The 57,671-nt window shown below is 55.6% G+C and carries 48 protein-coding genes, 1 tRNA gene and 5 pseudogenes (2 of these 54 cut by a window edge); 30 read left to right on the forward strand and 24 right to left on the reverse strand.

The window, feature by feature from the left end; all coding sequences use genetic code 11:
- On the forward strand, positions 1-1,232 hold the 3' portion of the coding sequence (locus ACQG0T_RS02730; RefSeq protein WP_213812389.1) for a glycoside hydrolase family 43 protein. Its footprint begins 379 nt before the window's first position; only the last 1,232 of its 1,611 coding nucleotides appear in the window; the start codon falls outside the window, past its left edge; it ends in the stop codon at positions 1,230-1,232.
- Positions 1,233-1,236: 4 nt separating this feature from the next.
- Here the strand turns inward: ACQG0T_RS02730 and xynR are convergent, their stop codons facing one another.
- The 3 genes from xynR to argL form a co-directional block, all read right to left on the reverse strand.
- On the reverse strand, positions 1,237-1,995 hold the full coding sequence (gene xynR, locus ACQG0T_RS02735) for a DNA-binding transcriptional repressor XynR (RefSeq protein ID WP_045330298.1): 759 nt from the start codon (positions 1,993-1,995) through the stop codon (positions 1,237-1,239).
- 213 nt (positions 1,996-2,208) lie between these two features.
- Positions 2,209-3,213: an ornithine carbamoyltransferase gene (gene argF, locus ACQG0T_RS02740; RefSeq protein ID WP_045330295.1), complete on the reverse strand. Its 1,005-nt coding sequence runs from the start codon at positions 3,211-3,213 to the stop codon at positions 2,209-2,211.
- Positions 3,183-3,278 carry a putative translational regulatory protein ArgL gene (gene argL / locus ACQG0T_RS02745; RefSeq protein WP_213083700.1) on the reverse strand — a complete coding sequence of 32 codons (96 nt, stop codon included), beginning with the start codon at positions 3,276-3,278 and terminating at the stop codon, positions 3,183-3,185. Before argL ends, argF begins: the two co-directional genes overlap by 31 nt.
- Before the next feature lie 99 nt (positions 3,279-3,377).
- On the opposite strand from argL, the gene rraB reads away from it, so the two are divergent.
- The 7 genes and pseudogenes from rraB to ACQG0T_RS02780 all read left to right on the forward strand — a co-directional run bounded on the left by rraB (position 3,378) and on the right by ACQG0T_RS02780 (position 8,119).
- Positions 3,378-3,803 (forward strand): ribonuclease E inhibitor RraB, encoded by a 426-nt coding sequence (rraB, locus tag ACQG0T_RS02750; RefSeq protein WP_017694625.1) that lies wholly within the window; start codon positions 3,378-3,380, stop codon positions 3,801-3,803.
- A 46-nt stretch (positions 3,804-3,849) separates the two neighbouring features.
- Positions 3,850-4,608 (forward strand): tRNA isopentenyl-2-thiomethyl-A-37 hydroxylase MiaE, encoded by a 759-nt coding sequence (miaE, locus tag ACQG0T_RS02755; RefSeq protein ID WP_047732909.1) that lies wholly within the window; start codon positions 3,850-3,852, stop codon positions 4,606-4,608.
- 30 nt (positions 4,609-4,638) lie between these two features.
- Positions 4,639-5,361 (forward strand): topoisomerase II, encoded by a 723-nt coding sequence (locus ACQG0T_RS02760; RefSeq protein WP_252052004.1) that lies wholly within the window; start codon positions 4,639-4,641, stop codon positions 5,359-5,361.
- Positions 5,362-5,466: 105 nt separating this feature from the next.
- A tRNA-Leu gene (locus ACQG0T_RS02765) sits at positions 5,467-5,551 on the forward strand.
- A 163-nt stretch (positions 5,552-5,714) separates the two neighbouring features.
- Positions 5,715-6,311 (forward strand): annotated as a pseudogene (locus ACQG0T_RS02770) (tyrosine-type recombinase/integrase); the annotation flags it as partial.
- Positions 6,300-6,650: pseudogene (locus ACQG0T_RS02775) on the forward strand (SAM-dependent methyltransferase); the annotation flags it as partial. The pseudogenes ACQG0T_RS02770 and ACQG0T_RS02775, both read left to right, overlap by 12 nt.
- Positions 6,647-8,119 carry a restriction endonuclease subunit S gene (locus ACQG0T_RS02780; RefSeq protein ID WP_047718339.1) on the forward strand — a complete coding sequence of 491 codons (1,473 nt, stop codon included), beginning with the start codon at positions 6,647-6,649 and terminating at the stop codon, positions 8,117-8,119. The pseudogene ACQG0T_RS02775 and the gene ACQG0T_RS02780, both read left to right, overlap by 4 nt.
- Positions 8,120-8,190: 71 nt before the next feature.
- Here ACQG0T_RS02780 and ACQG0T_RS02785 read toward each other — a convergent pair whose 3' ends face one another.
- The 4 genes from ACQG0T_RS02785 to ACQG0T_RS02800 all read right to left on the reverse strand — a co-directional run bounded on the left by ACQG0T_RS02785 (position 8,191) and on the right by ACQG0T_RS02800 (position 19,897).
- Complete coding sequence (locus ACQG0T_RS02785) at positions 8,191-14,511, reverse strand: DEAD/DEAH box helicase (protein WP_426723741.1); 6,321 nt, start codon at positions 14,509-14,511, stop codon at positions 8,191-8,193.
- A 2-nt stretch (positions 14,512-14,513) separates the two neighbouring features.
- Positions 14,514-17,810: an STY4851/ECs_5259 family protein gene (locus ACQG0T_RS02790; protein ID WP_195207126.1), complete on the reverse strand. Its 3,297-nt coding sequence runs from the start codon at positions 17,808-17,810 to the stop codon at positions 14,514-14,516.
- Positions 17,811-18,293: 483 nt separating this feature from the next.
- Positions 18,294-18,884: a class I SAM-dependent methyltransferase gene (locus ACQG0T_RS02795; RefSeq protein ID WP_047718343.1), complete on the reverse strand. Its 591-nt coding sequence runs from the start codon at positions 18,882-18,884 to the stop codon at positions 18,294-18,296.
- Positions 18,884-19,897 (reverse strand): HNH endonuclease domain-containing protein, encoded by a 1,014-nt coding sequence (locus ACQG0T_RS02800; protein ID WP_252051994.1) that lies wholly within the window; start codon positions 19,895-19,897, stop codon positions 18,884-18,886. Before ACQG0T_RS02800 ends, ACQG0T_RS02795 begins: the two co-directional genes overlap by 1 nt.
- Positions 19,898-20,356: 459 nt before the next feature.
- Here ACQG0T_RS02800 and ACQG0T_RS02805 point away from each other — a divergent pair, with 459 nt between their 5' ends.
- Positions 20,357-20,830 carry a SymE family type I addiction module toxin gene (locus tag ACQG0T_RS02805; protein WP_252052013.1) on the forward strand — a complete coding sequence of 158 codons (474 nt, stop codon included), beginning with the start codon at positions 20,357-20,359 and terminating at the stop codon, positions 20,828-20,830.
- 74 nt (positions 20,831-20,904) lie between these two features.
- Here the strand turns inward: ACQG0T_RS02805 and ACQG0T_RS02810 are convergent, their stop codons facing one another.
- Both ACQG0T_RS02810 and ACQG0T_RS02815 read right to left on the reverse strand, forming a co-directional pair.
- On the reverse strand, positions 20,905-21,276 hold the full coding sequence (locus ACQG0T_RS02810; protein WP_252052012.1) for a hypothetical protein: 372 nt from the start codon (positions 21,274-21,276) through the stop codon (positions 20,905-20,907).
- 115 nt (positions 21,277-21,391) lie between these two features.
- Positions 21,392-21,634, reverse strand: a pseudogene (locus ACQG0T_RS02815) (type VI secretion system tube protein Hcp); the annotation flags it as partial.
- Positions 21,635-21,710: 76 nt separating this feature from the next.
- Here ACQG0T_RS02815 and ACQG0T_RS02820 point away from each other — a divergent pair.
- Positions 21,711-22,918 (forward strand): IS3 family transposase gene (locus ACQG0T_RS02820; RefSeq protein ID WP_087776199.1). Its coding sequence is split into 2 segments (ribosomal slippage): positions 21,711-22,032 and positions 22,032-22,918, totalling 1,209 coding nucleotides; the frame shifts between segments, so codons are not numbered across the junction.
- A 36-nt stretch (positions 22,919-22,954) separates the two neighbouring features.
- Here the strand turns inward: ACQG0T_RS02820 and ACQG0T_RS02825 are convergent.
- From ACQG0T_RS02825 to trpS, 4 genes and pseudogenes are all read right to left on the reverse strand, one after another.
- A pseudogene (locus tag ACQG0T_RS02825) lies at positions 22,955-23,212 on the reverse strand (type VI secretion system tube protein Hcp); the annotation flags it as partial.
- 2 nt (positions 23,213-23,214) lie between these two features.
- A complete protein-coding gene (locus ACQG0T_RS02830) occupies positions 23,215-23,562 on the reverse strand; it encodes a hypothetical protein (RefSeq protein ID WP_032647098.1) in 348 nt (115 codons plus the stop codon).
- Entirely contained in the window at positions 23,555-24,238 is a 684-nt protein-coding gene (locus ACQG0T_RS02835) for a hypothetical protein (RefSeq protein ID WP_032647101.1), read from the reverse strand. The genes ACQG0T_RS02830 and ACQG0T_RS02835 overlap by 8 nt, the downstream gene beginning before the upstream one ends.
- Positions 24,239-24,424: 186 nt before the next feature.
- Entirely contained in the window at positions 24,425-25,426 is a 1,002-nt protein-coding gene (gene trpS / locus ACQG0T_RS02840; RefSeq protein WP_271040541.1) for a tryptophan--tRNA ligase, read from the reverse strand.
- 199 nt (positions 25,427-25,625) lie between these two features.
- Between trpS and fosA the strand changes: the two genes are divergently transcribed.
- Positions 25,626-26,051, forward strand: a complete 426-nt coding sequence (gene fosA / locus ACQG0T_RS02845; protein WP_015572555.1) for a FosA/FosA2 family fosfomycin resistance glutathione transferase — start codon at positions 25,626-25,628, stop codon at positions 26,049-26,051.
- Here the strand turns inward: fosA and ACQG0T_RS02850 are convergent.
- A complete protein-coding gene (locus tag ACQG0T_RS02850; RefSeq protein ID WP_015572556.1) occupies positions 26,037-27,044 on the reverse strand; it encodes a LacI family DNA-binding transcriptional regulator in 1,008 nt (335 codons plus the stop codon). The genes fosA and ACQG0T_RS02850 overlap by 15 nt on opposite strands.
- Positions 27,045-27,229: 185 nt before the next feature.
- Between ACQG0T_RS02850 and ACQG0T_RS02855 the strand changes: the two genes are divergently transcribed.
- Both ACQG0T_RS02855 and ACQG0T_RS02860 read left to right on the forward strand, forming a co-directional pair.
- A complete protein-coding gene (locus ACQG0T_RS02855) occupies positions 27,230-28,318 on the forward strand; it encodes a cellulase family glycosylhydrolase (protein WP_015572557.1) in 1,089 nt (362 codons plus the stop codon).
- 45 nt (positions 28,319-28,363) lie between these two features.
- A complete protein-coding gene (locus ACQG0T_RS02860; protein ID WP_047637762.1) occupies positions 28,364-29,758 on the forward strand; it encodes an MFS transporter in 1,395 nt (464 codons plus the stop codon).
- A gap of 39 nt (positions 29,759-29,797) precedes the next feature.
- Here ACQG0T_RS02860 and ACQG0T_RS02865 read toward each other — a convergent pair whose 3' ends face one another.
- Genes ACQG0T_RS02865 through ACQG0T_RS02880 form a run of 4 tightly spaced genes read right to left on the reverse strand, consistent with a single transcriptional unit; the run spans position 29,798 to position 34,544 of the window.
- On the reverse strand, positions 29,798-30,619 hold the full coding sequence (locus ACQG0T_RS02865) for an alpha/beta fold hydrolase (RefSeq protein WP_023295858.1): 822 nt from the start codon (positions 30,617-30,619) through the stop codon (positions 29,798-29,800).
- Positions 30,620-30,649: 30 nt separating this feature from the next.
- The gene (locus ACQG0T_RS02870; protein ID WP_023295859.1) at positions 30,650-32,269 is read right to left on the reverse strand and encodes an MFS transporter; all 1,620 of its coding nucleotides are present in this window, start codon (positions 32,267-32,269) and stop codon (positions 30,650-30,652) included.
- A complete protein-coding gene (locus tag ACQG0T_RS02875; protein WP_017383877.1) occupies positions 32,266-32,673 on the reverse strand; it encodes a DoxX family protein in 408 nt (135 codons plus the stop codon). Before ACQG0T_RS02875 ends, ACQG0T_RS02870 begins: the two co-directional genes overlap by 4 nt.
- Positions 32,673-34,544, reverse strand: a complete 1,872-nt coding sequence (locus ACQG0T_RS02880; RefSeq protein ID WP_252051988.1) for an amidohydrolase — start codon at positions 34,542-34,544, stop codon at positions 32,673-32,675. The genes ACQG0T_RS02875 and ACQG0T_RS02880 overlap by 1 nt, the downstream gene beginning before the upstream one ends.
- Before the next feature lie 220 nt (positions 34,545-34,764).
- Between ACQG0T_RS02880 and ACQG0T_RS02885 the strand changes: the two genes are divergently transcribed.
- The 5 genes from ACQG0T_RS02885 to ACQG0T_RS02905 all read left to right on the forward strand — a co-directional run bounded on the left by ACQG0T_RS02885 (position 34,765) and on the right by ACQG0T_RS02905 (position 41,990).
- Complete coding sequence (locus tag ACQG0T_RS02885) at positions 34,765-35,451, forward strand: hydrolase (protein ID WP_015572562.1); 687 nt, start codon at positions 34,765-34,767, stop codon at positions 35,449-35,451.
- Between the two features lie 61 nt (positions 35,452-35,512).
- A complete protein-coding gene (locus tag ACQG0T_RS02890; RefSeq protein WP_022646923.1) occupies positions 35,513-35,734 on the forward strand; it encodes a DUF1427 family protein in 222 nt (73 codons plus the stop codon).
- Positions 35,731-35,991: a XapX domain-containing protein gene (locus ACQG0T_RS02895; protein WP_003863056.1), complete on the forward strand. Its 261-nt coding sequence runs from the start codon at positions 35,731-35,733 to the stop codon at positions 35,989-35,991. Before ACQG0T_RS02890 ends, ACQG0T_RS02895 begins: the two co-directional genes overlap by 4 nt.
- Positions 35,992-36,014: 23 nt before the next feature.
- Positions 36,015-36,395, forward strand: coding sequence for a response regulator transcription factor (locus tag ACQG0T_RS02900; RefSeq protein WP_023295862.1), 381 nt, complete (start codon positions 36,015-36,017; stop codon positions 36,393-36,395).
- Between the two features lie 9 nt (positions 36,396-36,404).
- Positions 36,405-41,990, forward strand: a complete 5,586-nt coding sequence (locus tag ACQG0T_RS02905) for a trifunctional serine/threonine-protein kinase/ATP-binding protein/sensor histidine kinase (protein WP_271040542.1) — start codon at positions 36,405-36,407, stop codon at positions 41,988-41,990.
- Positions 41,991-41,993: 3 nt separating this feature from the next.
- Here the strand turns inward: ACQG0T_RS02905 and ACQG0T_RS02910 are convergent, their stop codons facing one another.
- Positions 41,994-42,611, reverse strand: coding sequence for a response regulator transcription factor (locus ACQG0T_RS02910; protein WP_017383872.1), 618 nt, complete (start codon positions 42,609-42,611; stop codon positions 41,994-41,996).
- A gap of 179 nt (positions 42,612-42,790) precedes the next feature.
- Positions 42,791-43,177 (reverse strand): VOC family protein, encoded by a 387-nt coding sequence (locus tag ACQG0T_RS02915; protein ID WP_017383871.1) that lies wholly within the window; start codon positions 43,175-43,177, stop codon positions 42,791-42,793.
- 85 nt (positions 43,178-43,262) lie between these two features.
- Between ACQG0T_RS02915 and ACQG0T_RS02920 the strand changes: the two are divergent.
- Together ACQG0T_RS02920 and ACQG0T_RS02925 are read left to right on the forward strand one after the other, a co-directional pair.
- Positions 43,263-43,868, forward strand: a pseudogene (locus tag ACQG0T_RS02920) (ATP-dependent Clp protease proteolytic subunit); the annotation flags it as partial.
- Between the two features lie 134 nt (positions 43,869-44,002).
- Positions 44,003-45,124, forward strand: coding sequence for a cupin domain-containing protein (locus tag ACQG0T_RS02925; protein ID WP_271040543.1), 1,122 nt, complete (start codon positions 44,003-44,005; stop codon positions 45,122-45,124).
- 38 nt (positions 45,125-45,162) lie between these two features.
- On the opposite strand, the gene ACQG0T_RS02930 is transcribed toward ACQG0T_RS02925, so the two are convergent.
- Positions 45,163-45,348, reverse strand: coding sequence for a DUF2767 domain-containing protein (locus ACQG0T_RS02930; RefSeq protein ID WP_252051984.1), 186 nt, complete (start codon positions 45,346-45,348; stop codon positions 45,163-45,165).
- A 219-nt stretch (positions 45,349-45,567) separates the two neighbouring features.
- Between ACQG0T_RS02930 and ACQG0T_RS02935 the strand changes: the two genes are divergently transcribed.
- The 3 genes from ACQG0T_RS02935 (at position 45,568) to foxA (ending at position 49,123) form a co-directional block, all read left to right on the forward strand.
- Positions 45,568-45,801 carry a DUF2171 domain-containing protein gene (locus tag ACQG0T_RS02935; protein WP_003863067.1) on the forward strand — a complete coding sequence of 78 codons (234 nt, stop codon included), beginning with the start codon at positions 45,568-45,570 and terminating at the stop codon, positions 45,799-45,801.
- A gap of 135 nt (positions 45,802-45,936) precedes the next feature.
- Complete coding sequence (locus tag ACQG0T_RS02940) at positions 45,937-46,893, forward strand: helix-turn-helix domain-containing protein (protein WP_017694577.1); 957 nt, start codon at positions 45,937-45,939, stop codon at positions 46,891-46,893.
- A gap of 121 nt (positions 46,894-47,014) precedes the next feature.
- Entirely contained in the window at positions 47,015-49,123 is a 2,109-nt protein-coding gene (gene foxA / locus ACQG0T_RS02945) for a ferrioxamine B receptor FoxA (protein WP_271040809.1), read from the forward strand.
- Positions 49,124-49,199: 76 nt separating this feature from the next.
- Here the strand turns inward: foxA and ACQG0T_RS02950 are convergent, their stop codons facing one another.
- Positions 49,200-50,615 (reverse strand): PLP-dependent aminotransferase family protein, encoded by a 1,416-nt coding sequence (locus ACQG0T_RS02950; RefSeq protein WP_271040544.1) that lies wholly within the window; start codon positions 50,613-50,615, stop codon positions 49,200-49,202.
- Between the two features lie 176 nt (positions 50,616-50,791).
- Between ACQG0T_RS02950 and ACQG0T_RS02955 the strand changes: the two genes are divergently transcribed.
- On the forward strand, positions 50,792-50,953 hold the full coding sequence (locus ACQG0T_RS02955; RefSeq protein WP_015572572.1) for a DUF1127 domain-containing protein: 162 nt from the start codon (positions 50,792-50,794) through the stop codon (positions 50,951-50,953).
- Between the two features lie 85 nt (positions 50,954-51,038).
- Here ACQG0T_RS02955 and ACQG0T_RS02960 read toward each other — a convergent pair whose 3' ends face one another.
- Complete coding sequence (locus ACQG0T_RS02960; RefSeq protein ID WP_426723742.1) at positions 51,039-52,427, reverse strand: PLP-dependent aminotransferase family protein; 1,389 nt, start codon at positions 52,425-52,427, stop codon at positions 51,039-51,041.
- A 102-nt stretch (positions 52,428-52,529) separates the two neighbouring features.
- On the opposite strand from ACQG0T_RS02960, the gene ACQG0T_RS02965 reads away from it, so the two are divergent.
- From ACQG0T_RS02965 to ACQG0T_RS02990, 6 genes are all read left to right on the forward strand, one after another.
- Positions 52,530-53,009 (forward strand): carboxymuconolactone decarboxylase family protein, encoded by a 480-nt coding sequence (locus ACQG0T_RS02965; RefSeq protein WP_252051982.1) that lies wholly within the window; start codon positions 52,530-52,532, stop codon positions 53,007-53,009.
- 259 nt (positions 53,010-53,268) lie between these two features.
- Complete coding sequence (locus ACQG0T_RS02970) at positions 53,269-53,592, forward strand: antibiotic biosynthesis monooxygenase family protein (RefSeq protein WP_047736945.1); 324 nt, start codon at positions 53,269-53,271, stop codon at positions 53,590-53,592.
- Entirely contained in the window at positions 53,585-54,304 is a 720-nt protein-coding gene (locus ACQG0T_RS02975; protein WP_108394133.1) for an ArsR/SmtB family transcription factor, read from the forward strand. The genes ACQG0T_RS02970 and ACQG0T_RS02975 overlap by 8 nt, the downstream gene beginning before the upstream one ends.
- Before the next feature lie 149 nt (positions 54,305-54,453).
- On the forward strand, positions 54,454-54,924 hold the full coding sequence (locus ACQG0T_RS02980; protein ID WP_015572576.1) for a MarR family winged helix-turn-helix transcriptional regulator: 471 nt from the start codon (positions 54,454-54,456) through the stop codon (positions 54,922-54,924).
- Positions 54,921-55,988: an HlyD family secretion protein gene (locus tag ACQG0T_RS02985; protein ID WP_026080654.1), complete on the forward strand. Its 1,068-nt coding sequence runs from the start codon at positions 54,921-54,923 to the stop codon at positions 55,986-55,988. Before ACQG0T_RS02980 ends, ACQG0T_RS02985 begins: the two co-directional genes overlap by 4 nt.
- The gene (locus ACQG0T_RS02990) at positions 55,978-57,054 is read left to right on the forward strand and encodes a DUF2955 domain-containing protein (protein ID WP_015572578.1); all 1,077 of its coding nucleotides are present in this window, start codon (positions 55,978-55,980) and stop codon (positions 57,052-57,054) included. Before ACQG0T_RS02985 ends, ACQG0T_RS02990 begins: the two co-directional genes overlap by 11 nt.
- Here ACQG0T_RS02990 and ACQG0T_RS02995 read toward each other — a convergent pair.
- Positions 57,051-57,671: the final stretch of a DUF445 domain-containing protein gene (locus ACQG0T_RS02995; protein WP_252051980.1), read on the reverse strand. Its footprint extends 651 nt past the window's final position; the window shows 621 of its 1,272 coding nt (coding positions 652-1,272); its start codon lies off the right edge, out of view — the gene reads right to left on this strand; its stop codon occupies positions 57,051-57,053. The two genes, ACQG0T_RS02990 and ACQG0T_RS02995, sit on opposite strands and share 4 nt — an antisense overlap.

The following is a 57,671-nucleotide window of genomic DNA, read 5'->3' on the forward strand; positions in this document are numbered from 1 at the left end:
ATCCGTCCCTGTTCCACGACGACGATGGCCGCAAATACTACCTCTACCGCCCGTGGGGGCCGCGCCATCACAGCAACCCGCACAACACCATCGTGATGCAGGAGTTTGACCCGCAGACCGGCACGCTCTCGCCCGAGCGCAAAACGCTGTTTACCGGCACGCCGCTCTGCTACACCGAAGGGGCGCATCTTTATCGCCACGCGGGATGGTACTACCTGATGGTTGCCGAAGGGGGCACCAGCTACGAGCACGCCGTCGTGGTGCTGCGTTCCAAAAATATCGACGGGCCGTACGAGCTGCACCCGGACGTGACGATGATGACCAGCTGGCACCTGCCGGAGAACCCGCTGCAAAAGAGCGGCCACGGCTCGCTGCTGCAAACCCACACCGGGGAGTGGTATATGGCCTACCTTACCAGCCGCCCGCTGCGCCTGCCCGGCGTGCCGCTGCTGGCCTCCGGCGGACGCGGCTACTGTCCGCTGGGGCGCGAGACCGGCATCGCCCGCATTGAATGGCGCGACGGCTGGCCGTACGTGGAGGGCGGCAGGCACGCGCAGCTGACCGTGAAAGGCCCGCAGATGGCGGAGCAGCCCGCCGCCGTTCAGGGTAGCTGGCGGGATGATTTCGACGCCAGTTCGCTTGACCCTGAATTACAGACTCTGCGCATTCCGTTCGACGACACCCTCGGCTCGCTCACCGCGCGCCCCGGCTATTTACGGCTCTACGGCAACGACTCGCTCAACTCGACCTTTACCCAGTCGACCGTGGCGCGCCGCTGGCAGCACTTCATCTTCCGGGCCGAGACGCGGATGCAGTTCTCGCCGGTCCACTTCCAGCAGAGCGCGGGGCTGACCTGCTACTACAACAGCAAAAACTGGAGCTACTGCTTTGTGGATTACGAGGAGGGGCAGGGCAGAACGATTAAGGTGATCCAGCTTGACCACAACGTGCCGTCGTGGCCGCTGCACGAGCAGCCGATTCCGGTGCCGGAACAGGCTGAGAGCGTCTGGCTGCGGGTGGATGTGGATAGGCTGGTCTACCGCTACAGCTACTCGTTCGACGGCGAGACGTGGCACGCCGTGCCGGTAACGTATGAGGCGTGGAAGCTGTCGGACGACTATATCGGCGGGCGCGGCTTCTTCACCGGCGCGTTTGTGGGGCTGCACTGCGAGGACATCAGCGGCGATGGCTGCCACGCGGACTTCGACTACTTCACCTACGAGCCGGCCTGACGGCTCAGGCCGGGTAGCCCAGCGCGCGTGAGAGCTGGAGCCCGGCCTGCTGAAGCTGCTCGCGGAAATTAGCCAGCTCGGCGTCGTCCACGCGGGAGGTCAGCGTCGACAGGCTCAGGGCGGCAATCACGCGGGACTCGTGGTTCCACACCGGCACCGCCACGCAGCGCACGCCCTGCTCGTTCTCTTCGCTATCCAGGGCATAGCCCTGCTCGCGGGTCTGCGCCAGGGCACTCATTAAGGCTTCGCGAGAGGCAAGGGTAGAAGGGGTATAGGTGGTGTACTGATAGCCCTCCAGCAGGGCGTTCAGCTCGGCCTCGCCCAGCCAGGCAATCAACACTTTGCCGATGGCGGTGGCGTGAACCGGCAGGCGGCGGCCGATGCGCGAATAGGCGATGGCAGCGAGCTTGCCTTCAATCTTCTCGATATAGACCCCTTCACGCCCGTCCAGGATCCCCAGATGGGTAGTCTGCCCGGTTCGCCGGGACAGCTCCGTCAGCCAGCCTTTCGCCTTCTGACGAATATCGATAGAGCCCACGACAAAATGCCCGCGTTCGACCAGCTTCATGCCGAGGCGATACTTACCGTTCTCCGGGTTCTGATCGATATAGCCGTGAAGCTGGAGGGTTTTCAGCAGCGAGTGGAGGGTACTCTTGCTCAGCCCCATCAGTTTGCTGATGTCGGTGATCTTAAGCTCGGTGGCCTGCTCGTTGAACAGGTCGAGGATCTGCAACGCACGTTCAACAGACTGAATAATCGGCATAATGCTGGTATGTCCACGCTGGAATTAAGGCGAAAACGTACCTTTTTCGGGGTGAAAAATCAATTGAGTAGAGCGGGTTGTGGGAGAAAGGACATCAGCCGCATCGTCGCCTGATTTGCCCGGCGGCGCTGCGCTTGCACGGGCCTACGGGCTGGGTTTTCTCCCTCTCCCTGTGGGAGAGGGCCGGGGTGAGGGCACCAACGCGCAGAGGACTCAACCCCCAAGCGTCGCCACCATCACCGCCTTAATCGTATGCATCCGGTTTTCCGCCTGGTCAAACACGATGCTCGCCGCCGACTCAAACACCTCGTCCGTTACCTCCATCCCGCCGTGCAGATCGAACTCCTTCGCCATCTGCTTGCCGAGCGTGGTCTGGTCGTCGTGGAACGCCGGCAAACAGTGCAGGAACTTCACGTCCGGGTTGCCGGTCAGCGCCATCATCTGCGCGTTTACCTGATACCCACGCAGCAGCGCAATTCGCTCCGCCCACTTCTCTTTGGCTTCGCCCATCGACACCCACACGTCGGTATAGATAAAGTCCGCGCCCTTCACGCCCGCCGCCACGTCTTCCGTCAGGGTGATTTTCCCGCCGTGCTTTTCCGCCAGCGCGCTGCACTCTGCCACCAGGCTCTCTTCCGGCCAACAGGCCTTCGGGGCCACCAGGCGTAGATCCAGCCCGGTCAGCGCCGCCGCTTCCAGCATCGAGTTGCCCATGTTGTTGCGCGCGTCGCCCGCGTAGACCAGCGTCATCTCGTTAAACGCCTTGCCCGGCAGGTACTCCTGCATGGTCAGCAGGTCAGCCAGCAGCTGCGTTGGGTGGAACTCGTTGGTCAGCCCGTTCCACACCGGCACGCCAGCATACTGCGCCAGCGTCTCGACGACTTCCTGGCCGTGGCCGCGGTACTGAATGCCGTCGTACATCCGCCCGAGCACCCGTGCGGTATCCTTAATTGACTCTTTATGCCCAATCTGGCTGCCGCTCGGCCCTAAATAGGTAACGCGCGCGCCCTGGTCAAATGCGGCAACTTCGAAAGAGCAACGTGTACGGGTCGAGTCTTTTTCGAAGATGAGCGCGATGTTTTTACCGGTAAGCTTTTGTACTTCCTTGCCATTTTTTTTATCGGCTTTGAGCTGTGCGGCAAGGGTCAGCAGAGAAGTGAACTGTGCAGGGGTAAAATCGAGCAATTTCAGAAAGTGTTTCTTGTACAGATCAGACATTTTATCCTCGCATGGCGAACGCCACTTATTGAATTAAAATTCACTTTATATGTGTAATTATTCATTTGCAACCCCGTTTCACAAATCTTTCCAACAAAGGTGGAGGCAAACCCGTCCGTGTGTGAAAATAGAAGTATCTGCCGCACTTTAAAGAGGATTGACCCATGGCAAACCCGGAATTACTGGAAGAGCAACGCGAAGAGACGCGTCTGATTATTGAAGAACTGCTGGAAGACGGTAGCGATCCGGACGCGCTGTACACCATCGAACACCATTTCTCTGCGGACGACTTTGAAGCGCTGGAAAAAATGGCCGTGGAAGCCTTCAAGCTGGGTTACGAAGTGACCGAGCCGGAAGAGCTGGAAGTGGAAGAGGGCGACACCGTCATCTGCTGCGACATCCTGAGCGAAGGCGCGCTGAAGGCGGAGCTGATCGACGCGCAGGTAGAACAGCTGATGAACCTGGCCGAGAAGTTTGAAGTGGAGTACGACGGCTGGGGAACCTACTTCGAAGATCCGAACGGTGAAGACGGCGAAGAAGGCGACGACGAAGATTACGTCGACGAAGACGACGACGGCGTGCGTCACTAAGCGTTTCAGGCGGTGGCGCGCGCCCCCGCTTTTTCAAGGCAGAACCATGGATTACCCGCAGATACTCGCCCCCGTACTTAACTTCCTCCAGTGCCCGACCCCGCAAGCATGGATTGATAAAGCCCGCGACCCGGCGAACCTGCCGCTGCTGCTCACCGACCACATGGTGTGCGAGCTCAAGGCCGCCCAGACCGCGCTGCTGCTGGTGCGTAAATACGTCGCCGACGAAAGCGGTGCCGACGCGCTGCTCGACTGGCTCAAACCCTACGAACAGTTCACCTTCCGCGACGGCCCGGAGCCGGACTTCATCGCCCTGCACAGGCAGATTGGCAAAAGCGTGATGCCCAAAACCGACGACCCGTGGGGCCAGACGCTCATCGACAGCATGGTGCTGCTGATTAAAGAGGAGCTGCACCACTTCTGGCAGGTGCGTGAGGCGATGCTGGCCCGCGATATTCCGTACGTCAAAATCACCGCCAGCCGCTACGCCAAAGGGATGCTGAAGGAAGTGCGCACCCACGAACCGCTGACGCTGATCGACAAGCTCATCTGCGGCGCCTACATCGAAGCCCGTTCCTGCGAACGCTTCGCCGCGCTGGCCCCGTTCCTCGACGATGACTTACAGAAGTTCTATCTCTCGCTGCTGCGCTCGGAAGCGCGCCATTATCAGGACTACCTGACGCTGGCCCAGCAGGTGAGCGACGACGATATCTCACCGCGCATACAGCTTTTTGGCGAAATTGAAGCCACACTTATCTCGACACCGGACCACGAGTTTCGCTTCCACAGCGGCGTGCCGGTGTAAACCGGCACAACTCAAGGATAAGGATGCGAGATGAAAAAAACGTGGATCAGTACGGTCGTTGTTATTGTCGCGGCCGCCGCCGTGGCGTTCTGGGTGTTCTTTGACAGGCAACGCCCTCCGGAAGCGCAGATTGATACCACCCTTAACGCGATGCCTGCCTGGCAGGTGATTAAGGAGCAGGAGCCCGCGCTGCATCAGCGCATCCTCGACCAGATGGCAGCCCTGCAAAAAGCGGGCGAGCCGGAGCAGCAGATTATCGACACCATCCAGCCGCAGATCCTGCATTTGCAGATGTCGCGCCTGCAAAACGCGCCGGACGCCAACGTGGTGAACTACATGACCATCAACATGGAGCAGACTGCCGCCATCCAGAAGGTGAGCGACGACGCCTGCTTCCGCTTCCTCTACCCGATGGTGAAGGGCGGCGTGAATCCGATGCGCATGCTGGATAAAGACCTGATGACGCGGCGAATGCAGGCCGACGCCGACATGATGCGCGCGGCCTACGGTAAAAACCACCACACCGTGACGCAAGCCGAACGCGAGGCGGCTGTCGAGGATGTCCGGCCGATTATGAAACAACTAGCCGATAAGTACGGCGAGGATATCCAGCTGTTGCAGATGCCGGAGAAGGCGGTGGGTAAAGAGAAGCTCTCCTGCGATATGGTGCAGGAGATGTGGGCGAAGGTGCTGGCGCTGCCGGAGCAGAAGGCGGCGGGGGTGATTCGGCTGGCGGTGTCTGAGCTGGAGTGACGGTAGCGCTGGTTTTTTGGGCACTTAGCGCGGGTTTAGCGCGTCGTCGCTTGCATGGCGGCGCGCGACAGGTATAATCCACAACGTTTCCGCATCCCCTTCAGTGCCGAAGTGGCGAAATCGGTAGACGCAGTTGATTCAAAATCAACCGTAGAAATACGTGCCGGTTCGAGTCCGGCCTTCGGCACCATTAGTACTTCCAAGACCATCCGAGAAAGTCCAATTATCCTTTAAAAATCAATGCTTGAAGCGATTTTTACGTCCTGTGTCGTCCGAGGTTGTCCGTTGAAATCCGGATGTCATTGGGGGCATAATTGGGGGCATCTTAACTTCGATTAGAAATGTGCCCCCAAATGAAGCTCAACGCCAGACAGGTCGAGACCGCAAAGCCAAAAGACAAAACCTACAAAATGGCCGATGGCGGCGGTTTGTATCTTGAGGTTTCAGCCAAAGGTTCTAAATACTGGCGCATGAAATACAGACGCCCCTCTGACAAAAAAGAGGATCGCCTCGCTTTTGGTGTTTGGCCTACAGTGACGCTTGCTCAGGCAAGAGCAAAGCGCGATGAAGCTAAAAAGTTGCTAGTGCAGGGCATTGACCCTAAAGCCGAACAGAAAGAAACTCAGGCCGAGAATTCGGGGGCATATACTTTCGAAACTATCGCTCGTGAATGGCATTCCAGTAACAAGCGCTGGAGTGAAGACCATCGATCGCGCGTTCTACGCTATCTTGAGCTTTATATCTTCCCTCATATCGGTTCGTCCGACATTCGCCAGCTCAAAACCAGCCACCTATTAGCCCCGATTAAAAAAGTTGATGCCAGTGGTAAACACGACGTCGCTCAGCGCCTGCAACAGCGCGTCACGGCTATTATGCGTTATGCCGTACAGAACGATTACATCGACTCTAATCCAGCCAGTGACATAGCCGGTGCGTTATCGACTACCGAGGGTGAGTGGAGCTTTAACGCTGAAGAGAGCGAAGTCGCTGACAGTGAAGAGAACAAAAACGCCGATCAGCACCAGGCCACCAGCCGCTGGCGCAAGTTCAGCCGCGAGTGGATCCGCACGGCGAAATCCGATTCACTGGATATCTCCTGGCTGAAGGATAAGGACAGCATCGACGCCGACAGCTTGCCGGAGCCGGATGTGCTGGCGGCAGAGGCGATGGGTGAGCTGGTGCAGGCGCTGGGCGAACTGGATGCGCTGATGCGCGAGCTGGGGGCTGACGAGGAAGCCGATAAGCAACGTCAGTTGCTGAATGCTGAATTTGGTGAGGTGAAGGAATGAGTACGGGGAAATTTCCGGAGGGGTGGGTTAGCCCCCAACTGGATGAGATCGCTACTGATATTAATTATGGTTATACCGCTTCATCAACATCTGAAAATATCGGTCCTAAAATGCTGCGTATAACCGATATTCAAGATAATAAAGTGGACTGGAACTCAGTACCCTTTTGTAAGATTGAGGATAATCAAAAAGATAAATATTTACTTTGTAACGGCGATCTTGTATTCGCACGAACAGGGGCTACTGTTGGTAAAAGTTTCTTAATTAATGAAGATATATCGAACACTGTATTTGCATCTTATTTAATAAGAGTTAGATGTAACAAAAAAATAAGTAGCCATTATCTTTCTTATTTTTTCCGATCGCCTACGTACTGGAGTCAAATAACGGAGTTTAGTGCAGGGATTGGGCAGCCAAATGTCAATGGTTCCAAACTTAAAAAATTAAATTTACCGTTAGCGTCTGTCTATGAACAAAAAATCATCGCCGAAAAACTCGATACACTTCTGGCGCAGGTAGACAGTACCAAGGCACGTCTTGAGCAAATCCCACAAATCCTGAAACGTTTTCGTCAGGCGGTGATGAAACTCGCGATAACAGGTGAGCTAACATCAGAATACCGCAATAATTTTCCTACTAATCTAGTTCAAGAAATCGCGGGTATTGTCGAAAAAGAACGGATAGAAAAGAAGATAAAAAACAGTAAATTATCGAAAGAACCATACCCTGCAAAGATACCATTTTTGATACCAAAAAGTTGGCAATGGTACAGACTGGGTCATATCAGTTTAAAAATAACAGATGGAGCTCATAACACTCCTAAAGTGTTAAGTGAAGGCTACCCATACATTATGGCTAAAGACCTAACAAAAGGTAAGCTCGATTTTTCTGAGGAAAGATTTATTTCAGAAAAAGACCATAAAGAACTTTATTTTAAATGTGCCCCAGAAGTAGGTGATCTTCTTGTTGTTAACATCGGGGCTGGAACAGGGAACAATGTTTTAATAGACAGCGACATTGAGTTCAGTTTTAAAAACATCGCGATAATAAAAAAATCCAAACTGATAACACCAACTTATCTAAAGATTTTCTTTGATTCTCAAAGAAATAGAATATTCAATGAGCAGACAAAGGGAGGAGCGCAGCCTTTTCTTAGTTTATCTGTATTAAACGATATTCCTTTTGCCCTCCCTCCTTTACCCGAACAACACGAAATCGTCCGCCGCGTCGAACAACTCTTCGCTTACGCCGACACCATCGAAAAGCAGGTCAACAACGCCCTGACCCGCGTCAACAGCCTCACCCAGTCAATCCTGGCGAAGGCCTTCCGCGGCGAGCTTACCGCCCAGTGGCGTGCTGACAACCCAAGTCTTATCAGCGGAGAAAACAGCGCTGCCGCCCTGCTGGAAAGGATTAAAGCCGAACGCGCGGCCAGCAGCGGTAAAAAAAACTCGCGTAAAAAAGCGTAATTGGGGTTATCGGCCATCGCTGACTCGAGTCGTTTTAGCGCTCCCAATTCCTTATTGGGAGCGCTAATGCATTAAGACGGCATCACCTCTATCAGCACATCCGTTGCCCAGCTTTCCTCGCTATTAAGGACTTTGCCCTCCTGGCAGGCTTGCGCCAGTTTTACTAGCTGATAAGTCACATCTTCGGCAAAGTCAAAATTACGCCATACATACGGGAAGTCGATACGCCAGTATCCCATTCCCTGGTCGAATCGAATCTTCAACGTCTGACCATCTTCAAAGGTCACCGTCAGCTTACGATGATGTGGAATATCACGTGGCGAATCGAACACCGTCAGTTCTACCGCTATGCCCATTGCCGCAGTAAACCACTGGTCGGCGAAATCCTGAAAATCCGCATCGCTCATCCAGTCATGGAACGGCCGGTTGCCGGGACGATCCTTGGGCTTAAACAGAGTATCAAGCTCAAGCTCCGCGTCATCGGTCAGCTTTGTTTTTAGCGGTTTCAGTATCGCCCCCAGCAGTGCCAGCGCAACCGGGTTTTGCAGATAGCGATCGGTATAGTGAACGCTGGTGATTCGCTGGTTTTTCATCAGCGATTGTGCTTCTTCATGGCTGTTAAACAGCGTGTCCCAGAAGCGTTGTCCGAACTGCGAAAGTGCACCATTTAACTGTTTATGAATCTCTATGTCTTTGACACGCTCAACAGCGTTCGCTGCTTTCCCCGGCAAAACAAACTCGTTCAGTTTTACCGTTTTATAGCCGAGGCTGCGAACGACCAGTTCGTCATTAAGGTGCCAGCCTGGACCCGGGATAGTTGCCTGCTGGCTGCGTGAAGCCAGCGTCATTATGCGATCGGCAAAGGCGATTTGCGCAACAATCGGCAATTCCAGAATCTGTTCGCTATGACACAAACGCACGCCCAAAGCAGTAAACTGCGAAAGTTCGTGCAACAACTCCGGATCATCGACGCCAGCAGGAATGACAAGGTCGACCGCAACATTGTCTTTAATCCGGTAGTTCTGAATCGCCGCCCGGAATTGACGGGCATAAAGATCCCATTCATTGAGTGGCCCATTCATCCACAGTGTGAGTTTTTCAGCTCCCTCGTTAATCGCCCGACGAAGGGTATCGCTAATCGGTCCCGGGCAATATCGGGCATCTGGTAGCGAGAATGTCTCTTCATCTGGTAAACCAATGTAGAAACTGAAGTCATCCCCAAGCCAGGTCAGCGCCGCTTTACGATCCAGCAGGTCATGATCGTGGCGGGTTTGGGAATCGAGCAAACATTCACTGCATGCGGTATCACAATGGTTGCAGCCCAGCTGTTTCACCATCCCCAGCAGAATGGTCTCAATGTGTAATGGAGCACTGGACGCAAAACCTGCGCCACCGCTAATCACATCGTAAAGTTGAACGGCTAATACCGATTGTCCATCTTCCAGCCTGACCGGACGCACAGCGTAGCCCAGTTCTGCAGCAGAAATACCCAATACACCCGCCAGCGCCTGACGCAGGGCAACCGCCAGAGTCATGGCGACAAGCCGACCTTCTTCTGTATTATCCGGGAGGTATTCACCGTTTTGTGGCTTCCGCAGAACCATTTCAAATACATCTGTTCGTGCTAATGCCCCCAGCGTGACGTTTTTCATCAGTGCCGTCGAACCGGGGCAAATCAGCCGCTGATTTTGGCTATCGCGGTCCGCTTTTCCTGGACGAGGTGGGTAGTGAGCTTCCATACTTCTCGGTGCATCATTTTCATTCAGCATCGACTCCGCACGCCCACAGCTCAGGCATAATGCGTAACCATGACCACCTTCTCCGAGACTTTGCTGGAAAACATGACCATCAGCACCAGACGTCATATACCCCATTGTCGGGTTAGGCAGTGGTACGGGTTCCGCTTTAACAAACACCCAGGCAGGGACAACCGGGATAAATTTCATGGTTTCAATGTTGTTTGTCACCGGCGCATGCGCATCGGTTACAAACCCGGCAGGCTGCAGCACCTGACGGCGATTATCCATGATGATTTTTTCACCACAGGTGCTGTTGGTACAGCATAATACCCCGGAACTGCTCATTCCCTCTTCATAGCCGATGGTCCCGCATTTGTGGCAGCGCCAGGCGCAATCCAGACGCTGCGCTTCATTCGTATCGGCATTAATATTGTGCCAGTGCAGGGAGACACCGGCAGAACGGAAGACCCTACCATCAAGAATAATTTCTGCACCTGGTGCATATTCACGGATAGCAACCCCAAGGTTGCGGGAGGGGAGCCCTTTATAACGCGACACGTTATCTTCGCGATCTTTTTTATCCCGGCTTTTCTGCGATTTTTCGCGAATATAGTCTTCCATTGTGAAGTTATCAAACGTCACCACATCCGTTGGGAAGCCGTATCCGGGAAGGAAGGTTCTGGCCGCCAGATCGCGCAGTAGATATTCGCCGCAATGTCGTTTTTTTTCCAGTTCTATGCGCTTGCGATAAGGCGTTTGCGGCAGCGATTCGCGTTCCTGTGCAACAAGATCGCGATAGACGGAAAGCCATCTCTGTTGCAGAAGAGTAATCGCATCAACTGTTTTCTCTCGCAATTTGTGGGAGCTGGCGCCATGCAGCGCCGTGCCTTTTACCAGCCTTTCCAGCGCCGCGTCAATATCAAGCTCGGGGCGTTCAAGCCAGACTTTAAAGCGTTCACATTTTGATTGATCTTCGTCATCACCGAAAAACCAGAGGCTGTCGAGGCTGGTTTTTTCTTTGTCCGTTTCGCCAATAACGTGACATAAAAAGTCAGAGAGCAATAACGCATTGACGTGGCGTTGCACCAGCCGGGCTGAGTTCATCGCCACCATCGGTGCAGGGATCATCGTTTCAAACGGCCAGAGCGGGTTGGCAAATACCTGTTGATCGTGCGGGTTACCTTTACACAATGTGTAAGATATCGCGCGCGATTCCTTGCTACGTCCGGCTCGCCCGGCTCGCTGTAAATAATTTGCCGGATGCGGCGGTACGTTGTTCATCACCACGGCGGTAATGCCACCGATATCAACCCCCATTTCCATGGTGGTGGAACAGTTGAGAACATTAAGCTGCCCGTTCTTAAACATCTTTTCGTAGCTTTGCAGGCGTTCTGAAGACTGCTGGGCAGAGTGCTCGGCAGTGCGGTAGTAGAAGCCACCTTCTACGACACGATCGTTGATATCCGTCCAGACATTTTCCGAACGCAATTGTGCGATCAGCGGCTCGTTGCTGACCCAGTCACGTACTTTAGCCAAACCCGGAGCGTAGTCTTCTTGTGAGCGATCCACCTTCCAGATCTCTGGCATGGTGACCTTTTGCGCGACAAATGCGTCATATTGCGTCTGGGTGAGTTGTTCAAAGGAAATGTGAGTGGGTAGATATGGGGTTAACCCTTTAAAAGCAGTGTCCAGAATTTTATTGGTGACCGGACAAATCCAGGCATCCGTTATTAAAGAGAAGGTCAAATGCTCTTTCGGCAAATAGAAACGGTTACCATCAGGCTTCAGTACGGCAAGTGACCCGGTAAGCTGGTTCCATGCTTCTTTTAACCATGTATTGATAATATCAATCGTCGCCGTATTTACTTTTTTCAATCCTGCACCAAGCATTAATAACTTCACCAAACGATGGGACAAATTGCCATTACGAATTTGTGGCCAGCGTCTGTTCTGATTATCTTCAGGATCTTTTGTTTCCGGGTTACGGACGAATTTTGACGAAAAACGACTACCAATCCAGTTTTTTAACTCATCGTCCAGTTGTGTGAAGTTGCTTTCACGTACGTACAGATCCAGAGTAACCTTAAGAAAATCTTTCCAGTCATCCAGCGTCAGCCCTTGCTCATGCCAATGCATCGGCATCTTATGAATCTTCTCTAGCCCCTGATAACCAACCCGCACCAGCCCTTGCGTTTCCAGGCTGTTAGTTCGTTTAGGACGACGCATAAACTCCCGGAAAAGCAACATTTCCGATAGCTTCAGCGGCCCGCCGTTTTCGTTGAAAATTTCAGGCTTCAGATAGTGATTATATTGCAGAATAGGGCCGCTAATATCGGCTTTCTCTCTAAGCTCATTAACTATTTCTGTCCAGGTTCGGGAAATGAGAATGGTCGCTACGTTACCTCCGGTCGCAGCCTGAAAAGCTTGTTCAAGCTGCTCGGCCTGTACTTCTGCCAGCTTCGCTTGTTCAGGTAATCCCCAGCTTCTAAATTCATCAGCCTGTTCGCGTGCCTGTTTTGCCAACGCTGCTAACTTTTCAAGATCTGTATTGGCATTTGGTGTGGTGGAAGTCTGTTTTCGTTGATGCCAGCCCAATATTTCTACTACGCTGCCACGTAAGCGACTGCGTTCAGCTTCTTGCTGCATGCGTACCGCCATGCGCGCTGTTCCCTGGCGGCTGTCGGTGAAGGTAATGAGACGGCGGCCTCTACCTGGCAGTGAATCAGGCCCCACTCCCTCCTTTCCATCTTCGCTGACAAAGTCCTGACAATACTCCAGAACGGTTGGCACAATATTGGTGACATAAAACGGTCCACCCAACAATGCGCGGCGGAAAGGTTGTTTTCCACTCGTGCCTCTGTAGCCGCAGCCACTGGCACTACATACCTGTTCAATATCGTTAATAATCAGTTCAATACTTTCATTATTAACTACACCAATACGACGAGTCTTGCGATCGAGTCGCTGTAGGATATAACCAGTTTCACTGGCCTTTTCTGCCGCAATAATAAGTGGAGGGCGGTAACTACTTTCTTTCTCAACTTTTTCTTCAGTAGCGACGTTTTCAACATTCACCTCATCCTGCAAAGAGAATTCATCGCCACCTTTATTTTCCCATTGGACAAGTTTGCCATTTTTATCCCGGGCCAGAAGATGCGGTTCGTTACATTCATTGCAGAATGCCAGTTCGTAGACCGGGCTCCCGCATTCGCAATTTTGCCGTTGATTCACATACACATAACCAAAGGGCCAGCCCTTTTCCAGCGGAGTGCCATGCTTTTGTCTGCACTCTTTATCAACACAAGCCCATACTCCCTGGGTATTGCGCTGGAAAATATGCGCTCTTATCTTCAGGAATGCCGGATCTTTAGGATTAGGTTGTGTACCAGAGCAGACGTCGATCCAGCGAAGTACTTCCTGCTGGCTATAATTCTGCTTGGTCAGCGTATTCAACCGCTTCGTCATCGTATCCAGCTTCATTGGATCCGGCTGAGTAACTAACATCTCACGCAAGTAATGTGCTTCAGGTGAATGCGTAAGAGCTTCAAAGCGCTCAGGGCTTACGCCCTTCATGTCTGTATCAGGGATTTGTTCAATTTCTTCTAAAGGAATATAAACGTGTTTGCATGATGCCAGTTTCGGAATCACCCGGCTTCCGTCCAGTACGTCGATGCGCTCCTGCGGTATACCGGATAATTCAGAGAGGAATTTTTTCAGTTGTTTTTCGGCATCGCTTCCGGCAATAGTTGCAGAGGTTGCCACGAAACGCACATCGTCTGGCGTCACGCCAAAGGCCGTCATTACGCGGCGTAACTGCAGAGCTAATTCAGCGGCCTGCGATCCGACATAGGTATGCGCTTCATCCAGTACTATCCAGCGTAATGATTTTTGTGCTTTAGACTGTTGAATAATTGGAGCATCAATCTGGCGGACCATCATATATTCCAGCATCGTGCCGTTTGTTACCAGAATTGGTGCGGGTTCTTCACGCATCTTTTCGCGTGAAAGCACTTCATTTGGCCTTTTTGCCTGCTCGCTTTTTACCGAAGCGTGAAGATTTTCTGTATTGCCATTATAAAGACAGTAACGGATCCCAGTACCAAATCCACGTGTCCACGCATCCAGGCGCTCCCGCTGTGAATTAATTAGGGCATTGAGGGGGTAGAGGAAAAGGGCCCTGACGCCGACAAGTGGGTTGTTACTATTTTCATGTAATTCTCTGTAGAGGTCTTCCAGCACAGGAACCATAAAACATTCCGTTTTGCCTGACCCCGTACCACTTGTCACCACTACCGAATGTTTATCTTCCAGTAAAGCCTTCCAACTGGCTAGCTGGTGAGTGAAGGGTTTCCAGTCTGCACCAAAACGGTAACGACCGTTGTTATGATCATCTAGTGAATCAACAACAGCTTTACTCAGTAATGCCTTACCTTCGGTCAGGTTGCGCATTGTATAATTTGACTCTTTCCAGCCAAACATTTGCTGGAATACTGGTGAGGCAAGAAATGAGCCTGATTTCCCACAATCGGCACCCATTTGCTCTGCGAGATGCTTGCGTAAGTTCGGGTTTGTGATCCCCATAATACTGAGCGTTGCTTCGGTTGAGCGAGACAACGATTGTTCAATAAGCGACGAAAAAAAGCGTGTAGTCATCTTTAATCCTTTTTATTTTTTGAAATATAACGCAGAAGGCTGCACTGGAATATGGCCTTGAACCAGCGAGAATCGAAGTCCCGGACTTGTCTCAGGAAAAATACGGCGCCAGGTTTGTGTTCAAACACAGTTTCAAAGGAAGTTTTACCGCTTGCCACTGCAGCCGCGAAAACAGGTAACCAGGCAACTGAATAGCGATAATCAGCCTCGGGATAAATATCTATCACTACATCTGTTTGTGATGACATCCAGTTATGCAGTCGCTTACAGCCATATTCTGGCCACCGAGCTTCACTGTGTTCGCGTAAAAGCTCCTGATACCACTCACGGACAAAGGATGTTGGAATGGGAGGAGGAAATTTCCCATAACTTAACCATTTTTCAATTTCATCGGCATAAGTTGGAAATACGATCCCTAATTGTCGATACATCTTACTCAGCAGTGTTACCAAAACTTCATCTTGTGCCCCTTTTTGGGTCAGGAATCGTTTGAAGGTTTCTGCTGCGGATTTGATTTCTAATATAGGGAAAAACTCCCAAAAAACAGGGAATTCATTCTCAATGCGGTTTAAATACTCGGCGGACATTTCAAATTTGAAGAGAGACATCGCCAGCGCTCTTGGATGTTGTACGAGTGCTCGCCATACTTCAAATGTAGCCAGCGGAAGATAGCCAAAATGTTCATAAAGACTGTGCATAAACTGCCAACCGGAGTGCGCAGGATCGGTAGCCATCTGATCAAGCACCAGCGTTATGGTATTCACTTTTGCCTGGGGATTAAAAAGTTGGGTGGCTTTCTGAAGTGAACGAACGCTACTTTCATCGCCATGTAAGGAAGATTCGCCACGAATGAAGCATGGACGAAACGCCATTTCATCACCTTCCTTTGGGACTACTAGCCAAGGCCCGTTTTTGCTAACGATTGAACTCAGTTCATATTCACCAACAGGTACACCCTCACTTAGCCTCGATGACAACGAGACTGCTTTTCGCTCTGGCTCGCTCAATAACATGATGACGGGAGAAGGGAGTTGCCCGGCACGATAGCTTGTCGACTGGCTGGTGAGAACTTCTTTTTCATAATCATAACGCAAACTGTATTTGTAGCGCCGAATCTGCCAGCTCATCGCTACGCCAGCACCTCTGATTCGCATATCCACAACCTGGTCAATTCCTGATTCAAGAGATAGCAAATTTTCAATATGTTCTCTTAGACTGTATAAATTGAGTTCAATAGGGCGTTCTACTGCCGTATAAAACCATTCATGCCATGCCTGTTGACCATTTATAGTGCGTAGATGTAATTCCAGTGAAAATCGAGTCGGTTCACCATTTTTACCAAACAAGTAGGCTCTTGAACCAAGTAAATCATGCAAAGTGATATTTTTATCAAGAAGGTCTCCATTTGCATCAAAAACCAAACAACCTTTAGCAGGATAAGGTAAAGTCAATTCAATTGAGTCAGCCCCCAAATTAGGATAAATTTCCAGAGAGATAAAGGCGGGAGGGATGCCTTCGGCTTTGAGTAATATCTCGGTGCGTCCTGCTGCGCGCTTTCGCGCAATCTCGAATGTTTTATTTTTTAAGACAGACATGCAGGGATGTTGCGTTGAGATGACAATGGTACCTTCATTAGCCTGATCGCCACCGTGAATCTCAACATTAAAGTCTGCCGGTAATATTCCAATTTTTCGACGGAGTATCGTCTCATTATCACTATTCCTGACGGAAACAAATTGAGATCCCATCATCTCTTGTAACTGGCATTCTTCGATTGATTTACTATTAAAATAAGGTTTAAATTGGATATGTTTTACATCAGGATTTTTCGAGGTGACTTTAGGGACCCCAAGGAATGTTTCAGTAGGGTTGCATACCCAATTTACTCTTTTACCATAAAACTCAACCCCACCAGGGTTAGTCTGTTCTTTCCCAGTGCGTATACGATATATTTCATCTCCGGAAATAATTAATTCATGGCAACCTTTTACGGAGAGTGTTTCGAAGCCTAAGACTGAAATTGTATTCAAAGTCGTTTCATATCCTGAAACAGTTGTCTTATCTCGAGGTAGAACAATAAGAACATCGCTGTTACGAACATTGCACGAAGCTTGCCCTTGTAATAGCCATCGTTCTCCTTCAGCAACAAAAGTAAGTGGAACCTCACCAATGGCGATTTCGCTATCATCCAGTTTTATTGCGCCAACATTCATTCCGCCTGCCCGAGCAACTAACGATAAACTCGCAGAAGGGGCATGTCTGGCAAATCGTGATTCATTTTTACGGATGCGAATTCTGGCATGTGATTTTTCGAGGGACGCATAGACTACACCAAGGCTTGCAACTTCGTTAATGCCTTCGTAAATAGCAAGTTCAAATCGTGTAGTTGAAGGTTCACTAATAATTGGAAAAGAGAGTTCATCTGGTAACGAAACTATCGCACGTATTTGATCCGGCGATTTTTCTGTCCAAAAGAACTGACAACCGGTACATTTATTTTTTTTTGAACGGGGTTTTGTTTCTATAGATGCAGTACGTAACAATCCATTTAGAAAGCGGGTGCCTGTTTCATCATCAAGTGGCATAGGGAATTCATCCCGCCATTTTGGATGCGTTTTATCAAGCTGCGCTACTGGTTCAGAATCATCGCTTAGATTATACATCAGTACCAATGAGCTGAGTTTTTCTGCCATATGACTGATGAGCTCTACTGATGTGTCTTCAATAAAAACAGCTGGAAGCGAAGATCTTTCTATAATGTTTCTTACCAGCGAAAGCATGGAAAAACCTGCTATCTGAGCTTGTTCATACTGATTAAGGATCCGGGAAAATACGGTTTGAAAACTACTATCTGATTCCTTCAGTAAACGAAAAGGTAGACCACCCTCACTGAACAACGTTCCTAGAAAGTTACGTCTATCCGATTCATAAAATCGAATTGGTCGCATCCAGTAACTCTCCATCCCTTTAGGAACGATATGCCTTAGTTCCGTCGCCGTTAACGATGTACCTAGCTTTTTATAAATGGGCTCCCAAGTCCACCCACAATTCCGCTCATAGTCTCTGCGGTACCATTCAGAGCAAAAAAACACAAAACAGGAAGCATAGCCTTTATCATCAACAATATTTGTAGTTTGGCTAACCGCTCGAAGTAACTGCGTTAAGTCCACATATTCTTCATTCGTCGCTTGATATTCATAAAGCGGGCGACCATCGGGTTGTCTCAATCCTCTACGACTAAGAAAGTTTGTTAGCCATGAAGTACATTTTGTCCATGAAATGCATTCTGATTGAACCAAAGCATTCTCCTTATAGTCAAGCGAGACAAGACTTAATGAATGTTTAATTTAAAAAACCGATTAGCGTACCCTCGAAGCGTTTGTATGGCAATACCTAATTTTTGTAGGTGGCCAGGAGGAACACTACTGATATATGACATATCAAATATTGATTAATTGCTTGATCATCATTGCTTTCATTTATGATTTCTAAGTAAAAGAAAATTTCACTTAAGTGATGAGCAAATATAATATCTGAAAAACCACCTATTACGCTATATAACAATTATGGTGATGGTTCAATAGTAAAATACGAAATTTGTATGACTTGTCAAAAAAAGAGAACGAGCTAAATGTTTGGACTATGAGTTTCTAAGTTCATTAGAGCTACGATAACATCTTTGTTGAGGATAGAGTGATATAGCCATTTATGTCTGCATGAAGATGAGATGTGTACAACTGAACATCTCAATATAAGTCCTTCACCGATAAGTAAAAGCCACTCTAAAAAATAGTGTTTTTTTTATGTAATATCCCATTTAACCATCTCTCACTTCTTTCATGCCGATAATCCTGCGTAACCCAAAGCGAAGTTATCGCCACATCTGTTATATTACTTATTCCCATCCGCAGCCCCTCTTCATCCAGGTCCGTAAACCGTCGTTCACCCTGTACCCGTTCACCGTTGCCATACTTAAAAGATACGTACCAAACGCCGCCAGGCTTAAGCGCATCCGCAATCTTCTGCATCACTTTAGGCAACTCAGAAGAGGGGACATGCAGCAAAGATGCACAACACCAGATCCCATCGTACTGCGCTTTACCGTCGATCTCTGAAAACGTCATCAGTTGCACGGGTAACCCGGTATGTTGCCTTGCCAGCTCCACCATAGCGGAAGAGGCATCAAAAGCATCCACCTGATACCCCATCTCATGAAATGCTTTTGCGTCTCGTCCTGAACCGCAGCCCGCATCCAGAACACGGCCACCGTTAGGCAGATGTTGGGTGAAGGCCTCGTAAAGCGGGGTCATATCGACATTAACCGTGCCATCGAAGAAATCCTGTGCGTGATTCTGATAGTAGTGAAGTGTCATTAAAACGTTGCCTCGCCTTCCGCGTTGGGTTTCCAGGTATGGATAAGTTTGTCCAGCGCGGCCTGCCAGTTACGCTGAAGAAAGCTTTTCCGTGCTTCAGGACGTTGCCCTGTCTGTAGAACAATCGTCTCATGTAACGGCAGTTTGCTCTGAATAAAATACTCATTGCGGGTGTGTAACCGCTGCAGGAGCCTGAGCTCGGGAATGCGTGCAGATTTACCTTCAACGCCACGGTTACAGCACCGGCAGGCCAGCACTAAGTTCCATACGCCGTTAATATTGCTCACCTCATGGCGGGCAGCCCAGGGAATAAAGTGGTCGACGTCCGCCAGTTCTGCGTCTCCCGGTACCAGACTGATGGGTTTAAAGCAGTAAAAACATCGTCCTTTCTGGTAACCATTCAGGCTGTCGCGGCAGCTGGTGATGTCTACGCGCCGCGCATTCACCTTCATGAACAACAGCTGATTATCTTCGTCAAACTCCACGCCCACAAGGTTACGTGATACCCCCATCGACCAGGCTTGTTCCACCAGGTTCCAGCGGGCATTAGTTTCAAAGGCGAGGTTTTTATACTGCAGGCGTTCGCCCAGTAAAAAGAAGTTATCCGTCAGGCGGATCCCGTTGTGGGTTTTGCGCTCATCAAGGAAAAAACGTTTATCGATCTCGCCCTGGTTCACGTAGTGAAAGGCATCAATCACGTTGTTAAAGCCAAGGCGCACCGTCGCTTCAATGAGCTGAGCGTGGGTGATTTCACCTCGGTTGAACTTCAGACAGGTTTCCAAAAACTGACTGCTGCGGGAGGTGATCTGTTTTGGCGCATGCTTCAGGTGCTCGCAAAGATAGCGGCTGAACGGCACGGCAAGCTGGTCGAGCGTAATCAAATCGCTGCCCGTCTTATCCACTTCATACAACGCAGACGCCAGCGCGAACTTATAAGATGCGACGTTCCTTCCAAAGAGGATCACACCACGCCAGTAGTTCTCAAGCGTCGGATCGGCCTGATAAAATTCCATCGATGAAGTCCTGTTACGGTTGGCTGGGCAGGGCGTTACTAAAGCCTGTAACAGGATCACATAACAAAATCAGGGTGATGTAAATCGTTAATCTATAGGTTTGATGAATTTTTGAGGGGTCTGAGAGGAGGGGGGTAGCGGCAACCTATGGGGCATTAGCGCCAGGTTTGCGAACGAACAGATATCGGGAGGAGGCTAGTTGAAATGATTTGCAGGCCGAAGCGTTGTCGTTTCTCGAATTAAAAAATATATACTGTTATTTCCTGAATCTCCCTCGCAAATTCCAAATTTACCCCACGCCAAACCGCTGGATTTATATTCAGCTCTGTATAATGAGCACCAGAAATTACGCCGAACGGCAAAGGAAGTATCAAAGAGAGTTTAACGAGGAATTCGCGATATGAAGGTGCTGCAACACCCCCATACCGCTAACCACAACCAACTACTGAGGAGTTGAAAATGGCTGCGACGAATTTTAAGCCAGAGTTCACGGTTTGCAAAACAGAATCAGACGCTTTCACCGGCATGATTGAAAACCGCGAGCTGGTACGCAAAAACAGCGCCCGCCGTCTGCACGGCAACCAGTCCAACGCGGCACCCGTTCATCCCCGCGCGGAAACGCCGCAGGACAGTGCCGCCTGCTGCGAACTGTATGCGCGCATAGACATGAAATATCTTCTTCTGGGCGGCGACTGGTTAAAACGCGCTGGTTTCATCAACGGTATGCCCGTAAAAATACGTGCAATGAAAGACTGCATTGTGATTACGCCGCAGCATACAAGAGAATTATGGGGATGCCTGGAAGGTATGAGCGTGGTGAATATAAATAAAAAGAAAGTGGCGCAGTGGTTGAAGACGTTTCCGGGCGCGTTGAATGATACCGGCGATATACCGGTTGTTAAGCGTGGAACAGGGCAGGCGATATTGGAGTAACTGTGCTTCCCATCCAATGTAATCCGTGAAGCAATAAAACGGGCATGTCATCCCATGCCCGTTGTAAGTAAAAATCACTCATGCTTTACCTGCTCTTTCACAGCCTTAACCAGCACAGCGTGAAGTTCGCCGACGGTTAAATCGCGTATAACAGGTTCGGGTATGCCACGTACCCAGCGGATAAACCGACAGATGCCTAAAAAGTCTATACCTTCACCCGTAAACAGATACTCATTCTCTGCGAGAGAGAACGTTTTCATATAGCCATCTTCTTCCGTGGCAAGCTGAACGCCAAACGCTTCTTCGCAGTCTTCCAGTAGGTCTTCGCCGTCCATACCGCAAATATGCAAATCGGCCTCAATCAACGTATTGCTATCGATAGGTTTACGCTGCTCCCCTGAGGAGTTTCGAACAACCTCAATAACTTGTGAGAGAGTGGGTTCCATCATGATGCTCTCCTTTAAAGCGGTGGAAATCATCGCCAGCGCTTTCCGGCGGCGTTCCGCTTGGTCAGACCGACAAGCACAACGTTACCTCGGCCCGAGAAATTTTGAAGTCAGTTCAGGCGATCGCCATATGATTCCAGGCATCTCTGTAAACTATATTCCCGTCACAGTGTTTCCAGGTGATTGCCTCATATCTTAGCTCGATCGTCTCTGAATGCGTTCCTGTTCCAGAACTCGGGAACAGATTTGGCGTAATCCCCGTGATTTTTACATTCTCCAGGATAATGTTGAAATATTCTCTCTCGATTCCTGCACCATCAATTTGATACATTTTGATCGTAGCTGATGTAGCCCCCTGAAACACCAGACAGTAGCTGTATCTCCAGATAAGAGATAGGCTTGAATATATGTCTAACACTAACACCAATTTTGAGATGACCGGGATCCTGTTAGGGCAAGAAGTCCGTAAACGTAAAACTCCTCAGGAGAAGATCGCCATTATCCAGCAGACGATGGAGCCGGGTATGAATGTCTCCCATGTCGCCCGCCTGCATGGTATCCAGCCCAGCCTGCTGTTTAAGTGGAAGAAGCAATATCAGGAAGGCAGCCTCACCGCCGTTGCGGCTGGAGAGGAAGTCGTTCCTGCTTCTGAGCTTACTGCTGCTCTGAAGCAGGTCCGGGAGCTTCAGCGCCTTCTGGGCAAGAAGACGATGGAAGTTGAGATCCTGAAAGAAGCCGTGGAGTACGGTCAGTCGCGAAAATGGATAGCGCACGCGCCCTTGTTGCCAAAGGACGGGGAATAGCCATGGTCAGCCGGACCATGGGCGTGTCGCGTGCGCAACTGTCACTGCGGATTAACCGTTCTGCCGACTGGCAGGACAGGCGCTGTAACCGGCGTAATGAAGAAGCAGACGCAGAAATACTGTCGGCTATCCTCAACATTATCAGCGATATGCCGAGTTATGGTTATCGACGCGTGTGGGGCATCCTGCGCAAGCAACGTCGCACAGAGGGACAGCCACCTGTGAATGCCAAACGGCTTTACAGGATAATGAGCGAGCATAACCTGTTGTTGTTGCATCACAAACCAGAGCGACCGAAGCGTGAACATAAGGGCAAGATAGCGGTGGCAGAAAGCGATATGCGCTGGTGTTCAGATGGCTTCGAGTTCGGCTGCGACAACGGCGAAAAACTGCGGGTAACGTTCGCGCTGGACTGCTGCGACCGTGAGGCCATAGACTGGGCAGCAAGCACGGGAGGCTATGACAGTTCGACCGTGCAGGATGTGATGCTGAGGTCGGTGGAAAAGCGCTTCGGCGACAGGCTGCCCGACACAGCGGTGCAGTGGCTGACGGACAACGGTTCAGCATATACCGCGCATGAAACGCGGAGGTTCGCCAAAGAGCTGAATCTGGAGCCATGTACAACAGCGGTGAGCAGCCCGCAGAGCAATGGCATGGCCGAACGGTTCGTGAAGACGATGAAGGAAGACTATATCGCGTTCATGCCGAAACCGGATGTGAGAACAGCCCTGCGAAACCTTGCAGCGGCGTTCACGCATTACAATGAAAATCACCCGCATAGTGCGCTGGGATATCACTCTCCGAGAGAATACCGGCGGCAGCGGGCATCGTTAACTTAAGATACAAAAGCTGTCCGGAAATGGCGGGTCAAGATCAGTAGCCGATTTTAGCTTTTGGTTTTCACACAGTGCCCTGATAAGAACCGGAGTTGTTTTATCAAACTCTTTCTGAACAGCAATCGGTGTATGTACACGGGTACCTATTAGTCGGCCTGTATTTCCACTCACAGGAATGGTGAGGTGATGAGCGACTGCCTTTAATTCAATAGCACCTAACCGACCGGACACCATGGAACCTCCTACGACGGGTGAGCCATTAGCATCGGTTAACCATAGATATGCTGGATTTGACATGATTATTCCTCATCTATATTTACAAAAGAAGGTAGGTGTAACATCGCCACGACCCATATGAATAAGCCAATAATTTTCAGCGGCCATGGTTCAAGGACAGCTATACAAGCAAATGCACCGATGATCAGTAAGGGGCCTGATAACACATCCAGGATCCCGCTAAAAATACGTATCTTTCCTGGCAGGAATTTATTCATTACTAATGAAATAAGGTAGGCACTTAGGGTAATGATGCAAAAGGCGATTGTTTTATCATGCCAGGTTTCGAATTCAACCCAGCTAAGGATATAGGCTAAAACTAAATATGAGCAAAGAAGCAGGTTTATAATTGGGGTGATAAACTTACTCATACGCGCCTGCCGTAGTGTGTGCAGTTAGTTTTTCATTAACTTTCTTTATGATTTGATTAAATACAGGTTTTCCTTCTGAATAACCTGCATGGATAGCATCTACGAAAGGCTGGACGGCATCAGCGAACAGAAAATAAAGTAAGTCATAGTCTCTTGGTCTCAGAAGTTGATATACTTCTGGGGCTTCTGCTTCGAGTCTGTCAGATGTTCTAATTGATCGCTCAGCCATTCCCCCAAACAAAAGGAGTGTGCTCAGTGCCGTGATTGGGTTACTTTTCCCTTTGAAAACAACAAACGTGAAGGACGTCCTTTCAATAACATGCTTTGCGATAGTTGATGCAATAATATTGGTTGATATTCTACCTGCAATTGAAGTCATTACAGATCTGTATATTTTATCCTGCTCATCCTCGGTTAAATATCTATTGAACACTTTAAAAATAATTTTAACTGCGTTGACAATGTTCTCGTAATTCAAAATGTCGTTTTTTATGGCAGTCATCATTCTTATGCGTTGAGTTTCACGAGCATACCTGGTATCTGTGTCAAAGATTCCGTAAACCAGATATCCATAATCTAACGGTACAGATAGTCCTCCATTTATAAGCCCAGTAACTGTATCAGGAGAAGCGATTATGTTGCATAATCTCCGGGCTATATCTTCTACATCAGCCATAGTATCCCTTCAAATGTATTATAAAGGGTAATATCAATGTGATATTAATGTAGATAAAGCAATTAATTATATCTAAACGACGAATTAAGAATTATTGGAGGAATTAATATTATATTAAATGAGATAATAAGCGGCTTTGTGCTAACAGCACGCACTCCACCGCCCAACCTCAATCAACTCACCTATTCAAAACACCGGCACCCCCAGCCCAACCTTCACCTCCCTCAACGTCGCCTGCGTCACCCCCTGCGCCCGTTCGGTCCCGCGCTTCAGCATCGCCATCATCTCCCCCTTGTCCTGCATATACATCGCCCGCCGCTCCCGCATTGGCGCAATCAGCTCCTGCAAACACGCCTCCAGCTCGTTCTTGCACACCCGGTCACCCAGCCCGCCTGCCTGATAGTGCGCCTTCATCGCCGCCACTTTCTCTTTGTCCGGATGAAACGCGTCGAGGTAGGTAAACACCACGTTCCCCTCAATCTGCCCCGGGTCGCTCACCTTCAGGTGGTGCGGGTCGGTGTACATGGCGCTGACCGCACGATGAATCGTCTCTTCGCTGGCCGAAAGGTGCAGCGTGTTGCCCAGCGATTTCGACATCTTGGCACCGCCGTCGATGCCGGGCAGGCGGCTGGTGTCGCTCAGCATCGCCTTGCAGTGGCGCAGCACCGGGGCGGGCAGCAGGCTGTTCATCTTGTGCACAATCTCGTTGGTCTGCTCAATCATCGGCAGCTGGTCGTCGCCGACGGGCACGCACTTGGCCTTGAACGCGGTGATGTCCGCCGCCTGGCTGATGGGGTAGGCCATAAACCCGACCGGCAGCGAGCGGGCAAAGCCTTTCTGCACAATCTCGTTTTTCACCGTCGGGTTACGCTCCACGCGGGCGACGGTGACGATGTTCATATACAGCATCGTCAGCTCGGCGAGGGCGGGCAGGGCGGATTGCAGGCAGATCGTGGTCAGGTTCGGGTCGATGCCCGCGGCGAGGTAGTCGGCCAGCACTTCGGGGATGTTGTCGCGAATTTTTTGCGGGTTGCTGCCGTTGTCGGTCAGCCCCTGAAGGTCAGCAATCAGCACAAACTGGTTGTGCGTGTGCTGAAGCGCCACGCGCTGGCGTAGCGATCCGACGAAATGACCGAGGTGCAGCGGGCCGGTTGGGCGATCGCCGGTGAGGATGGTGGGTGCGTTCATAAAGACTCCTTAATGTGCAGTGGCCGAAAGGGGTCTTAGAAATGTGAAAGCCGCCTTTCGGCGGCTATCTGAAAATGAGGAAAACTACTCCGTGCCGCCTTTAAGAAGGCAGCCACCAGCGGTTTACGGTGAGCACGGCGTGGTTTATGTTCATCTCTTTACCGTACCATGTCCGGCGCGAAAAACAAAAGGGCACGTCATGCTGCAATCACTCAACCACCTGACCCTCGCGGTCAGCGACCTGCAAAAAAGCGTCACCTTCTGGCACGAGCTGCTGGGGCTTGCGCTGCACGCCCGCTGGAATACCGGGGCCTATCTCACCTGCGGCGATCTGTGGGTCTGCCTGTCGTACGACGAGGCGCGCCAGTACGTGCCGCCGCAGGAGAGCGACTACACCCACTACGCGTTTACCGTGGCGGAAGAAGATTTTGAACCGTTCTCGCAAAGGCTCAAGCAGGCGGGCGTCACCGTCTGGAAGCAGAACAAAAGCGAGGGGGCATCGTTCTATTTTCTCGACCCGGACGGGCACAAGCTGGAGCTGCACGTCGGCAGCCTCGCCGCGCGGCTGGCGGCGTGTCGCGAGAAGCCCTACGCGGGCATGGTGTTTACCTCAGACGAGGCTTGAGGCGCGCACCTTCAGCCTGCCCGCCAGCGTCACGTGCGTGGCGGCATCTTCCTGATTGCACAGGTACTCCACCGCCAGCCGTCCCAGCTCGCTGTAGGGCAGCTGGATGCTGGTCAGCGGCGGGGTGAGCTGCTCGGAAATCTTCTGGTCGTCGTAGCCCGCCAGCAGCATATCCTGCGGAATGCGCACGCCGTTCACCGCCAGCGCCTGGTAGCAGCCGATCGCCAGCCAGTCGCTGGCGCAGAAGATGGCGTCCGGGCGCTCGGTCAGTTCCAGCAGCGAAGCTGTCGCGGTAAAGGACTCGCTGAACTGCCAGTTGGTCTGGCGCACCAGGCCGTCGTCGCACGCCAGTCCGGCCTGCTGTAATGCCGCCTGGTAGCCCGCCAGACGCTGGCGCGAGGCCTCCATCCAGCTCTCGCCGGTGATGTGGGCGATGCGCGTGGCGCCGCAGGCGATGAGGTGTCTGGTAACCTGGAAAGCGTTGGCGTAGTCGTCCGGAATAAACGACGGCAGCAGCGGCGAGCCGGGGTCGCGCTGGTTGAGCAGCACCAGCGGGATGCGGGTGCAGTCCTGGAATGCCGTCATATCGACGACGTTCGTGACCGGAGAGGCAAGGATAATCCCGATGCAGTTGCGCTTGTCCAGCTGGCGGATGATGTTCAGGGCCAGCTCCACGTCGTCGCCGTAGTCGTAGACGGTGAGCAGGGTCTCGTTGCGCCACGCCGCTTCCCGCGCCTGGCTGATGGCGTCGATAAACGGGTCGAAGCTCTGCATGGAGCTGACCAGCAGGGCGATCTCCTCCTGGTTGCGCGGGGCGTGAACGGCGGGGAGGCGGTCGTAGCCGAGCTCGGTGGCGACGCCAATCACCCGCTGGCGGGTGTCGTCGCTGAGCTTGATGTTGCGGGACTGGTTGAGCACCAGCGATACCGTCGCCTGCGACACCCCCGCCGCCCGCGCAATATCGTTCATCGTCACTTTTGTTTTTCGCTTCATCCGTCCTCTCCCTTTCGCGATTTCGCATCATACCCTAACCGCACGCTTTAGCGCCGTCGATCACGTTTCTCATCCATCGAAGCGTGAACTTTGTGAGAGGCGTCGCTTTTCTGAGCGCCACGATTTGCGCATTTATTCTGCAACTAATATTTATTAGCTAAATATTATCAGTAAGAGGATGCGTAATGAAAGAGCAATGGAGCAGGGAGCAGGCACAGGCGTGGTATCAGCAGAAAGGCTGGCTGTGCGGGTTTAACTATCTGCCGTCGACGGCGGTGAACTGGACCGATATCTGGCAGGAAGAGACCTTCGATGCCGAAACCATCGACCGCGAGCTGGGCTGGGCGGCGGAGGCGGGCTATAACACCCTGCGCATCAACCTGCCGTTTATCGTCTGGGAGCACGACCGCGACGGGCTGATGGCGCGCATCGACCGCTTTTTGACGATTGCCGACGGTCACGGGTTCAGCACCATGCTGACCCTGATGGACGACTGCGGGTTCTCCGGCGACGAGCCGTACCTCGGCCCGCAAAAGCCGCCCGTACCGGGCAAGCACAACAGCCAGGCGGCAGCGAGCCCGGGACGCGATAAGGTGTGCGATCGCGACTGCTGGCCACAGATTGAGCGCTATATCCGCGACGTTGTGCGCCAGTTCCGCGAGGATAAGCGCGTATTGCTCTGGGATCTGTATAACGAGCCGGGCAACCGCGGCATTTTCGCGACCGGCACGGAGGAGGTGTTGTACGACGAGAAGCTGGAAACCTGCGCGCACGAGTTGATGAAGCAGGCGTTCCGCTGGGTGCGTGAGGAAGACCCGACCCAGCCGCTCACCATCTGCGCGTGGCGTCTGCCGGCGGAAGAAGAGGGCGAGACGTTTTACCAGCACCCGCTGGACCAGACCGCGCTGGCGCTGTCAGATGTGGTGAGCTACCACGCCTATACCAATACCGGGCGCATGACGGCGATTATCCAGCAGCTTCAGGCGCTGGGCCGCCCAATCTTCTGCACCGAATGGCTGGCGCGTCACGTGGGCGGCACCATCGAAGAGCAGCTCCCGCTGATGTACATGGCGAAGGTCGCGCCGTATCAGTGGGGGCTGGTGCGCGGTAAAACCCAGACCTGGCTGCCGTGGCCGGTAGTGATGAAGGAGTCCACGGACTACTGCCGCCTGTGGTTCCACGACGTGTTTGAGGAGAACGGTATCCCGTTCTCACGAGCTGAAATCGCGCTGATGAAGAAGCTGCGCAAAATCGCCCCGAATCCGCAGGGCTAATAATAATGACCCGGCGCGCTCTCGCCGGGCAACCAGGTACGCACTATGGCAATGACAATGAAAATACCGTCTCGCGAGTTGTGGTCTTACTTTGGCTATGGTTTAGGTCAGTGTTTTAGCTTTGGTTTAGTGGGTTCGTTTATTAACTATTTTTACACCGACGTGCTGGGGATCTCGGCGCTGGCGGCAAGCACCATCTTCCTGATTGCCCGTGCGTGGGATGCGGTTCACGATCCGCTGTTTGCCAGCATTATGGACACCATTAACAGCCGGTTCGGCAAGTTTCGCCACTTTTTACTGATCGCCCCGCTGCTGATCACCGGGGTCACCCTGCTGGCGTTCTATAAAATCGAAGCGGACATGACCACCAAAATCCTCTACGCCGGGGTGACGTATATCCTGTGGGGCACGCTGTACGCCATCTCCGATATCCCGTTTTGGTCGATGTCATCGGTGATGACCAACGACTCCGGCCAGCGCACCCGCGCGGTGACGGCGGCGATGCTCGGAGTGAATGCCGGGATCGCCTGCGCTAACATCTTCTTCCCGAAGCTGGCGGCGTTCTTTGCCCAGTACAGCAACGATAAAGGCTACTTTATGGCGGCGCTGGTGATGATGCTGGTGGGCCTGCCGCTGATGCTCAACGGCTTTATGCAGATCAAAGAGCGCGTGCCGCCGAGCCCGGAGAAGGTGACGATGCGCGACACCTTCCACAACCTGCGCCAGAACAAGCCGCTGTTTATTGTCCTGCTGTCGTTCTTTTTCTGCGTGTTCCATAACGTGGCGGGCGGTCTCTATATCTACTTCTTTATCAACAATATGGGCGACGGCAGCCTGCAAATGGCAATTGGCGTGATGGGGATAGTGGCGGCGGTGCTGTGCCTGGTCGCCCCGCTGCTGACCCGTCGGATGCAGAAGCGGAAGCTGTTTATGATCCTCTGCGGGCTGGACGTGGCGGTGCGCGTGGTGATGTGGTTCACGGGCTATCAGCACACGGCGTTGCTGTTTATCCTGCTCGGCCTGAGCACGCTGTTCGTGATGATGACCAACATCCTCACCTCGTCGATGATTGCCGACACCATCGAGTATGCGGAGTATCACACCCACAAGCGCTGCGCGGCGATCACCTTCTCCGGGCAGACCTTTACCGGCAAGATGTCGGTGGCGGTGGGCGGCGGGCTCATCGGCGTGTTTCTGACGATGATCGACTATGTGCCGCAGGCGCAGGCCCAGAGCGACAGCGTGCTGGCGGGACTGTTCTTCGGGATTTGTTTGTTACCGGCGATAGGCTCGCTGATCCGAATGGGGTTTATGTCGCGCTTTACCTTTACCGAAGAGAAGCATGCGGAGATTTGTCGGCTGCTGGCGGAGCGGAATGCGTCTGCGAAAGCGCCGGGTGGCGGCTGCGCCTTACCCGGCCTACAGGACCAGCCCTTGTAGGCCTGATAAGCGAAGCGCCATCAGGCTTCGCTTAATGACTTACAGCGACTTCACAAACGCCAGCAGATCTTCGTTGAGCTGGTCCTGGTGGGTCAGCGCGAAGCCGTGCGGCGCGTTGTCGTACACTTTCAGCGTGGCGTTTTTGATCATCTCTGCCGCCAGCTTGCCGGTCGTTTCAAACGGCACGATCTGGTCGTTGCTGCCGTGGATCACCAGCGTCGGCACGTCGATTTTCGCCATATCCGGGCGGAAGTCGGTTTCGGCGAAGGCGGTTACGCAGTCGATGGTGCCCTTCAGGGACGCCAGCAGGGCGATGTTCAGCGTCTGCGTCAGGGCACCGGCAGAAACGGTCTGCCCGGCGTTGGTGCCGTAGAATGGGGTGGCGAAATCGCTGATGAACTGAGCGCGATCTTTACGCAGTCCGTCGCGAATCCCGCTGAACACGCTCTGATCGACCCCTTCCGGGTAGCTTTCGGATTTGCCGAAAATGGGCGTTACCGCGCCCAGCAGGGCAAGACCGGCCACGCGTTCGCTGCCGTAGTTGTTGATGTAGCGCGTCACGTCGCCGCCGCCCATGGAGAAGCCCACCAGCGTCACGTCGCGCAGATCCAGCGTGGTGATCAGGTCGTTAATGTCGGATGCAAAGGTATCGTAGTCATAGCCGTTCCACGGCTGATCTGAACGTCCAAACCCGCGACGGTCAAAGGCGATGGTGCGGTAGCCGCGCTCGGCCAGGTGGTTCAGCTGGCTGTCCCACATATCCCCATCCAGCGGCCAGCCGTGGCTGAAAAGAACCGGTTTGCCCGCGCCGCAGTCTTTGTAATAAATCTGCGTACCATCTTTTGCCTTAAACGTTGCCATAGTGTGTTCCTCTACAGGTGATTGTTATGTTCAGACCGGCGCGACCAGATAACGAATTGCCGGTGATGTTGTGCCCTGATGAAAAGCCAGAACGCGGCTCTGCAACAGGAGGTCATTCATGGTGTGGCGCTCCTGCTGGCGCAGATGCTCGATCCAGGAACCCATCAGGAAGGTTTCGATAAACAGACCCGGACGTTCAATATCTTCGTACACCGCCCAGCTCATCGCCCCGGCGCGGCGGCGCACCCGGCGTAGCTCGTGCACGGCCTGCAAAAACGCTTTCGCGTTCTGCGGGTCGATGATGTACTCATGCGAGACCAGCACCGGGCCACGCTCGTTCGGGAGTTCAATCTCCACCCCGTCCAGCGGCTGCCCGCTCAGGTCGAGATTTAAATCCGGATCTTTCTCCAGCTTCCAGCGGAACACCGTCAGGCTCGCCAGCACCATCCCCAGCGTGGCGACAACCAGCGAAGCCGGAGTGCCGAACTGCGAGGCGATCTGGCCCCAGACGGCGCTGCCTGCGGTCATCGAACCGAAAAAGACCGTCAGATACACCGCCAGCGCCCGGGCTTTTACCCAGCGTGCGGCGCTGCGCTGCGCGCCAAGGTTGAGGGTGGAGAGCACCGCAATCCACGCGAAGCCGGTAAAGAACTCAAACAAGTTTAGCAGCCAAAAGTGACGTACAAATGCCAGCGCCAGCATGGTGATCGCAAACGTCAGGCTGGCGGCCACCATCAGCCGATCGGCGTTCAGCCGCTGGCGCAGACGCGGCAGCAGGATGGCCCCGGCAATGGCGCCAAGGCCGATACACGCCAGCATCACGCCGTAGCCCGCCGGGCCTAAGCCCAGCTCGCGGCGCGCCACCAGCGGCAGCAATGCCCAGCCCGCGCTGCCGAAAACAAAAAAGGCCACGGTACGCACCAGCACGTTGCGCAGCACCGGCGCGGCGTGCACGTAGCGAATCCCGGAGCGCACCGCGGAGAAGAAGTGCTCCGGTGGCAAACGCTGCACGGACGGTGCCGGACGCCAGCGCCACAGCACCCACGCCACGCCCATCACGGACAGCGCGTTCAGGGCAAACACCATCCACGGCCCGGCAAGCGACAGCAGAAAACCGCCCAGCGCAGGGCCAATTGCCCGGCTGATATTGACCCCGAGCGAGTTAAGCGCCACGGCGGAACCCAGCTCGGGCTTGCTCACCAGGTCAGGGACAATCGCCTGAAACGGCGGCGAACTCATGGCCGCACCCACGCTCAGCAGAAACGTCGCCGCCAGCAGAACGGTGGGGGTGACGTGTCCGGTAAAAGAGAGCAGCGTCAGCCCGGCGGCGGCAATGAACACCCACAGCTGGGAGAAGAGCAGGTATTTACGTCGATCAACGATGTCCGCCATCACCCCGGACGGCAGGGCGAAAAGGAACATCGGCAGGCTGCTCGCCGCCTGCACCAGCGCGATATCCAGCGGATCGGCGCTGAGCGTCAGCATGCTCCAGTTGATACCGACGTCGCTCATCCATGAGCCGACGTTAGAGACCACCGTGGCGATCCACAGCATGCGGAACACCGGCTGGCTCAGCGGCTGCCAGGGTGAAACCGCGGGGGCGGGCGTCGTCTCGACGTGTGCGTCGCGAACGTCGTTTACCTGGGTCATGCGAACCTCTCCGTTGTTTTACGCTGCACTCGCCACTGGCCCGGCCCGGTAAGGGCGAGGGTGGTGAAGATAATCAGCAGCAGCCAGCCAAACTGCCCCTCGGCAATCGACCAGTTCGGGTGGACCGCCAGCATCGCCACCAGCAGCACGGCGATAATCGGCAGGCACGCCAGGCGGGTGTACACGCCCGCAATGATAAACAGCGGGCAGATCACCTCGGCGACGATCGCCGGGATCAGGCTGGCGTAAGGCCCGAAGCCGAACGGATCTTCAATGCGCGTCAGCTCTTCGCTGAAGTGCAGCACCTTCGGCAGGCCGTGCACGTACAGCAGCAGCAGGCTGCCGGTCAGGCGCAGAAAGAACAGCCCCGGATCGATCCGGGGCGAAGCGTCATTTTGTTTCATCAGAATGCAAAGCAGCTGCAACCCAGCGCACCCCAGAAAGCGTTATCGTCGGATACCGGCATCTCTGACGTGCGGGCAAAGTCATGCTGGTGGTTGTGAACCCCGCACGGGCCGCTACAGTGGTGAGCCACACTCATACCCACGCGTGCGGCCTGCGGCGGCGCGCTGCGGTAGTGGCCCGGCACCTTCACCACCGGGGACCACTCGGGCAGGACCGGAATGGCGGGCGGCGCGAGTGGGCCAAAAGCGCCTGCGGCATAGACGATATCGCCGTTCACCACGGTGAGGACGGACTCAATGCCCTTGATCTCCTCCTCCGGCACGCGGAAGTAATCTTTGCTGAGCACCGCCAGATCCGCGAGCTGGCCCGCTTTGATCTGCCCCTTCTGGTTCTGCTCGCTGGAGAACCACGCGCTGCCCTGGGTCCAGAGCATCAGGGCGGTATCGCGATCCAGACGGGCGCTGTGATCGTACATCTGCATCCCGCCAACGGTGCGCCCGGAGACCAGCCAGTAGAGCGCGGTCCATGGGTTATAGCTCGCCACGCGGGTGGCGTCCGTTCCCAGGCCCACCGGCACGCCGGTCTCGAGCATTTTCGCCACCGGCGGCGTGTGGCGGGTGGCTTCGATGCCGTAGCGCTCGGCAAAGTACTCGCCCTGGAAGGCCATGCGGTGCTGGACGGCAATGCCGCCGCCGAGTGCTTTGATGCGGTCAATGTTGGCCTGCGACACGGTTTCGGCGTGGTCGAAGAACCAGTGCAGCCCGTTGAACGGAATGTCACGGTTCACCTTCTCGAACACGTCCAGCATGCGGCTGATGGATTCGTTGTAAGTGGCGTGCAGGCGGAACGGCCAGCGGTGCTCCACCAGATGGCGCACTACGCGCTCCAGCTCGTCCTCCATGCCCGGCGCGAGATCCGGGCGCGGCTCGAGGAAGTCTTCAAAATCGGCGGCGGAGAAGACCAGCATCTCGCCCGCGCCGTTGTGGCGGAAGAAATCGCTGCCCTGGCCCGGCGTAAGCATATCGGTCCATTTTTCAAAGTCTTCCAGCTCGTGGCCCGGACGCTGGGTAAACAGGTTGTAGGCGATGCGGATGGTCATCTGCTTTTTCTCGTGCAGCTCGGCAATCACCTCGTAATCTTCCGGGTAGTTCTGGAAGCCGCCGCCCGCGTCGATGGCGCTGGTCAGCCCCAGGCGGTTCAGCTCGCGCATGAACTGGCGCGTGGAGTTAATCTGCTGCTCCAGCGGCAGCTTCGGCCCTTTCGCCAGCGTGGCGTACAAAATCATGGCGTTCGGACGGGCAATAAGCATTCCGGTCGGGTTGCCGTTGGCGTCGCGCTGGATCTCCCCGCCCGGCGGGTTCGGCGTGTCTTTGGTGTAGCCGACCACCTTCAGCGCGGCGCGGTTGAGCAGGGCGCGGTCGTACAGGTGGAGGATAAACACCGGGGTGTCAGGCGCGGCGTCGTTAATTTCGTCGAGGGTCGGCATGCGGCGCTCGGCGAACTGGAACTCGCTCCAGCCGCCCACCACGCGCACCCACTGGGGCGACGGCGTGCGCAGGGCCTGCTCTTTTAGCATCCGCAGGGCGTCGGCCAGGGACGGCACGCCTTCCCAGCGCAGCTCGAGGTTGTAGTTCAGGCCGCCGCGGATCAGGTGCAGGTGTGAGTCGTTCAGGCCGGGGATGGCGGTGTGGCCTTTTAAGTCGACCACCTTAGTGCCGTCGCAGTGGTGTTGCATCACCTCGGCGACGGTACCCACTTCCAGAAATTTTCCGTCGCACACGGCAACGGCTTCCGCGAGAGGATTCTCGCGATCGACGGTGTGAAACTGGCCGTTAACCAGAATGAGATCGGCTTTACCGAGGGTAACCATAATAGCTCCAGACTAAGAGGGGAATGGTCAGGATTATGGGAACCGGTTTCGGCAAAGATCCAGTTATACAATAGGATAGGTATACCAAAGTATAACTATACCTAAGGTTAACTATACGAAGAGATAATTACACCACAGCGCTGTGGGTCATAGGATGAACGCGATTTTATCGGCGTGCTGTTCGCGGCGATTTTAACCTTTAACCTCACTGGATAATCTTATGACCACTTCTAAGCTCGAAGTCTTAACCCCTGCCAACTGTCAGATCATCTTCATCGATCACCAGCCACAGATGGCGTTCGGCGTGCAGTCTATTGACCGCCAGGTGCTGAAAAACAACACCGTGGCGCTGGCGAAAGCGGCTAAGGTGTTCAACATCCCAACCATCATCACCACCGTTGAGACCGAAAGCTTCTCCGGCAATACCTATCCGGAGCTGCTGGACGTGTTCCCGGGCCAGGACATTCTGGAGCGTACCTCCATGAACTCCTGGGACGACCAGAAGGTGCGCGACGCGCTGAAGACCAACGGCAAGAAGAAGGTGGTTGTCGCTGGCCTGTGGACCGAAGTGTGCAATAACAGCTTTGCCCTGTGCGCGATGCTGGAAGGCGACTACGAAATTTATATGGTGGCAGACGCCTCCGGCGGCACCTCCAAAGAAGCCCACGACTTCGCGATGCAGCGCATGATCCAGGCGGGCGTGATCCCGGTGACCTGGCAGCAGGTGATGCTGGAGTGGCAGCGTGACTGGGCGCGCAAAGAGACCTACACCGCGGTGATGGATATCGTGCGCGAGCACTCCGGCGCCTACGGAATGGGTGTGGATTACGCCTACACCATGGTGCACAAAGCGCCGTCTCGTCAGAAGAGCGAGCACCGCACCTTAGCGCCGGTTCCGGCTCGCTAAGTTCCGCTGGCGGGCTGGTCCCTCATCCGGCTCGCCGCTGCCTTTTTCTCTGGAGTTCACAATGAGTACAGGGTTGATATCCCTCGCGGCAGGCGTGTTGATTGGCCTGATGTATGCCGTGCTGAAGGTGCGTTCCCCCGCGCCGCCCGCGCTGGCGCTGATTGGCCTGCTGGGGATGCTGGCGGGGGAACAGGCGATGCGTCATCTTTTATCCCGCGACAATCCCGCGGGCGTGCAGGTGACGGTTCCCCACGTTCAGCACCTGACCGGAGCGTCATCATGAAGGCCTGGATTATTTCGCTGGTGTGCGGGGTCGCGGCTGGGGTACTTTACGCCCTGCTCGACGTGCATTCCCCGGCGCCGCCGGTCGTCGCGCTGCTTGGCCTGTTCGGCATGCTGGTGGGTGAACAGCTGATCCCCATCGGACGGCGTCTGGTGAGCCGCGAACCGTTGACCCTGGCCTGGTTTCGTCATGAATGCGTACCGAAGATCAGCGGTACCGCGCCCCCAGCGCCCGCGAAGGAAAGCCGCGACGCGTAACGATTTGTTTGAGGAAAGACAGCATGACGCTGCCGTGGCGCATTGCCATCATTGATGACGAACGCTCTGTTCGCAGCGGGCTCAGTAACCTGCTGCAATCGGAAGGGTATGCTACCGATACCTTCGATTCGGCAGAGGTGTTTTTGAGCCACCCTCTCGCCCTGTCCGGCGCGTCGCTGGTGATCACCGACATCAAGCTACGCGGCATGAACGGCATCGAGCTGTTTGAGAAGCTGCGGTTGCTGGCCATGCCGCCACCGCCAATACTGTTTATCTCCGGCCATGCTGATGAAAATATGCAGCGGTATGCACTCAGTCTGGGCGCCGCTGCATTTTTGCGTAAGCCGATTAACATCGATATTCTGCTGGATCATATTCAGCGGGAGCTGACCCGCCGACAATAAGGATCGCGGATGAACGAACATACGTCGCCTGCATTTTGGCCCGCCCGGGGAAGTCTCCATGAAGGGCGGGCTTTTGTTCTGAAAGAGGATGTCATTTTTACCGTGCTGGCGCAGGAGGGCGGCATCTCCTGGATGAACGGGCGGCATCCCCAGTCCGGCGGTTCGTTTATTATTGCCACCGCGGTCAGCGATGAAGAAGAGGAGCGGGCAACGCGGCTGCTGAAAAACGAGTTTGCCCTGCGCGACCGGCTTCATGACGGCTGGGCTATCCGGCCCGTCGCTTCAACCCAGTACCGCGGACGTTTTGCGCTGGTCTACGCGCCGTTCTGCTTTGAACTGCTGGCGTGCCGGGCAGGTAAGGCGATTTCCGGGATCGCCCGCTTTATCGAAATGGCGATCCGCATCTGCGGTCCCCTGCGCCAGATGCATCTGCACAACCTGATCCACGGCGATATCAAACCCGGGGCGTTCTTCGTTCATCACGACGCCACCTGCCGTCTTTGCAGCTTCGGTCTTTCCTGCGGCACCTCCGACGCGTTCTCCCAGTCCCGGCTTGCCGCGTCTGGCGGCACGCCCGCCTACATGTCACCGGAACACACCACGCGTACCCGGCGCGCCGTCGACAGCCGGAGCGATCTCTACAGTCTGGGTATCGTGCTTTATGAACTTCTGACCGGGCGATTGCCGTTTGAACTGAGCGCTGATGACCAGACCAACTGGGCGCATTACCACATTGCCTCTGAGCCGCTTGCGCCGGGGCGGGTGCGCCCGGACGTACCCGGCATGCTGTCGACCATTATCCTTAAGCTGCTGGAGAAGAATCCGGAGAATCGCTATCAGACCGTCGACGGGCTGATTGCCGACCTCAGGCGCTGCCAGGCGACGCTGACCGCCGAAGGTGAGATCGTCGACTTTATTCCCGGCCAGCAGGATCGCTCTCCGGCGATCCATCTTGCCGATTCGCTTTTCTCTGCGCATCCGCAGGCCAGCGACGTCATCGCCGCGTTTGAGCGGGTCAGCCAGAGCGGTGCGCCGGAACTGGTGACGATTGGCGGTCCGTCGGGGATCGGCAAATCTTCCGTGATCGCCACCACGCTGAAATCGCTGCAACAGCGCAAGGTGCTGCTGGCGGTGGGCAAGGTCGATCAATATTCTCCCACGCTGCCCTACGGCGTGCTGAGTTCGGCGTTTCGGACGCTCACGCTGCACCTGCTCGGGCTGCCAGCCGGGGAGGTAGCGACGTGGAAAATCCGTCTGTCGCGCGCGCTGGAAGGCTTCGAGGAGCTGGCCGTCAGCCTGGTGCCGGAGCTGAATTTACTCCTAGAGAACAAACCGCGTTTCTCTGCGGATACCTTTTCCATCGACGCGCGGGCGCGCTTCAGCCATATGGTGCTGGCGCTGGTGAAAACCTTCGCCACCCAGGGCGCGCCGCTGGTGCTGCTGCTGGATAATGTGCAGTGGATCGACGCCGCCAGCCTGCAAACGCTCGATCACCTGCTGCGCGCCTGCGGCGCCATCCCGCTGCTGGTGGTGGTGGCGCACCGCGATCTCAGTTCGCTTTCTGAGCCCACCTTGCAGACCGCGCTGGCGAGCCTGCCGGAGGCGGCGCAACACGCCACGACGATCGTGCCGCAGCCGCTGTCGGTGAAGGCCGTGGCGCGCTGGCTCGGGGGGATTTTTCATACCCGCAGTACCGGTACCGCCGATCTTGCCACGCTGATCCATGAAAAAACCGGCGGCAACCCGCTGTTCGTGCAGGAATTTTTCCGCCGCATCGTCGATGACGGACTGGTGGTGCACAACAAATATCAGGGGAAATGGCATTACGATCTCCAGGCCATCCGCGCCCGGCACTACACCGAGAACGTGGTGACGCTGGTGCTTGAACAGCTCAAGGAGATGCCCGACGAGACGCGCCGCCTGCTGGGCAGCATCGCCTGCCTCGGCTGCACGGGCGAGCTGGAGATGCTGTGCCGCGTGGTGGGGCGGTCGGCGGCGGAAATCCGCTACGCGCTTCATCCGGCGGTGACCGCTCAGCTGATTGTGCTGACGGAGAAAGAGTACGCTTTTACCCACGATCGGGTGCAGGAAGCCGCCTTTGCCCTGCTGGATGAGGGCGAGAAAAGCCATCTGCACCTGACCACCGCCAGCCTGCTGGCGGATGCCGCGCGGCAGACGGCGGGCAACGAACTGCTGTTCCGCGCGGTTCACCACGTCAGCGCCGCGCTGGACTGCATCCAGCCTGCACCCCAGCGGCAGCGATTCCGGGAGCTGAGCCTTCAGGCCGCGCGGCGTGCGAAGCGTACCGGCGATTACCTTTCCGCCTTAAGCTATATCCAGACCGCCAGAGCGCTGGGGAATGCGGGCCCGGTCTCGGACTTTATGCTGGATATCGAAGAGGCGGGCTGTGAGTTTGCGCTCGGACACCTGGAGCGCACGCGTGCGCTGTGCGATGCGATCCTCGGTTCACCGGGCGGGCTGACGGAGAAAGCGCTGGCCGCCAACCTGCTGGCGGAAGTTTATATGCGCCAGTCGGAGATCCGCCTGGCGCTGGAGGCGTCGTTATGCTGGCTGGGCGTGTTCGGGATCCAGATCAGCCGCTACCCGGAAAATGCCGAATGTGACGAGGCCTGGCAGCAGTTCTGTCAACGCACCGCCGACGCGCCGCAGAACCCGTTTTCTCAGCTTAAGCTGATGGAGAACGCAGAGACCGAAGCGGTGATGAACCTGCTTTACAGCGCCAGTATTTTCGCCAGCTTTACCTGCCCGCGCCTGCACTTTTTACTCCTGTGCCGGATGATGCACCTCACGCTCGATCACGGCATAACCGGTGCTTCCACCACGGCGATGGCCTGGTTTGGCGTGCTGATTGGCCACCGCTACGCCGAATACCGTCTCGGGTTTGAGTACGGCACGCTGGCTCGTGAGCTGGTGAACCGCCACGGCTATGATGCCTATGAAGCTAAAACTCTGCTGCCGCTCGACCAGCTCAGCGTCTGGACCCAGCCGCTGTCGTACACTATCGAGTGCGCCAAGGCCTGCTTTACCTCAGCGGTGACCCACGGCGACATGACGATGGCCTGCTTCGCGGCCTGTCATCAGATCATTAACTTCCTCTCCCGGGGCGATCATCTGGATGGCGTGCTGACCAGCATCGATCGCGGTCTGGCCTTTGTGCGCAAAACGGATTACCAGGACATTGAAACCGTTCTGCACATTCAGCGCCGCTACGTGGAGTTTTTACGCACGCCGGTGACGGGCCCATGGAGCGCCGCCCAGGCGCTGCCTGACGATCTGCTGCCCGCGCCGCCGGAGCAGGCGCCCGAGCAGACCTCGACCATGCTCTTCTGGTACTGGCTCTATCGCGGGATGGCGCACTTTTCCTGCGGCGAATACGCCGACGCACAGGCGGATTTAGAAATGGCGGGCTGGTATGCGTGGTCCGCGCCGGGTCATATTCATCTGCTGGATTACCATTTTTACAGCGCGCTGGCGCTCTCCCGCCAGCTCACGCCGGAAACCTTTTCGGCGGATTATCGCCGCAGTATTCATCACCATTACGACAAAATAGCCCTCTGGGCGCGGATCAATCCGGGCACGTTTGCCGATAAAGAGGCGCTGATTTATGCCGAAATCGTCCGTCTGGACGGCATGAACAGCATCGCGCTGGAGCAGTATGAAAAAGCGGTGCGACTCTCGCGGGAGGGCGGGTTTAACCCGATCAATGCCCTGGCGCACGAGCTGGCCGGGCGTTTCTCGCTGGCCTGCGGCTACCCGACCGCCTCCGACGCCCATTTCCGCGGCGCGATTGCCGCATGGGGGCGCGTCGGGGCGCAGGCCAAGGTGCGCCAGCTGGAGCAGGATTTCCCCCATCTGCTGGCCTCCGGGCAGAGCCGCGCGTATGACACGGCGGCGTTTGCCCAGAACGAGGTGATCCGCGATTTACAGAGCGTCATCAAAGCCTCACGCGCCTTATCCGAAGAGATCAACCTTGAACGTTTAATCGAAAACCTGATGACGCTGCTGCTTGAACGGGCCGGGGCGCAGCGTGGCCTGCTGCTGCGCGTCAGCGATAATCACATCCCGGAGATCGAAGCCAGCGCCTGGACCAGTACCGACGGCGTGCGGGTGCGCATCCTGAAGGCGTCACCGATGGCGACGGACATGCCGCTGTCGGTGCTGGCCGCGGTGATCCGCACCGGGCAGGAGATCCGCACCGGCAAACTGGAGGAGTTCCACCCGTTCAGCCAGGATCCGTATCTGGTGACGTCCGGCGCCGCCGTGATGTGCGTGCCGATGTTCAAACAGGCGCGGCTGGTGGGGATTCTGTATCTGGAAAACCGCCTGATGCCGGAGGTGTTTACCGCCGAACATTCGCGCGTGGTCAGCCTGCTGGGCGCGCAGGCGGCGGTTTCGCTGGAGACGGCGCGGCTCTACGCCGAGCTGCTGGCGGAAAACATCCAGCGCCGACGGGTGGAGAAAGAGCTGCGCGCCAGCCAGACCTCACTGATGCTGGGCGAGCAGATCAGCCATACCGGCAGCTGGCGCTGGGAACTGGTGCAGGATCTGATGTTTATGTCCGAAGAGTACGCCCGTATCCTTGGCCTGCCGGAGCAGCAAAAGATGATCTCAATGGCGGAGTTTTTGACCTTCGTGCATGAGGATGATTATGGCCGGATCAGCACCCTCGTTAATCAGAGCGTGCGTGACGGGCTGTCGATGCGCGCGGAGTTTCGCATCATCCGCACCGACGGCTCCGTTCGTTACCTCCTCGGGATTGGCGATCCGGTGGGGGTGGGCAGCGAGGTGAATGAGTATTACGGCATCATTACCGACATCACCAGCCAGCGGGCGGCGGAGGATGCGATGCGGGTGGCGCAGGCGGATCTGGCGCGGGTCTCACGAGCCACTACCGTCGGGCAACTGACCTCCTCGATCGCGCACGAGATCAACCAGCCGCTGATGTCGATTGTCTCGAACGCCGGCGCAAGCCTGCGCTGGCTCAACCGCGATCCGGTGCGGCTGGAAAAAGTGCGCGAGGGGCTGGAGGAGATCGCCGCCGAGGGCGAGCGGGCAGGGGAGATCATCCGCAGCATTCAGTCTCTGACGCGCAAACAGGACCCCACGTTTACGCGAATCGATCTGCACTTCCTGATCCACCACATCATTATGCTTTCCCGCAGCGAACTTGAGCTGCGACACATAAGCGTTGATTATCTTCTGAACGCTGACGACAGCTTTATCATCGGCGACAGCGTGCAGATCCAGCAGGTGTTGCTTAACCTGGTGATGAATGCGATGGAAGCGATGGCGGAAGTGACGGATCGCCCGTGCAGCATCACGATCTCCACCGCGAACTGCGCCGAGGGGAAGGTGATCTTCGAGATCGCCGATACCGGCAGCGGCATTGAGCCGGAGCTCACCGAGCGGATCTTTGACTCGTTCTATTCGACCAAAGCGCAGGGAATGGGCATGGGGCTGACCATCAGCGCCAGCATCATTGAACGGCACCGGGGGAAACTGAGCGCGCGCCGCAGAGAGCCGTACGGCACGGTGTTTACCTTCGCGTTGCCGCTTGCCGGACAGGAGATGTAACGGTTATTCCGCTGGCTGATGTTTGGTCAGGCGCTCGACGGCCCTGACCAGTTCAGCCACGGAGCGGACCTGCATTTTCTCCATCACCCGGCGGCGGTGCACTTTCACCGTAATCTCACTGACGCCCAGCTCGGCGGCGATCTGCTTGTTGAGCTTGCCGCTGACGGCCAGCTCAAGCACCTCATGCTCGCGCGGCGTGAGGGACAGATGGCGCTGTTTCAGGGCGTAGTGCTCTTTGACGCGGGCGGCGTTGTGCTGTGCCAGCCTGAGCGCGGATTCGATGGAGCCGATGAGCGCGCTGGATTCAACGGGCTTAGTGAGAAATTCGTAGGCCCCGCCTTTGATCGCCCGGACGGACATAGGGATGGTGCCGTGGCCGGTGAGAAAGATGATCGGTATTTCCCGCCCGCTGTCTTTCAGCGCATCTGCGACATCAAACCCGGTTATCGTGGGCATTTGCATATCGAGGATCACGCAGGAGGGCAGATCCTCAAAGGGATGGCTGAGAAAGGCCTCTGCTGAGGAAAAGCCAAGGGCATGTATATCCGCAGATTCCAGCAGCCTGACAACGGACTGCCTGACTGTGTCATCGTCATCAACCACATAAACAATGTGTTCCATTCACCGCCCCGGTGTTGATTTAAATGTCGAGGATGTAAACAGTCACTATGGCTACGTAAGAGACTGTTTATGCTGACTTTCATCTTAACACATTAAATATCATTATCATTTAGCAATATGATAACCATATGAAGTATAGCGAGCTGGAGCGGAGGCGATGAAGGAACGAAACGCTGTTTTTATGCACCGACAAGCTCAATACGGTTGCCGTCCGGGTCCGCAATCACCGCTTCATAGAAACCGTCCCCGGTCATACGCGGGGCGCTGAGCAGGGAGCCGCTTGCCTGCGCCTGCGCTGCCATACTGTCCACCTGCGCTTTGCTGCCGACGTTGATGGCGATATGCGCCCAGCCGACAAATTCCGGGTGCGAAGGTGCACTGGGCAGGCCCGGCAGCGTCATCAGCTCGATGGTCGGCCCGTCATCCAGGGTAATAAAGTGAGATTTAAACCCCGGACGATTTTTGCTGACGTAGCGGTCATTACTGCGGCCGCCAAACACCGTTTCCCAGAACTGAACCTGCGCGTCCAGGCTGCGGGTCCAGAGTGCGACATGTGCAATATTCAAAAGATCCCTCGTTATTTGTCTGTGAGGACTTTCACCGGTAAAACAGGCTACACTCTGGTTTTGAGCGCGACAAGCTGAGGAAACAACAATGCACTACACACTGAAAGAAAGCGACAAGGAAAAAGCGGAAGGAACAAACGGCGCGGGCGCTCTACAGCAAAAATTGCTGGAATCCCGTTCGATTGTCATCTCCGGAGAGATTAACCAGGAGCTGGCCCAGAAGGTCATCACTCAGATGATCCTGCTGCAAAGCGTCAGCAACGATCCGATCAAGCTGTACATCAACAGTCAGGGCGGCCACGTAGAAGCGGGCGACACCATCCACGACTTCATTAAGTTTATCCGTCCGGAAGTGCATGTGATCGGCACCGGCTGGGTGGCGAGCGCCGGGATTACCATCTTCCTGGCGGCGAAAAAAGAGCACCGCTACGCTCTGCCGAATACCCGCTTTATGATCCACCAGCCGCTGGGCGGCGTGCGCGGTCAGGCAACGGATATCGAAATCGAAGCGCGCGAGATCATCCGCATGCTGGAGCGCGTGAACAAGCTGATTGCTGACGCCACCGGCCAGCCGCTGGAGAAAGTGAAGAAAGACACCGACCGTAACTTCTGGATGTCACCGGCGGAAGCGCTGGACTACGGCATCGTGGGTAAACTGATTACCCATTATGACGAGCTGAACCTGGATTAAGTTTAAGCCCGCGTGTGCGTCGGGTGACGGCTTCGCCTTACCCGACCTACGCGCGCTCGATTGACCCATGACAAGTTCCCCCCTCGCTGTCTCTTCTATAATCGCGCCTGTCTCCCCTCTCACTGGTGCTACCCATGGCGTTTCAACTGAACCTGAACTGGCCGGAATTTCTTGAAAAATACTGGCAAAAACAACCCGTTGTGCTGAAAAATGCCTTCCCGAATTTTGTCGACCCCATTACCCCTGATGAACTGGCGGGTCTGGCGATGGAGCCGGAAGTTGATAGCCGCCTGGTAAGCCATGCTAACGGCAAGTGGCAGGCGAGCAATGGCCCGTTTGAGCATTTCGATAACCTCGGTGAAACCGGCTGGTCCCTGCTGGCGCAGGCGGTGAACCACTGGCATATGCCCGCGGCAGAGCTGGTGCGTCCGTTCCGCGTCCTGCCGGACTGGCGTCTTGATGACCTGATGATCTCCTTCTCCGTCCCGGGTGGCGGCGTTGGGCCGCATATCGATCAGTATGATGTGTTTATTATCCAGGGGATGGGCAGCCGCCGCTGGCGCGTGGGGGACAAGCTGCCGATGCGTCAGTTCTGTCCGCATCCGGCCCTGCTGCATGTCGATCCGTTTGAGCCGATCATCGACGAAGATCTGGCCCCGGGCGATATCCTCTACATTCCGCCTGGATTCCCGCATGACGGCTTCACCCATGAAACCGCGCTCAACTACTCTGTCGGTTTCCGCGGGCCGAACGGTCGCGATCTGATCAGCAGCTTTGCCGACTACGCGCTGGAGAACGATCTGGGCGGCGAACATTACAGCGATCCGGATCTGACCTGCCGCGAACACCCTGGCCGCGTGGAGCAGTACGAGCTCGATCGCATTCGCCAGATGATGATCGACATGATTAGCAAGCCAGATGATTTTACGAAATGGTTTGGCAGCTTCGTCTCCACGCCGCGTCACGAGCTGGATATTGCCGCCGCCGAGCCGCCGTATTCCGCAGAAGAGGTGCTCGACGCGCTGCAAGGGGGCGAAACGCTCTCCCGCCTGAGCGGGCTGCGCGTGCTGAACATCAACGGCAGCGTCTTTATCAACAGCGAACAGCTGGAAACGGCGGATGTGAACGGGGCGGACGCGCTGTGCCGCTTCACCGAGCTCGGCCAGGCTGAGCTGGGCGATGCGCTGAATAATCCGGCGTTTGTGGAAGAGCTGACCGGTTTGATTAACCAGGGCTACTGGTTCTTCGACGAGTAACAGCAGGCGGCGTTTAGTCAGGCTAAACGCCGCCAGGTTCAGACCAGCATATTACAGGCCTTCCAGTAGTTAAGAAGCCGCTCATCGTCGCGCTCTTTCTCCGCTTTGATTTTCATCGCCCGGGCAACATTTTCTCGCGATACTTCATGGCCTTTTTGCACGATGTCTAAAACCGCTTCACCAAGAGCCAGTGAAATTTCTGCCCGATTATTGCGAATCGTCATAAATACCTCCTCGTTGGTTGCGATAATTTAATTATGAACGGGAAATAATCAGTCGGTAATAATTCATCTCATTCTTATTTTTTCATTTCGGCGTTAAGTAGACTTAATATTCGGTTCTGTCAATGATGTTTCAAAATGCTAATAAGACGTTTAAGCCTGAATTTATGCGCTACAGTTAATTTTGTGCAACAGGCAAATAACCGAAACAGGAGAATAATTATGGTAGATAAAAGCGCAATTAAGGATCACACTCAGGTTGTCGCCAGCTGCGGAACGCACGTCGGGGTTGTGGACCATCTTGATGGTGAGCGTATCAAGCTTGCGAAGAGCGATCCGGAATCGGGCGGCAAACACCACTTTATTCCTCTCGGCTGGGTTGATAAGGTCGAAGATAATAAAGTTGTCCTGACCAAAAACCATAAAGAGGTTTTTGCTGAGTGGCAGGAAGCATAAATATATTTCTCGCAAGGAAATATATGCCTTCGCTCCGGCTTCGTCCGGAGCGTAATAGTGTCTGCGCCCGGTGATTGCTGCCATTACAAATGGATGATACTGTTTTGCCTGTCCTTTCCCCGATGCAGGCCCCGAATGATGCTCCAGAGTGAAAATAGATCAGCGAAACGCATATTTTTTGTTGAAGATTTTCAGGTATTCGGCGAGCGCTACGGCATCGACTACCGTTTCCCCCAGTTAAAAGAGGCGCAGGTCAGCGGTAGCCCCGTGTTGCAGGGGAATGTTGAAGAGATGATGCTCTCGTCCGGCATTTCGCTGACCCACTCCGACGTACGTGTATTACAGCCCTATGAAACCACCTCTCGCCACAGCAGCCCGCTCTATATGCTGGTGGTGCTGGAAGGGTGCGTGACGCTCACACTCAATGGTATCAATTATCCCGTCCGCCCGGGCATGGCGTTCAGCTCACGTCTGAGTGAAGATCAGGTGATGAGCGCGCGTCATGATGCCGACAGCACGCTGAAAACGCTCTCGTTTGGCGTCTACCCGCACGATGCCGGACGTGAAGCCCTGCTTGAGTCATTGCTTCTGGAATGGCAAAGCCTGAATGCACCCGCGTTTGTCTGGCAGGTTCCCGAGTTTGTGATGTCAGGTATTCTGCATGCGCAGCGGCAGGGGGGAAGCGTGCTCTCACGCAAGCTGTTGCTGGAGGGGCTGATGTATCAGCTGCTCGGCCATGGCCTCAACCAGCGCCAGCAGCCTTGCCCGCGCCGGCCTGAGCATGCGCGTCTTGAACGCGTGCGGAGCCTGCTGGAACAGTCTCCTGAACGGGATCATACTCTCGCGCAGCTGGCAGCCCTTGCCGCAATGAGCCCAAGCAGCCTGCGCAGCAAGTTCCGTCAGCGCTACGGCTGCACGCTTTTCGATTACCTTCGCGACTGTCGCCTTGCGCTGGCGCGCCGCTATCTGCTGGAAGGCCACAGCGTGCAGCAGGCGGCGTGGATGTGCGGGTATCAGCATGCCACCAACTTTGCCACCGCGTTTCGTCGTCATTACGGGATTTCACCGGGGGACGTGCGCAAACTCCGCTAACGTAATTTCTCCTGTCGCGCGAATGCATTTCGTGTGGTTTAGCATCGCGCATACGTAACCTGGCGGCACGCATAGCCGTTTGCACTCTCAAAAAGGTAATAATTCTTATTAACAATAAGAAATATCTCTGGAGAGGGTTATGTTTGTTAAATCGCGTCTGGCACTGCTGGTGGGATGGGTTACCGGTAGCGTTGCTTTTCCTTTACTGGCGCAGGATGCCCAAAAAACTGACACCGTGGTGGTGACCTCGCAGATGCAGTCTGCGGCCACCAAGCTTGAAACACCGGATATTGAAACCCCGCAGTCGGTCTCTATCGTCACTCGCGAGCAGTTCGAAGAGCAGGGCGCAACCAGCGTGCGTCAGGCCGTGAGCTACACGCCGGGGGTCTACAGCAACCAGATCGGGGCGTCAAACCGCTTTGACTACATGGTGCTGCGCGGTTTCTCGGACGGCAGCCTGGACAACGTCTACCTCGACGGCCTGAAGATGATGGGCGACACCAACTCCCACAGCTCGCTGGTGGTTGACCCGTGGTTCCTGGACAGTATCGAAGTCGTGCGCGGTCCGGCCTCCGTGCTCTATGGCCGCTCATCGCCGGGCGGGATTGTGGCGCTCACCTCCCGTAAGTCATCGTTCGATCCTGGCGGGGAGATCAAGCTCTTCGCCGGTAACAATAACCAGCGTGGGGCGATGTTCGACGTCACTGGCCCGGTTGATGATAACGACCGCGTGGCGGTGCGCCTCAGCGGGATGACCCGCTATGCCGATTCCCAGTTCGATCCGCTGAAGGAAGAGCGTTACGCCCTGATGCCGAGCCTGACCTGGCGTATCACCGACAACACCCGTCTGGATCTGATGGCCTACCTGCACCGCGATCCGGAAGGCGGCAGCCACTCCGGCCTGCCATATGAGGGCACCGTTGTACCGCACAGCGGTAAGAAAATCTCCAACACCTTCTTCGAGGGCGAGGACGATTACGACAAGTACGATCGTCGGGAAAACATGGTCGGCTATAACATCGAGCACCTGTTTGACAGCGGCTGGTCCGTGCGCCAGAAGCTGCGCTACCTGCACACCAAAGTCGAGCTGAACCAGGTGTATGCCGCAGGCTGGCTGAATGACACCGAGCTGAACCGCGGCTATTCCGGCTCCGACGAGAAGATGAACGCCATCACCCTGGATAACCAGGTCGACGGCAGCTTCGATACCGGGGCGGTAAACCACCGCGTGCTGATCGGCATGGACTACCAGGACCGCACCAACAACGTCACTGGCTACTACGGCGGCTTCCCGCCGATTGACGCTTTCCATCCTGTTTACGGCGCGAAGCCGGACTACATCACCCAGTACAGCAGGGAAAAACACAAGCTGCGCCAGACCGGCTACTACCTACAGGATCAGATGTCCATTGACCGCTGGCGCCTCACGCTGGGCGGGCGTTACGACCAGGTGAGCGTGTCGAACGTCGACAACTTCAACCACACCCGCAGCGATCTGGATAAAAACAACTTCAGCAGCCGCGCGGCGCTGCTGTATCTGTTTGATAACGGCGTCGCGCCGTACGTCAGCTACTCTACCGCCTTTACGCCGACCAGCTTTGCCGACGAGCAGGGCAACATTTTGGATCCGATGAAGGGCAAGCAGTGGGAAGCGGGTGTGAAGTATGAGCCGGAGGGGATGAACAGCCAGTTCAGCGCCTCGGTGTTCCGCATTAACCAGAAGAACATTGCCACTAAAGAGGAGCCGACCGATCCGTACCGTTCCATCGGTGAAATCGAATCCGAGGGCGTTGAGCTGGAGGCGATTGGTCAGCTGACCGACAGCCTGCGTATGCAGGCGGCGTACACCTACACGGATATTCGCTACAAGAAGAGCAGCCCGGAAGAGGAGGGCAAGCGCGCCGTTTATGCCCCGCGTAACATGGCCAGCGCCTGGCTGAGCTACGACGTCAAAACCGGCCCTCTGGACGGCCTGACCGTCGGCTCTGGCGTGCGCTATGTCAACGGGATCGCCAGCGATCGCCAGAACACCCATACGCTTCCGTCGTACACGCTGGTGGATATGACCGTGGGGTATGACCTGTCGAAAGTGGGGCTCACGGGCGTGAGCGCGCAGTTGAACGTCAATAACCTGACGGACAGAAGCTACGTCGCGGCGTGTAACTCGCTCTCTTACTGCTACTTCGGTGCAGAACGCAGCATTGTTGGCAGCGTTTCGTGGAAGTTCTGAGTCGTTGACCATTGCCCGGTGGCGGTTTCCACCCTCTCCCTTTGGGAGAGGGTTGAGGTGAGGGCAACAGGCCGCACTACTCCTCCATCGCAATCACAATTGCCTCGCCCATCTTCCTCAGCGCTTCGCGGTTCTTCTCCGTCGGCGGCAACGCCACGTTGATCCGCAGGCAGTTGCGGTACTTCCCGGAGGCAGAAAACAGCGACCCGGCCGCAGCCTGGATCTTCAGACGGCACAGCTGCTTGCTGACGCACACCATATCGACCGTCTCCGGTAGCTCAACCCACAGCAGGAAGCTTCCTTGCGGGCGGGTGACGCATATCTCTGCCGGAAAATACTGCCGCACCCAGCAGGTATAGGTTTCCATATTCTGCTGATAAATCTGACGCATACGGCGCACGTGGCGATGGTAATGGCCGTCGCGAATAAACGCCGCCACCGCCATCTGCGTGCCCGGCACGTTAAACCCGCCCGCGGCGTACTTCATGTGCATCAACCGGTCGTAATAGCGCCCCGGCACGATCCAGCCGACCCGCAGGCCCGGCGCCACGGTTTTGGTAAACGAGCTGCATAAGAGCACGCGGCCATCTATGTCCATAGAATGAATGGTGCGCGGACGCGGGTACTCCGCCGCCAGCTCGCCGTAAATGTCATCCTCAACAATCACGATATCGTGCCGCTGTGCCAGGGCTAAGACCTGCTTCTTGCGAGACTCCGGCATGATAAACCCGAGCGGGTTATTGCAGTTCGGCACCAGGATCACCGCCTTGATCGGCCATTGCTCCAGCGCCAGCTCTAAAGCCTCGATGCTGATCCCGGTCTCGGGATCGGTGGGAATTTCAATGGCCTTGATGTCAAAGCCGCGCAGCATCTGCATGGTGCCGTGAAACGATGGTGACTCGACTGCCACGATGTCACCCGGCTTGCACACCGAGAGCAGAGCGATCGACAGCGCGCCGTGGCAGCCGTTGGTGATGACAATCTCGTTTGCCGCCACGGTGGAGCCGCCATCCAGCATCAGACGGGCGATTTGCTCGCGTAGCTCCAGGCGCCCGTCGAGCACGTCATAGCTCAGCATTTCGCCCGGATTATGCTGCGCAATGCGGCTCATCTCACGCCACAGCGGCTTCAGGCTCGGTTGGTTAATGTCCGGTGAGCCGCCGCCAAAGGAGATCATCTCTTTGTCGGCGCGGGCGTCCAGCAGCATCATCACTTCGTCCCACTGGGTGACGTCCACGGGGCGCTGTACCGGGCGCGTCATCGCCGGGACGGGCGGCTGGGCTTTGCGTTTCGAGACAAAATAGCCGGAGCGCGGCTGAGGCGTAATCAGCTGGCGGTTTTCGAGGATCTGGTAGGCCTGCTGTATGGTGCTGATGCTCACGCCGTGCTCCTGGCTCAGCGTGCGTACCGACGGCAGACGTTCACCGCTGCGATACAGCCCTTGTTCGATACGTTCCGCCAGGAGGTTGGCCAGATGTTGATAGCGCGTCATGCTGTATCCTTTTTTTTCACCATACAGAGCATTAAACCAGTACAGATTGATGGGTAAACCACCATGCAGATACCGTTTTAGCGGATCTGTATGGTAAACAAAAGCAGTTTTTGAATCTGTATTGTACTGGCCGTTTTCCATGATGATAACTCCACTGGCACAGCGAGGAGAGCATCATGGAATTCTACGAGAATCGTTCAAAACGTCCGTTTATCGCGTTTGTCTGGATAGCGAAAACGCTGCGTAACTGGTATCGCATCAACCGTACCCGCCGTATTCTGAGCCAGATGAGCGACGAGCAGCTCAAGGACGTCGGGTTATCGCGATATGATGTGTGAGCATAGGGTTGCCCGGTGGCGCTACGCTTACCGGGCCTACAGGAGACCGTAGGCCGGGTAAGGCGCAGCCGCCACCCGGCGGTTTTCAGCTCAACAGCGCAAGCGTCTGCCGTTTCGGCCTTTCCAGCAGCTCAACCGCCTCCTGATATGACCGCACGTTGTTATAGCCCATCACCAGCCCGTAGCGTTTGCCCGACCCGCGATACCACGCCGAAAGCGCATTGACCTGCAATTGCTGTTCCTGCCAGCAGCGGGCGATCTCCCGGTCAGCGCTTCCCTTTGCGAGGAACGCGACAATATGCATTCCACCGTCGTTTTGCTCGGTGAAGAACAGATCACCATAGACCTCACGCAGGGCGGCAATCATCCAGTCGCGGCGGGTTTGATAGAGCGCGCGCATCTTTTTCAGATGACGGAAAAAATGCCCCTCGTTGAGAAAGACTGTGAGGATCTTTTGCGTCAGCACCGGCTGGCCGCTGGTGAGGATGTCCGCGCTGTCGGTAAACGCGCCGACGGTGCTGGCGGGCATCACCACGTAGCCCATGCGCAGTGAAGGCATGATGGTTTTGCTGAAGGTGCCCATAAAGATCACCCTGTCATGCTGGTCGAGGCTTTTCAACGACGGCAGCACTTTGCGGGTGTAGTGAAATTCGCCGTCATAGTCATCTTCGATAATCCACGCCTCGTTTTGTGACGCCCAGTCGAGCAGCTGCTGCTTGCGCGGCAGGGAGAGCGTCACCGCCAGCGGGCTCTGGTGCGACGGGGTAACGATGGCGAAGCGGGCATCGTGGTGATTACGCAGCAGGTAGTCCGTATCCATCCCTGCGCGATCGACCGGCACGGTGTGCAGGCGGGGCACAATGCGCTTGAGCAACTGCTGGCCCATAAAGTAGCCCAGATCCTCAAATACCACCTTATCGCTGCGGCTGGCGAGCGTGTCGAGGATCAGGCGCAGGCTGCCGCTGTAGCCGCTGGTGATCAGCACCTGTTCTGCGGTGCAGGACAACCCGCGCGAGATATTGAGATAGCGGGCAATTGCCTCGCGCAGCGGATACCAGCCCAGCACCGGCGGGTTGAGCATTTCATCCTGACGCATGGCGCGCGTCGCCTGGCCTGCCAGCAGCAGCCATTTTTTATAGGGGAAGCTGTCGAGCGCGGGAATGCCGGGGCGCAGAAAACCGGCCCGTTCGCGCTGGCTAATCAACGACGCCGGCAGCGTGCCGGTCGCTTGTTCTGCCGGAGCGTTTTGCGCGGGCAGCAGAAGATCCGGATTCACCCGCGTCCCGCGCGCGCCCTGGCTTACCAGATATCCTTCCCCCGTCAGAATGGCATAGGCTGTTTCAACGGTTTTTCGCGCGACCTTAAGCTCTTCAGCCAGCACGCGGATGGCAGGCACTTTGTCGCCGGGCTTCAGTACGCCGCGCGTGATGTTATCGCGATAGCGGGTATAAATGTCGTGATAGCCCGGCTTCATGTCCTACCTCATTTCAGGTTTTTTGTGTCTTTTTACTATGTCATTAACGGCGTAGATTTGCCTCATCGCATGATAAAAACCGCACAAAAAAGAGGAAAGACAATGAGCACCCGCGTAAACCACCACAAAGCCACACCTGCACTCGCCAACGCGCTTTCCGCCCTGAGCATGGAAGTGGCGAAAACCTCCCTTGATCCGGCGCTGAAGCACCTGATCGACATTCGCGTGTCGCAGCTGAACGGCTGTACCTTCTGCCTGGATATGCATTCGAAAGAGGCCAAAATTGCCGGCGAGCGCGAGCTGCGCCTGTACCATCTGGCGGCGTGGCGGGAGTCGCCGCTGTTCAGCGCCCGCGAGAAAGCCGCGCTGGCCTTCACCGAAGCGCTGACCCAGATTGGCGCTCACGGCGTGAGCGACGCGCTGTACCGCAGCGTGGCGGAGCACTTCTCGGACGTGGAGATTTCAGAGCTGAACTTCGCCATCGTAGCGATCAACGCCTGGAACCGCCTGGGGATCACCTCCCGCATGGCGCTGGGCTCGCTGGATGCGGCATATGGGCTGAACAAGGCTAACCTGGAGTAATCCCGCGCTCGCGGATCATCGCCACCAGCGCCCGTAAGCCTGGCGGGACATGACGATGGCGAGTGGGGGATTCAGGCGTTTATGGAGCCGAGTTCGATGGTGGGCTAAAACCAGCCCGGTGGCGCTACGCTTACCGGGCCTACAAAACACCGTAGGCCGGATAAGCGCAGCGCCATCCGGCAAACACTTCGCTCCATACCGAAGCATTGTATCTCTTCATTCTGCATTCTCTCCCCAACATCACAACGGAGAGAAAACCATGATCGCAGTCCTTTTCGAAGCCAAAGCCGAACCCGCTTATCAGGCGCGCTATCTGCAACTGGCCGCAGAGCTTAAACCTTTACTGGCCGACATCGACGGCTTTATTGATATCGAACGGTTCCAGAGCCTGACGACCGACGGCAAAATCCTGTCCCTTTCCTGGTGGCGGGATGAAGAGGCCGTCCGCCGCTGGAAGCAGAATGTCTTCCATCAGGCCGCGCAGGCCGAAGGCCGGGCGTCGATTTTTTCTTTCTACCGTATTCGCGTGGCGCAGCTGATGCGGGAGTACAGCTCCGAAACGGGAGGGCACGCGCATGTATGACGTTCATGTGATTTTCGACAACAGGCCCGGCGAGCAGGGTGAAATTGCGGCGGCGCTGGAACAGGCCATTGCCGCTGTAGCGGCTACAATGGCCGATCCGTCGCGCGTGAAGATGCTCTGTGCTCTGATGGACGGGCGGGCGTGGACGGCTACAGAGCTGAGCGTGGCGGCAGACGTTGCGCCGTCGACCGCCAGTGGGCATCTCGCGCGGCTGGTGGAGGGAAAGTTGATTACCTGCCTGTCTCAGGGGCGGCATCGCTACTATCGCCTGGCGGGGCACGACGTGGCGGCGCTTGTCGAGCAGATGATGGGGCTCTCCTGGAGCCGCATCACGTCGCCGGAAACCTCCGCGCCAAAAGCCCTGCGCGAAGCACGAACCTGCTACGACCATCTTGCCGGAACGGTGGCGGTGCATATCTATGAATTCATGCAGGCGGAAGGCTGGCTTGAGGCAGACGGTTTAGCGCTCACGCTACATGGCCGCGAGCAGTTTCTGAAGCTTGGTATTCCGTTAAATCCCAATACCCGTCGCAAGGCGTGCTGCGCCTGCCTGGACTGGAGCGAGCGGCGGTTTCATCTGGGGGGAGAGGCCGGCGCGGCGCTGCTCATCCACATGGAAAGCAAAGGTTGGATCCAGCGGGTGGCGGGGTACAGGGAGGTGGTGGTGACGGCTTCGGGGAAAAGTGCCGTCAGGAAGCATTTTAGCCGCTAAACGCCGTTGCGGGCTGATGCCCTCACCCCGACCCTCTCCCACAGGGAGAGGGAGAACATCGTTTCGCAATTCCTGCGCTTTAACTTCTCGTTTCTTGATACTTACCCTGATAACTATTATCGTAATGGCGTACTACGAGAGGATTCCCCATGAGTGAAGAAGATCTGTTTAGCCGCAGGCCGATGGGCATGCGGATGGCGATGATCGTGCGTCAGTGGCGCGCAGTCATCGACGACGCCATTCTCGACACCGGATTAACCCAGTCGAGCTGGACGGTGATGATGCAGCTTCATCAACTCGGGGATAACGTCTCGGTCAGCGAGCTGGCGGAAGTGCAGGGGATTGAACTGCCTCCGCTAATGCGTACGCTGACACAGCTGGAAAAGCAGGGCTACCTGCTGCGCACCGTCTCGCCGTATGACAAGCGTATCCGGCTGCTGACGCTGACGCCTGAGGGAAAAGCCATTCTTGAAAGGCTCTCTCAGGTGATTGAGACGTATCAGGCGCGCGTATCGCAAAACATCGCGCCGGAACATCTCGATATTTTCAGCGCCACACTCAATCAAATCGCCTGCAATTTGCGGACAATCCGCGAAGAAGATAATAAGACCGAAAAATAATGACTCCTGAACAAAAGTTTGCCCGCTGGGTAAGGGTGAGTATTGCCTCTTTCCTGCTGATGTTTGTCTACTTTATCGTCGCGGATATCTGGATCCCGCTGACGCCGGACTCCACCGTGATGCGCGTGGTGACCCCGGTGTCTGCCCGCGTCTCCGGGTATGTGGCGGCGGTACATGTCCACAACAATAGCCAGGTTAAGAGAGGCGATCTGCTGTTTGAGCTCGACGCCACGCCGTTTCGCAATAAGGTCGAAGCGGCGCAGATTGCGCTGGAACAGGCGCGTCTGTCTAACGATCAGCTGGACGCGCAGATTGCCGCGGCGCAGGCCAGCCTGAAAACCGCGGTGCTGACGGCGCGTAACGACAAAGTGACCTTCGACCGCTACCAGAAACTGAGCACCTTGCAGAGCGTGTCGCAGGCGGATCTGGATAAGGTCCGTACCACCTGGCAGAGCAGCGAGCAGTCCGTCAGCTCGATTCAGGCGAATATTCATAACCTGCGCATTCAGCGCGGCGAGCGGGATGAGCACCGCAACGTGACGCTGCAAAAATACCGTAACGCGCTGGATGAAGCGGAGCTGAATCTTGGCTGGACGAAGGTCTACGCCGAGGCGGACGGCACGGTCAGTAACCTGCAATTAAGCCCCGGTTTTTACGCCTCGTCCGGTTCGGCTGCGCTGGCGCTGGTGAACACCCGGATCGATATCGTGGCGGATTTCCGCGAGAAGAGCCTGCGGCATACCCACCAGGGGACCGACGCCGCCGTGGTGTTTGACGCCTTCCCGGGGCAAGTTTTCCGTGCCCACGTCACCAGCAGCGACGCGGGGATCCTCGCCGGACAGGAGGCCGTAAACGGTCAACTTTCTGAACCGGAAACCTCCAACCGCTGGGTGCGTGATGCCCAGCGTATGCGCATTCACGTGGCGCTGGACGAAGCCTTACCGAAGTCGCTGCCGACCGGCGCGCGCGCCACCGTGCAGCTCTACAATAGCGAAGGGCCGTTTGCGCGATTCTTCTCCGGGATGCAAATCCATCTGGTGAGCCTGCTTCACTATGTCTATTAGCACCCTGGCGCGGGTATTTACCCCGCACGGCAACATCGTCTATACGGCAAACGACTTTCGCCAGACCCTGCGTATCGTCTTTGCCGGGATGATTGCGCTCAGTATTTCGAGTTTCTACAACACCAGCTACGGCGTGTTTTTTGTGGTCTATCCGATCATGCTGCTCTCGCTGGTGCCGGTGTTTAACCGCCACGTGGCGAAGCAGTTTATCTTCAGCGCCTCGCTGAACTGCATCGAAATGGTGTTTATCATCGGCTATCTGTCCCAGTGGCCGGTCATTATGACGCTGGTGGTGTTTGCCCTGTACGTGATGCGTTTTCGCTTTATGAGTAAGGGGCCGCTGTTCCTGTTCGGCTCGATGGGCGTGGTTTGCCAGAGCGTGATGCTCAACTTTATGAGCTACCCCACCACCAACTGGCACACGCTTTTATTCTCTAACATCGAAGCGAGCGTAATGGCGGTGTGCCTGAGCGCGCTGATGAACTACCTGCTGCCGGACGTGGAGCCGCGTAAGCCGCCGCCGCTGATCGAGAAAGATGACGCCCGCGTGCGCCACGAGTCTCTGCTCTCGGGCACCGTGGCGACGCTGATTTTCGTGGTGTTCCAGATGAGCGACTTAAGCGATTCGCTTTCGGCGCTGATGGCGGGCATTCTGATCCTGTTCCCGATGCACTATCGCGGATCGGTTATCAGCTCCATCTGGCGCGTAGTCGGCGTGGTGCTGGGGTGTCTTTATATCCTTGTCGTCCAGCTTATCCTCTACGATCACAGCAGCCATATGCTGCTGATGATGCCGCTGATTGGCCTTGGACTGGCGTTTGGCGCGCGTCTGCACGTAATGGAGAAGGTCGGCGCCGGGGTAGGCTTCGCCAGTATCACCACCATCGGCATTATGTTCGGGCAGAACATGCATCCGGACAGCGACCTGGTGTTCAGCGATCTGTACCGCATCACCTCCGTCACCTTCGCGCTGGTGGTCACGCTGACGATGGTCTTTCTGGTGCACCTGATCCTGAACCGCTTCGAGGCGACGCGCTACGTTATCGCGCCGCCAAAAGCAGATTAATGCCCCAGCACGGCGGGCAACTGCGAGAGCAGAAACAGGATCAGGCCAATTGTTCCGCCCACCAGGGTACCGTTAACGCGAATGAACTGAAGATCTTTACCGATATTGAGTTCTATCTGGCGTGACATGTCTTTGGCATCCCAGCTTTTCACCGTGTCGCTGATATGGCGCGTCAGGAACGCGGCGAAATCCGGCGCCACGCGGTGCGCGGCCTGCTCCAGATGCTCATTCAGCGACGCCCGCAGGCTGGCGTCGTTGGTCAGCGTTTCGCCAAACCACAGCCCGGCGTTGGCGATACGCTGCTTCACGCGGGAATCATCGCTCTGCATGTCATTTTTCAGCCACTGGCGCAGGTCAGCCCACATTTCCCCCAGATAGCGGTTAAAGGCTTCGTCATTCTTCAGGTAGTGTTTGATATTCTCGGCTTTCGCCGTCATCTCCGGATCGTTTTTCAGATTGTCGATGAACTTGGTCGTGGCGCGGTCAAACGCCTGACGGATCTGGTGCGTGCGGTCGTGGCTGATATCGTCCAGCAGCGTGTTCACCGCGTTCGACACCATCTCCGCGCTTTGATCGCCCAGCCACTCGGTGGGTAGCACCATCGCCTTGCGCGGATG

Origin of the sequence: Enterobacter cloacae complex sp. 302F9 (genome assembly GCF_050030335.1) — a bacterium.
Classification (GTDB): domain Bacteria; phylum Pseudomonadota; class Gammaproteobacteria; order Enterobacterales; family Enterobacteriaceae; genus Enterobacter; species Enterobacter hormaechei_C.

Excerpts from the sequence above, each read along its gene's own strand:
- ACQG0T_RS02990 (WP_015572578.1), top strand. The coding sequence starts at position 55,978 with ATGTCTATTAGCACCCTGGCGCGGGTATTTACCCCGCACGGCAACATC.
- ACQG0T_RS02835 (WP_032647101.1), bottom strand. The coding sequence starts at position 24,238 with ATGGCTGATGTAGAAGATATAGCCCGGAGATTATGCAACATAATCGCT.
- ACQG0T_RS02960 (WP_426723742.1), bottom strand. The coding sequence starts at position 52,427 with ATGAAGCCGGGCTATCACGACATTTATACCCGCTATCGCGATAACATC.
- ACQG0T_RS02780 (WP_047718339.1), top strand. The coding sequence starts at position 6,647 with ATGAGTACGGGGAAATTTCCGGAGGGGTGGGTTAGCCCCCAACTGGAT.
- ACQG0T_RS02800 (WP_252051994.1), bottom strand. The coding sequence starts at position 19,897 with ATGGAATTTTATCAGGCCGATCCGACGCTTGAGAACTACTGGCGTGGT.
- xynR (WP_045330298.1), bottom strand. The coding sequence starts at position 1,995 with ATGCCGATTATTCAGTCTGTTGAACGTGCGTTGCAGATCCTCGACCTG.
- ACQG0T_RS02900 (WP_023295862.1), top strand. The coding sequence starts at position 36,015 with ATGACGCTGCCGTGGCGCATTGCCATCATTGATGACGAACGCTCTGTT.
- ACQG0T_RS02850 (WP_015572556.1), bottom strand. The coding sequence starts at position 27,044 with ATGAAGCGAAAAACAAAAGTGACGATGAACGATATTGCGCGGGCGGCG.
- ACQG0T_RS02950 (WP_271040544.1), bottom strand. The coding sequence starts at position 50,615 with ATGACGCGCTATCAACATCTGGCCAACCTCCTGGCGGAACGTATCGAA.
- rraB (WP_017694625.1), top strand. The coding sequence starts at position 3,378 with ATGGCAAACCCGGAATTACTGGAAGAGCAACGCGAAGAGACGCGTCTG.
- ACQG0T_RS02905 (WP_271040542.1), top strand. The coding sequence starts at position 36,405 with ATGAACGAACATACGTCGCCTGCATTTTGGCCCGCCCGGGGAAGTCTC.
- ACQG0T_RS02785 (WP_426723741.1), bottom strand. The coding sequence starts at position 14,511 with ATGACTACACGCTTTTTTTCGTCGCTTATTGAACAATCGTTGTCTCGC.
- ACQG0T_RS02940 (WP_017694577.1), top strand. The coding sequence starts at position 45,937 with ATGATGCTCCAGAGTGAAAATAGATCAGCGAAACGCATATTTTTTGTT.
- argF (WP_045330295.1), bottom strand. The coding sequence starts at position 3,213 with ATGTCTGATCTGTACAAGAAACACTTTCTGAAATTGCTCGATTTTACC.
- argL (WP_213083700.1), bottom strand. The coding sequence starts at position 3,278 with ATGAATAATTACACATATAAAGTGAATTTTAATTCAATAAGTGGCGTT.
- ACQG0T_RS02955 (WP_015572572.1), top strand. The coding sequence starts at position 50,792 with ATGGAATTCTACGAGAATCGTTCAAAACGTCCGTTTATCGCGTTTGTC.
- ACQG0T_RS02795 (WP_047718343.1), bottom strand. The coding sequence starts at position 18,884 with ATGACACTTCACTACTATCAGAATCACGCACAGGATTTCTTCGATGGC.
- ACQG0T_RS02980 (WP_015572576.1), top strand. The coding sequence starts at position 54,454 with ATGAGTGAAGAAGATCTGTTTAGCCGCAGGCCGATGGGCATGCGGATG.
- ACQG0T_RS02930 (WP_252051984.1), bottom strand. The coding sequence starts at position 45,348 with ATGACGATTCGCAATAATCGGGCAGAAATTTCACTGGCTCTTGGTGAA.
- ACQG0T_RS02855 (WP_015572557.1), top strand. The coding sequence starts at position 27,230 with ATGAAAGAGCAATGGAGCAGGGAGCAGGCACAGGCGTGGTATCAGCAG.
- ACQG0T_RS02975 (WP_108394133.1), top strand. The coding sequence starts at position 53,585 with ATGTATGACGTTCATGTGATTTTCGACAACAGGCCCGGCGAGCAGGGT.
- ACQG0T_RS02910 (WP_017383872.1), bottom strand. The coding sequence starts at position 42,611 with ATGGAACACATTGTTTATGTGGTTGATGACGATGACACAGTCAGGCAG.
- ACQG0T_RS02885 (WP_015572562.1), top strand. The coding sequence starts at position 34,765 with ATGACCACTTCTAAGCTCGAAGTCTTAACCCCTGCCAACTGTCAGATC.
- ACQG0T_RS02890 (WP_022646923.1), top strand. The coding sequence starts at position 35,513 with ATGAGTACAGGGTTGATATCCCTCGCGGCAGGCGTGTTGATTGGCCTG.
- ACQG0T_RS02875 (WP_017383877.1), bottom strand. The coding sequence starts at position 32,673 with ATGAAACAAAATGACGCTTCGCCCCGGATCGATCCGGGGCTGTTCTTT.
- ACQG0T_RS02895 (WP_003863056.1), top strand. The coding sequence starts at position 35,731 with ATGAAGGCCTGGATTATTTCGCTGGTGTGCGGGGTCGCGGCTGGGGTA.
- ACQG0T_RS02870 (WP_023295859.1), bottom strand. The coding sequence starts at position 32,269 with ATGACCCAGGTAAACGACGTTCGCGACGCACACGTCGAGACGACGCCC.
- ACQG0T_RS02860 (WP_047637762.1), top strand. The coding sequence starts at position 28,364 with ATGGCAATGACAATGAAAATACCGTCTCGCGAGTTGTGGTCTTACTTT.
- fosA (WP_015572555.1), top strand. The coding sequence starts at position 25,626 with ATGCTGCAATCACTCAACCACCTGACCCTCGCGGTCAGCGACCTGCAA.
- ACQG0T_RS02760 (WP_252052004.1), top strand. The coding sequence starts at position 4,639 with ATGAAAAAAACGTGGATCAGTACGGTCGTTGTTATTGTCGCGGCCGCC.
- ACQG0T_RS02935 (WP_003863067.1), top strand. The coding sequence starts at position 45,568 with ATGGTAGATAAAAGCGCAATTAAGGATCACACTCAGGTTGTCGCCAGC.
- ACQG0T_RS02830 (WP_032647098.1), bottom strand. The coding sequence starts at position 23,562 with ATGAGTAAGTTTATCACCCCAATTATAAACCTGCTTCTTTGCTCATAT.
- ACQG0T_RS02925 (WP_271040543.1), top strand. The coding sequence starts at position 44,003 with ATGGCGTTTCAACTGAACCTGAACTGGCCGGAATTTCTTGAAAAATAC.
- trpS (WP_271040541.1), bottom strand. The coding sequence starts at position 25,426 with ATGAACGCACCCACCATCCTCACCGGCGATCGCCCAACCGGCCCGCTG.
- ACQG0T_RS02865 (WP_023295858.1), bottom strand. The coding sequence starts at position 30,619 with ATGGCAACGTTTAAGGCAAAAGATGGTACGCAGATTTATTACAAAGAC.
- ACQG0T_RS02965 (WP_252051982.1), top strand. The coding sequence starts at position 52,530 with ATGAGCACCCGCGTAAACCACCACAAAGCCACACCTGCACTCGCCAAC.
- ACQG0T_RS02810 (WP_252052012.1), bottom strand. The coding sequence starts at position 21,276 with ATGGAACCCACTCTCTCACAAGTTATTGAGGTTGTTCGAAACTCCTCA.
- miaE (WP_047732909.1), top strand. The coding sequence starts at position 3,850 with ATGGATTACCCGCAGATACTCGCCCCCGTACTTAACTTCCTCCAGTGC.
- ACQG0T_RS02880 (WP_252051988.1), bottom strand. The coding sequence starts at position 34,544 with ATGGTTACCCTCGGTAAAGCCGATCTCATTCTGGTTAACGGCCAGTTT.
- ACQG0T_RS02805 (WP_252052013.1), top strand. The coding sequence starts at position 20,357 with ATGGCTGCGACGAATTTTAAGCCAGAGTTCACGGTTTGCAAAACAGAA.
- ACQG0T_RS02970 (WP_047736945.1), top strand. The coding sequence starts at position 53,269 with ATGATCGCAGTCCTTTTCGAAGCCAAAGCCGAACCCGCTTATCAGGCG.